The sequence below is a fragment of the Amycolatopsis sp. NPDC051128 genome (assembly GCF_040682715.1).
Lineage (GTDB): Bacteria > Actinomycetota > Actinomycetes > Mycobacteriales > Pseudonocardiaceae > Amycolatopsis.
On sequence record NZ_JBFBBN010000009.1, the window covers coordinates 165542 to 212138 of the forward strand.

The 46597-nt window shown below is 66.3% G+C and carries 44 protein-coding genes and 1 tRNA gene (1 of these 45 only partly in view); 26 read left to right on the plus strand and 19 right to left on the minus strand.

All coding sequences use genetic code 11. The features are described from left to right. On the plus strand, positions 1–188 hold the 3' portion of the coding sequence (locus AB0M82_RS13175) for a class I SAM-dependent methyltransferase (protein ID WP_364720885.1). The gene continues 691 nt to the left of window position 1, outside the view; the window shows 188 of its 879 coding nt (coding positions 692–879); its start codon lies off the left edge, out of view; it ends in the stop codon at positions 186–188. Positions 189–230: 42 nt separating this feature from the next. After that, positions 231–971, plus strand: a complete 741-nt coding sequence (uppS, locus tag AB0M82_RS13180; RefSeq protein ID WP_364720888.1) for a polyprenyl diphosphate synthase — start codon at positions 231–233, stop codon at positions 969–971. An 80-nt stretch (positions 972–1051) separates the two neighbouring features. Here the strand turns inward: uppS and AB0M82_RS13185 are convergent, their stop codons facing one another. The 4 genes from AB0M82_RS13185 to AB0M82_RS13200 form a co-directional block, all read right to left on the minus strand. Continuing rightward, positions 1052–2191, minus strand: a complete 1140-nt coding sequence (locus tag AB0M82_RS13185; protein WP_364720891.1) for a hypothetical protein — start codon at positions 2189–2191, stop codon at positions 1052–1054. Positions 2192–2194: 3 nt separating this feature from the next. Further along, positions 2195–3478 (minus strand): putative T7SS-secreted protein, encoded by a 1284-nt coding sequence (locus tag AB0M82_RS13190; protein WP_364720893.1) that lies wholly within the window; start codon positions 3476–3478, stop codon positions 2195–2197. After that, positions 3471–3809 (minus strand): hypothetical protein, encoded by a 339-nt coding sequence (locus AB0M82_RS13195; RefSeq protein ID WP_364720896.1) that lies wholly within the window; start codon positions 3807–3809, stop codon positions 3471–3473. The genes AB0M82_RS13190 and AB0M82_RS13195 overlap by 8 nt, the downstream gene beginning before the upstream one ends. A 622-nt stretch (positions 3810–4431) precedes the next feature. After that, a complete protein-coding gene (locus AB0M82_RS13200; protein ID WP_364720898.1) occupies positions 4432–5172 on the minus strand; it encodes a hypothetical protein in 741 nt (246 codons plus the stop codon). A 191-nt stretch (positions 5173–5363) separates the two neighbouring features. Between AB0M82_RS13200 and AB0M82_RS13205 the strand changes: the two genes are divergently transcribed. The 3 genes from AB0M82_RS13205 to AB0M82_RS13215 all read left to right on the plus strand — a co-directional run bounded on the left by AB0M82_RS13205 (position 5364) and on the right by AB0M82_RS13215 (position 7614). Beyond that, entirely contained in the window at positions 5364–6851 is a 1488-nt protein-coding gene (locus AB0M82_RS13205) for a recombinase family protein (protein WP_364720901.1), read from the plus strand. Positions 6852–6934: 83 nt separating this feature from the next. Then, positions 6935–7096, plus strand: a complete 162-nt coding sequence (locus AB0M82_RS13210) for a hypothetical protein (protein WP_364720903.1) — start codon at positions 6935–6937, stop codon at positions 7094–7096. Next, the gene (locus AB0M82_RS13215; RefSeq protein ID WP_364720905.1) at positions 7096–7614 is read left to right on the plus strand and encodes an HNH endonuclease signature motif containing protein; all 519 of its coding nucleotides are present in this window, start codon (positions 7096–7098) and stop codon (positions 7612–7614) included. The genes AB0M82_RS13210 and AB0M82_RS13215 overlap by 1 nt, the downstream gene beginning before the upstream one ends. A gap of 40 nt (positions 7615–7654) precedes the next feature. On the opposite strand, the gene AB0M82_RS13220 is transcribed toward AB0M82_RS13215, so the two are convergent. Next, complete coding sequence (locus tag AB0M82_RS13220) at positions 7655–8449, minus strand: NYN domain-containing protein (RefSeq protein WP_364720908.1); 795 nt, start codon at positions 8447–8449, stop codon at positions 7655–7657. After that, positions 8446–9159 (minus strand): DUF6308 family protein, encoded by a 714-nt coding sequence (locus AB0M82_RS13225; protein WP_364720911.1) that lies wholly within the window; start codon positions 9157–9159, stop codon positions 8446–8448. The genes AB0M82_RS13220 and AB0M82_RS13225 overlap by 4 nt, the downstream gene beginning before the upstream one ends. A 416-nt stretch (positions 9160–9575) precedes the next feature. On the opposite strand from AB0M82_RS13225, the gene AB0M82_RS13230 reads away from it, so the two are divergent. Then, positions 9576–10709 (plus strand): hypothetical protein, encoded by a 1134-nt coding sequence (locus AB0M82_RS13230; RefSeq protein WP_364720913.1) that lies wholly within the window; start codon positions 9576–9578, stop codon positions 10707–10709. A gap of 51 nt (positions 10710–10760) precedes the next feature. On the opposite strand, the gene AB0M82_RS13235 is transcribed toward AB0M82_RS13230, so the two are convergent. Continuing rightward, the gene (locus AB0M82_RS13235) at positions 10761–11228 is read right to left on the minus strand and encodes an Lsr2 family protein (RefSeq protein WP_364721010.1); all 468 of its coding nucleotides are present in this window, start codon (positions 11226–11228) and stop codon (positions 10761–10763) included. Positions 11229–11549: 321 nt separating this feature from the next. Between AB0M82_RS13235 and AB0M82_RS13240 the strand changes: the two genes are divergently transcribed. The 7 genes from AB0M82_RS13240 (at position 11550) to AB0M82_RS13270 (ending at position 21214) form a co-directional block, all read left to right on the plus strand. Beyond that, a complete protein-coding gene (locus AB0M82_RS13240) occupies positions 11550–12713 on the plus strand; it encodes a hypothetical protein (RefSeq protein ID WP_364720916.1) in 1164 nt (387 codons plus the stop codon). 73 nt (positions 12714–12786) lie between these two features. Then, positions 12787–14211 (plus strand): hypothetical protein, encoded by a 1425-nt coding sequence (locus tag AB0M82_RS13245; protein WP_364720919.1) that lies wholly within the window; start codon positions 12787–12789, stop codon positions 14209–14211. Positions 14212–14234: 23 nt separating this feature from the next. Beyond that, positions 14235–16100 (plus strand): DEAD/DEAH box helicase, encoded by a 1866-nt coding sequence (locus tag AB0M82_RS13250; RefSeq protein ID WP_364720921.1) that lies wholly within the window; start codon positions 14235–14237, stop codon positions 16098–16100. Further along, complete coding sequence (locus AB0M82_RS13255; protein WP_364720924.1) at positions 16100–17044, plus strand: DUF3883 domain-containing protein; 945 nt, start codon at positions 16100–16102, stop codon at positions 17042–17044. The genes AB0M82_RS13250 and AB0M82_RS13255 overlap by 1 nt, the downstream gene beginning before the upstream one ends. 165 nt (positions 17045–17209) lie before the next feature. Continuing rightward, on the plus strand, positions 17210–19210 hold the full coding sequence (locus AB0M82_RS13260) for a hypothetical protein (protein WP_364720927.1): 2001 nt from the start codon (positions 17210–17212) through the stop codon (positions 19208–19210). Between the two features lie 403 nt (positions 19211–19613). Further along, positions 19614–20702 (plus strand): ParA family protein, encoded by a 1089-nt coding sequence (locus tag AB0M82_RS13265; protein WP_364720929.1) that lies wholly within the window; start codon positions 19614–19616, stop codon positions 20700–20702. A 158-nt stretch (positions 20703–20860) separates the two neighbouring features. After that, positions 20861–21214, plus strand: coding sequence for a hypothetical protein (locus AB0M82_RS13270; protein ID WP_364720932.1), 354 nt, complete (start codon positions 20861–20863; stop codon positions 21212–21214). 184 nt (positions 21215–21398) lie between these two features. Here AB0M82_RS13270 and AB0M82_RS13275 read toward each other — a convergent pair whose 3' ends face one another. After that, a complete protein-coding gene (locus AB0M82_RS13275) occupies positions 21399–22928 on the minus strand; it encodes a pentapeptide repeat-containing protein (RefSeq protein WP_364720934.1) in 1530 nt (509 codons plus the stop codon). Positions 22929–23032: 104 nt separating this feature from the next. On the opposite strand from AB0M82_RS13275, the gene AB0M82_RS13280 reads away from it, so the two are divergent. Then, a complete protein-coding gene (locus AB0M82_RS13280; RefSeq protein WP_364720936.1) occupies positions 23033–23818 on the plus strand; it encodes an NAD(P)H-binding protein in 786 nt (261 codons plus the stop codon). Here the strand turns inward: AB0M82_RS13280 and AB0M82_RS13285 are convergent. Both AB0M82_RS13285 and AB0M82_RS13290 read right to left on the minus strand, forming a co-directional pair. Continuing rightward, positions 23811–24380 (minus strand): hypothetical protein, encoded by a 570-nt coding sequence (locus AB0M82_RS13285; RefSeq protein WP_364720939.1) that lies wholly within the window; start codon positions 24378–24380, stop codon positions 23811–23813. The genes AB0M82_RS13280 and AB0M82_RS13285 overlap by 8 nt on opposite strands. After that, entirely contained in the window at positions 24377–24811 is a 435-nt protein-coding gene (locus AB0M82_RS13290) for a hypothetical protein (protein ID WP_364720941.1), read from the minus strand. The genes AB0M82_RS13285 and AB0M82_RS13290 overlap by 4 nt, the downstream gene beginning before the upstream one ends. A 319-nt stretch (positions 24812–25130) precedes the next feature. On the opposite strand from AB0M82_RS13290, the gene AB0M82_RS13295 reads away from it, so the two are divergent. Together AB0M82_RS13295 and AB0M82_RS13300 are read left to right on the plus strand one after the other, a co-directional pair. Next, the gene (locus tag AB0M82_RS13295) at positions 25131–26051 is read left to right on the plus strand and encodes a TauD/TfdA family dioxygenase (protein ID WP_364720943.1); all 921 of its coding nucleotides are present in this window, start codon (positions 25131–25133) and stop codon (positions 26049–26051) included. 16 nt (positions 26052–26067) lie between these two features. Continuing rightward, entirely contained in the window at positions 26068–26514 is a 447-nt protein-coding gene (locus AB0M82_RS13300) for a limonene-1,2-epoxide hydrolase family protein (protein ID WP_364720946.1), read from the plus strand. A gap of 290 nt (positions 26515–26804) precedes the next feature. Here the strand turns inward: AB0M82_RS13300 and AB0M82_RS13305 are convergent, their stop codons facing one another. Beyond that, positions 26805–27743 (minus strand): CapA family protein, encoded by a 939-nt coding sequence (locus AB0M82_RS13305; RefSeq protein WP_364720948.1) that lies wholly within the window; start codon positions 27741–27743, stop codon positions 26805–26807. 126 nt (positions 27744–27869) lie between these two features. On the opposite strand from AB0M82_RS13305, the gene AB0M82_RS13310 reads away from it, so the two are divergent. The 6 genes from AB0M82_RS13310 (at position 27870) to AB0M82_RS13335 (ending at position 33347) form a co-directional block, all read left to right on the plus strand. Continuing rightward, on the plus strand, positions 27870–30341 hold the full coding sequence (locus AB0M82_RS13310; protein WP_364720951.1) for an endonuclease/exonuclease/phosphatase family protein: 2472 nt from the start codon (positions 27870–27872) through the stop codon (positions 30339–30341). A gap of 136 nt (positions 30342–30477) precedes the next feature. Continuing rightward, positions 30478–30969 (plus strand): hypothetical protein, encoded by a 492-nt coding sequence (locus AB0M82_RS13315; RefSeq protein WP_364720953.1) that lies wholly within the window; start codon positions 30478–30480, stop codon positions 30967–30969. Beyond that, positions 30966–32165, plus strand: a complete 1200-nt coding sequence (locus AB0M82_RS13320) for a putative T7SS-secreted protein (RefSeq protein WP_364720956.1) — start codon at positions 30966–30968, stop codon at positions 32163–32165. Before AB0M82_RS13315 ends, AB0M82_RS13320 begins: the two co-directional genes overlap by 4 nt. After that, positions 32165–32737 carry a hypothetical protein gene (locus AB0M82_RS13325; RefSeq protein WP_364720958.1) on the plus strand — a complete coding sequence of 191 codons (573 nt, stop codon included), beginning with the start codon at positions 32165–32167 and terminating at the stop codon, positions 32735–32737. The genes AB0M82_RS13320 and AB0M82_RS13325 overlap by 1 nt, the downstream gene beginning before the upstream one ends. After that, positions 32734–32943: a hypothetical protein gene (locus AB0M82_RS13330; protein ID WP_364720961.1), complete on the plus strand. Its 210-nt coding sequence runs from the start codon at positions 32734–32736 to the stop codon at positions 32941–32943. The genes AB0M82_RS13325 and AB0M82_RS13330 overlap by 4 nt, the downstream gene beginning before the upstream one ends. After that, complete coding sequence (locus tag AB0M82_RS13335) at positions 32940–33347, plus strand: YbaB/EbfC family nucleoid-associated protein (protein WP_364720964.1); 408 nt, start codon at positions 32940–32942, stop codon at positions 33345–33347. Before AB0M82_RS13330 ends, AB0M82_RS13335 begins: the two co-directional genes overlap by 4 nt. 138 nt (positions 33348–33485) lie before the next feature. Here the strand turns inward: AB0M82_RS13335 and AB0M82_RS13340 are convergent, their stop codons facing one another. From AB0M82_RS13340 to AB0M82_RS13370, 7 genes are all read right to left on the minus strand, one after another. Continuing rightward, positions 33486–34214 carry a dienelactone hydrolase family protein gene (locus AB0M82_RS13340; RefSeq protein WP_364720966.1) on the minus strand — a complete coding sequence of 243 codons (729 nt, stop codon included), beginning with the start codon at positions 34212–34214 and terminating at the stop codon, positions 33486–33488. A gap of 188 nt (positions 34215–34402) precedes the next feature. After that, entirely contained in the window at positions 34403–34810 is a 408-nt protein-coding gene (locus tag AB0M82_RS13345; RefSeq protein ID WP_364720967.1) for a hypothetical protein, read from the minus strand. After that, entirely contained in the window at positions 34807–37536 is a 2730-nt protein-coding gene (locus tag AB0M82_RS13350; protein ID WP_364720970.1) for an FtsK/SpoIIIE domain-containing protein, read from the minus strand. The genes AB0M82_RS13345 and AB0M82_RS13350 overlap by 4 nt, the downstream gene beginning before the upstream one ends. A 31-nt stretch (positions 37537–37567) precedes the next feature. Then, positions 37568–37813 (minus strand): hypothetical protein, encoded by a 246-nt coding sequence (locus AB0M82_RS13355; protein ID WP_364720973.1) that lies wholly within the window; start codon positions 37811–37813, stop codon positions 37568–37570. A 4-nt stretch (positions 37814–37817) separates the two neighbouring features. Then, positions 37818–38078, minus strand: a complete 261-nt coding sequence (locus AB0M82_RS13360; protein WP_364720974.1) for a hypothetical protein — start codon at positions 38076–38078, stop codon at positions 37818–37820. Positions 38079–38708: 630 nt separating this feature from the next. Next, positions 38709–38793 (minus strand) — tRNA-Ser (locus tag AB0M82_RS13365). 66 nt (positions 38794–38859) lie between these two features. Next, complete coding sequence (locus tag AB0M82_RS13370; protein ID WP_364720976.1) at positions 38860–39603, minus strand: protein phosphatase 2C domain-containing protein; 744 nt, start codon at positions 39601–39603, stop codon at positions 38860–38862. Positions 39604–39679: 76 nt separating this feature from the next. Between AB0M82_RS13370 and AB0M82_RS13375 the strand changes: the two genes are divergently transcribed. From AB0M82_RS13375 to AB0M82_RS13390, 4 genes are all read left to right on the plus strand, one after another. After that, a complete protein-coding gene (locus AB0M82_RS13375) occupies positions 39680–41368 on the plus strand; it encodes an N-6 DNA methylase (RefSeq protein ID WP_364720979.1) in 1689 nt (562 codons plus the stop codon). A gap of 8 nt (positions 41369–41376) precedes the next feature. Next, complete coding sequence (locus AB0M82_RS13380) at positions 41377–42267, plus strand: serine/threonine-protein kinase (RefSeq protein ID WP_364720982.1); 891 nt, start codon at positions 41377–41379, stop codon at positions 42265–42267. 200 nt (positions 42268–42467) lie between these two features. Next, on the plus strand, positions 42468–43115 hold the full coding sequence (locus AB0M82_RS13385; protein ID WP_364720985.1) for a L,D-transpeptidase: 648 nt from the start codon (positions 42468–42470) through the stop codon (positions 43113–43115). A gap of 110 nt (positions 43116–43225) precedes the next feature. Next, the gene (locus AB0M82_RS13390; RefSeq protein WP_364720988.1) at positions 43226–46057 is read left to right on the plus strand and encodes a PQQ-dependent sugar dehydrogenase; all 2832 of its coding nucleotides are present in this window, start codon (positions 43226–43228) and stop codon (positions 46055–46057) included. A gap of 82 nt (positions 46058–46139) precedes the next feature. Here AB0M82_RS13390 and AB0M82_RS13395 read toward each other — a convergent pair. Continuing rightward, positions 46140–46597 (minus strand): 3-hydroxyacyl-CoA dehydrogenase family protein (locus AB0M82_RS13395; RefSeq protein ID WP_364720990.1); only part of this gene is annotated, 458 nt, incomplete at its 5' end.

A 46597-nucleotide genomic window follows, 5' to 3' on the forward strand; every position in this document is an offset into this window, starting at 1 on the left:
GATATTTACGTGATCGCACTGACAGGCAGATACCTTACTGGGGCTTGAGTGTTGCGTACAGTGAAATTACAACTTCAGATCGCAGTACTGCGAGGAGGCTAGAAACGAAAAGTTTTCATGAAGCCATGAAGGCTGCGCACCATGGTGGCGATATGCAATATTACCAAGTCGTGGCATCCAAAGTCTGAGCATATTGGGCGTACTGCTATAATCAAGTTAGGAGGTATATTATGATTGAGGATGAGTCACTTTTGAAGAGGATGGTGGTGCACGGCGACCTGAAGCACGTTGCAATTACCGCCGATGGTAACGGTCGATGGGCAACAAACCGCGGATTACCTAGGACTGCAGGGCATGAGGAAAGTCAAAAAGCCTTTCTGTCTACCTTAAAGGCATGTGTAGAACTCGATGTTCCTTACTTGTCTCTGCATGTCTTCTCGTCGGAGAATTGGGCAAGGCCGGCGGAAGAGGTCAATGCGATAAGTGCGTTGTTCGCGCACGTGCTGAGAGGCTCAGTGAGCCTGTTTGATGATCTAGGTGTTCGATTTCGATGGGCGGGGTCAGTCGATCGTATGCCTGGAGACCTGCTTAGCCTCTTGCGGGAAACTGAAGAGCGCACATTGGGTAATGATGGCCTCATGCTGCAATTCTGCCTAAATTATGGTGGGCGACTAGAGATTGCGGAAGCGGTTGCTCACTTGTGTGACGCGATCGAAGCGGGGCAGGAGTCGCGCCAAGATCTCGATGTAAATGCGATCCGACGCTACCTCTACACTCCCGACATACCTGATGTTGATCTTTACATCAGGACGGCTGGGGAGAAGCGATTCTCTAACTTTCTAATATGGCAGGCAGCGTACGCTGAGCTTGTATTTACGGACACCCTGTGGCCTGACTTCCGCCGCGGGGATCTTGTGGCAGCAGTGAAAGAATTCGCCTCGCGAAGGCGTACATTTGGTACGGGGCGGTAGTCTTCGTCGTAGGCGACAACGATGGCTGCCTACCGTCTGAGTGTCTCGACGAGGTTAGCTGCTGCAATCGACCGCGGCTTCTAACCACCACTCAAAACCCCCGGGTACCGTACGAGTACTCGCGGCTCTCGAACTGTGCCGGGCCACAACACCACGTGATAGAGATCGTCTCCGTGGATACCGTCGCTTGAGATCGTGCTGAACCCTTTTGCGTATACGCGCGCCGTGTAGTCGCCCGTCGGCACTTCACTCCGTGGGACGGCGTCGCTGTAGTCCAGCATCGAAACGATGACCTGGCCCGACTCGACGTGCAGGCCGGCTTCGGTGACGTGGTCCCAGCCCTCGAAGTTGTCGTCGGGCGCCTGTGACCGGACGTCCAGGATGACCGGAACAGTCGTCCTCCGGGCGGTGCCGACCCCGATCACGCCCTCGCGTGCCGCGATCATGTCCGTGATCAGCGCCTTGGTCCACGCGCGGTCCGGCTCGAATCGGGCGGTTTCGTCCTGGACCATGAAGCTGTTGTAGTCGGCGAAGACGTCGAGTTCGGCGTAGGCCAGCTGCTTGCTGCCGGGCGTGGCGGCCGGTGCGTTGTCAGCCATGAGGTGTACCTGAGCTCCATCGGGTAGGTCGTGGATCGTCTGGGCGAGCGGGCCGCGGATGCGCATGCAGGTGACGGCGCGTTTGGCGACGAGGTTATCGAAGTCGTACGTCCCGCCCATGGTGAACATCTGCAGCGGGATCAACCGCTGGTCGTGCCCAAGTGCCCCGCGCTCGTCCTGCCAGGCGGTGGCGAACTGGTGGGCGCCGCGGACAGCCGGATCCTCGAGCAACCACGCTACCCAGTCGCCGAGGCCGGTGCCGATGGGCGTGCGGTCGGCGGTCTCCGGATCGAAGATGACGACCTCGCGGTTGTCCGTGACCGCGAACTGGCAGCCGAAGAGGTCCTGGCCGAAGCAGAACAGCCCGTCGGCCAACCCGCCGTATGTGTTCTTCCAGGTCGACGGCTCGTTCCAGTGTCCGAGCTCCGGGCCGAGGCCGGCTGTCCCGGCGCGGAAGACTTGCACTCCGGCGTTGAAGGCAGTGAAGCCGTTCACGCGGGTGAGCAGCTCGGCGAGCTCGGCCAACGGTCCGGTGTCGTGCCCCAGATCGAGCTGGATATGGGGTCCGAGTGGCGCGCGGGCCGCAGCGAGCAGTTGGTCGAGCGGGCGTAGATCGGTCATCTGTCAGTCCACCAGGATGGTGACGCGTTCGCCGTTGTCGAGGTCGCGGATCTGGTTCTTGACCGAGGAGCCCGCGCCGCGGTTGTCGAACGGGTCGATGTACTTCACGGACGAGCCTTCGCCGCCTTCCAGGAACACTGCCGGTGGGTACTCGTCGCGATCGTAGCCAGGCCGCGTCTGCGGGACCTGCTTCATCGACTCCGTGCGCCGGTCCTCGGCACCCTCCCGGTCGATCGTCACGTCCGCCGGCTGGGTCCGGGGGAACGACTCGTCACCGCGCCAAGACGTGCCCATCTGCGCTTCGCGGGCGTGGTCGGCAGCTTCGGGATAGTCGCCCTGGTCGATGATGACGTAGTGCGGCCCCTTGGGCTCCGGCTCGTCGCCGCCGAGGAACGCCTTGGCGTCGTTACCGCGTTCCTGCAGCCAGTGGTCGGCCGTGTCTCCGGCGCGGTCGACGGCGTCCGCAGCATCATGCATGGATGAGGTGACAGTGTTGCCGGCGTTCTTCAGGTCGTCCGAGCCGGTCAACTCGCCGACGTCGCTGAGCACCCCGCCGACGCCGTCGCCGAGGTCGTGGACGATGTCCCCGGCGACGTGGACGACGTCGCTCGTGAAGTCGCCGGTCGCGTTCATGACGTTGCTCGTGACATCGCCGAGCGCGGTCCCGAGGTTGTGGCCGACGAACTCGGCGGCTGAAGTCAATCCGTCGCCGATGTCATCCAGGAACGTTGGCTCCTCCGGGGCGCCAGCCTGGGCCTTGTCGACCTGGCCGACCGCCTGGTTGCCCGCCGAGTCCAGCTGACTGCGGGCCTCGTTCAGGAGCGAGCGGGCCTCAGCACGCTTCGGCTCGCCGGGATCCTGGAACGGTGCCGCGGTCGGTGGCGGTTGACCATGGGAGGCAGCCTCTTGTCCGGCTGCCGCCACGTCGCGGTCGTACGCAGTGCGTCCCTGGCGGGTGGCTTCCTCGCCCTGTTTCCAAAGGTCAATGGCCTGTTGAGCTTGGCCTTGGGCCCAATCCAGCGTGGAGGCATAGCCGTTGATCGCCGCTGCGGCCGCGTGGAAGGCGTCCCCGGCAGTCAGCCAGCGGGCCGGTTCGGCGTGGGTCCGCTTGTGGTAGGCGTCGGCCGCAGGCCCCGACCAGCCGCCGGTGTCCAGCTTCTTGAAGCCCTCGCCGATGCGGATCATGGTGTCGCCGTACACCGTCAGGTGCACGGTCGACGCCCGGATCTCCTTCGCCTCGCCGGGCACGAGGGCCTTCGGGTCGTCGGTTTCGCCGAGTTCAGCCATCGCTCATCGCCGTTGCGCCAGGGTCGGCTCCGGTGTCGTCGAAGATGCCCTTGAGCTTGTGCTCGTGCGCCTGGTCGGCCTTGATGTAGGCGCCGGCCGCGTCGACCATGCGGCGGGAAAGCTGTTGGCCGTCCTTGGTCAGGTTCTCGACGCCGAGCGCCCAGCGGGTCGTGAACGACTCGTAGGAGTCGGCCAGCTTGGTATGCCCGATGAACTTCCGGTCGCAGTCGATGTTCTCGACCTGCAGCTCGTCGAGATCGCCGAGCAGATCGGACAGTCCGAGCCCGGCATTCTTCAGCGCCTCGACGTCGACAGCAAAGCCGTCTGGCATCGCACCCTCCCCGTGGATGACCAAGATCGGCGTCCACTCTACGAGCACAGCTGAGCGCGGTGAGCAACTAGGCGGCGCATCACCCATTCGGCTCAGCTATCGTCTAGCCAAGCTGCGATCTCGGTCACCGTATGGCGCCTTGCGCGTCTGCTATCGACTTCGACGCTCGACCTGTTCCTGCTGGTCAGATTTTTATGACATTCAAGTGCAATTTTCTTTGTTGAAATGGTTTGACCTGGCCAGCTTCGGAGGTGGGTGCGCCCCCTTTTTGTCGAGGCGCTAGTCGATTAGGATGGCTGCACCGACGCAAGAAGGTTCTGCAGGTCGGAGGAACTATTTGGGAAAGGAAATGCCATGAAATTCAGTGAAAAGATTGTGTTCAATCGGGTCCAGTCTAGCGGCAGGGGGAAAGAAAAAAATGGGCTTGGCGGTCATGCAAGGCTGTGTACTGTGTGATTCAAGTTATCAAGCTAGTCATCTGGTTCATGGACCACCTGTCCTAGTCTGGGGATCGGCGGAGGTCCATGATGGACCTCCGCCGATGCAGGCCATGTCCCGGCTGTCGACCCTCGATGAACTTCAGCGGTGAGTTGTCGGGGGAGTCGGCTGGCTTCGGCGCCGGTCAGGGGCGCCGATCAGGAGAATCCAGCGTCGAAAGCGCGGGATCCGGTGATGCCCCGGGCCACACCTGCGGTGCCGGGCCGAACGCGCGCCTGGCCGCCCGGACGGCCAGGGCAGCCATGGTGGCATTGGCGCCACCACCGATCGCCGCGCCGATGCCGAACGGGACCACCCGGCCGAGCACGATGATTCCCTGCTTGGTGCCGTACTTGGTGACGAAGTTCTTGCCCAGGACCTTGTTGATTTTGAGCAGTGTTGCTGCGGGCACTTTGTCGACGAGGTGACGGGCCCAATGCTTACCGGTGCGTTCGGCGACCTTGCCGATGGTCGTGGAGCCGGACTCGCCAAGCAAGATCCCCATGACAAGCGTGCGGCGGCGCTCGATCTCGTCCAGCTGGACCCCGTGGACCTCGGCGAGCGAGAGCACGAACAGGGTGCTCAGTTCGAGCGAGGAGAAGAACTCGCCCGCCGACAGCGCCAGCGCGATCCCGGTGCCGACGGCGGGCGCGGCCGCGGTGGCCCCGACTGCAGCCCCTGTTGACGCCAGGGCGCTGACGTACATCCGCTCCAGGGTGTGGACGACCTCCGCCGGTGTCGCATTCGGGTTGCGGTGGCGTGCCCGGGCGATGTTCTTGCCGACTAGCGGTGCCTGCGCGCCGATGGCCTTGTCCAGCAGGCCGAGGATCGGCTGGCCTCGTCCGCTCGAGTCCGGGACCGGTCCTTCGAGGGCGTCAGAGACCACGCCGAACTCCTTGAGTCGTCACGTTCCGCCCAGTTTCGCACCTGGGCGGCCTCGACCGTTCACAGAGGTGTCCCCGCGTGATGACCACTCGTCGGAGTGAAAGTTGCGGCTGCTCGATTCCCACGGGTTGACACTGATCATCGGGGTTGGCGGCGGGCGCGAGTCGGACTGCCGTGCGGTTGGAGGCGGCCATGACCAGCAGCGTTCAGCACGATCCGTGGGCCGCCCTGGACGCGTTGTGGGGTAAGGGAGCAGCGAAGCCAGTTGATGCGACCGCGGATGCCACTGCGTTCTATGGCCGATGCTCCACCGAGGACAACCAGGATCCGCAGACCTCGCGAGGCTGGCAGCTGGGCAACGCCCGGCGGTTCATCGAGCCGCGAGGTGGGCGGGTTGTCGCTGAGTACTTCGACGTCGGGGAGTCCCGCTCGGTGCCGTGGCATCGGCGGCCGGCTGCCGCGCAGCTCCTGCTCGACCTGAAGGACCGCGGTCGTGGGTGGGCCGCCGTCGTGGTCGGCGAGGGAACCCGATGTTGGTTCGGCAATCAGTTCTCCTTGACCGCGCCAAGACTAGCGGCGTACGGCGTTGACTTGTGGGTGCCCGAGCTGGGCGGGCGTTACGAGGCGCGGAACCCGTCGCACGCGATGCTGATGAGTCTGCTCGGAGGGATGAGTGAGTCTGAGCGTCGGCATGTCCAGTTGCGGGTCCGCGCGGCGATGGACGTGCAGGTTCGCAACGAAGGTCGGCACCAGGGCGGCCGCGCCCCGTACGGCTACGTCGTGGTCGACGGCGGCCCGCACCCGCATCCGCGCAAAGCCGCCGAAGGGCTTCGGCTACGTGTGCTGCAGCTCGACCCAGACGCGGCGGTGGTCGTGGCGCGAATTTTCGCCGAGTACCTGGAGAGCCACACCGACCGCGAGATCGCCTCGGCCTTGAACCGTGACGGAATCCCGTGCCCATCTGCTCGGCGTCCGGCTCAGAACCGACACCGACGAGGCGACGGCTGGCAGGCCAGCACGGTTCGCGCGATCCTCGAGAACCCCCGCTACACCGGCTATGCCGTGTTCGGCCGCTGGACGAAGCACGATGTCCTGCTCGACCCCGATGACGTGGCCGCCGGCCATGCCGTTCGGTTCCGGCGGGCTGATCCAGGCGATATCGTGCGCTCGGAACGGCCTGCGCATCCGGGCATCGTATCGGTGGCGGACTTCACCCAAGTTCAACTACTGCGCCGCGCCAAGGCTCGTGGCGGCAGCATGATCGAGCGCGCGGCGCGCCGGACGATGCACCGGTACCGTTTCCAGGGGATGATCCGCTGCGCACTCTGTGGCCGCAAAATGGAGGGTTCCGTCAACGGAGATCGGAACTACTATCGCTGCCTCGCTCGGAGGCTGCCGAACCGAGCCAGCCTGGCAGATCATCCAGCTTCGGTCTACCTCCGTGAGGATGCTGTTCTGCAGCGGGTCGATCCCTGGGTCGCAACGAACCAGCTGGCTGGGCTACCAGGTGCGTGCCAACGCGACGACACCGCGGGGACGGCAGACGTGTATCGCGATCTCGGGATCGCCCTTCAGTTCGACCCCAGCTTGGCGACGCTGACGGCGATCGTCACCTCGCAGCCTGCAGGCCGGAAGGCGTTGGTGGCCGAAACTCGGCACACGTGGACGAACGTCCGCTGAAGCCGCCCAGCTCTGATGGTTGAAGCTCTGGCCGCTGGCCCCGCTTGCGCCCTCGCCGCAGAGCCAGGTGGCATCCTTGCTGCATGAACCTTGGCGACCAGGTCGTAGTTCTCGACGACGTCCCCGAAGGCACGTTGGCCACGGTGACCGCCCTCCACGAACCCGACTACATCGAATTCCAGCTCGCGGATGGACGTTTCTTCACGGCTATCGAGTCGTCGCTGAGCCCCGCGCGGAGTGTCTGATGACCGATCGCTCTGCCATCCCCGCTGAGCTGAAGCGTGCTGTACTCGTCGAAGCTGGTCACCGATGTGCTATCCCGACCTGTCATCACACGACGGTGGAGATAGCACATATCGAGCCATGGTCGAAAGTGAAGGAGCATACGTTCGACAACTTGATCGCACTGTGCCCGAACTGTCACCATCTCTACGATCAAGAGAATAAGATAGATCGCAAAGCAATGCGTCAGTACAAAGCAAGCTTGGCGCTGCTGCATAGTCGTTACGGTGATTTCGAGCGCCGCGTCCTTGTGTACTTTGCTCAAGATCCCGAGCAAGTTTCGATTGCGCTGCCAGGAGGGATGGACGTCGCTCTCATGTACCTCCTGCGCGACGGGTACATTGTCTACGGCGAAACGCTGCGGACGCGGGCGAACGCTGATCATATCTTCTCGTATGACGTGGTTGCCCTGCAGCACTATGTCATCACCGATATTGGGCGCCAATTCGTGACCGACTGGGCGAACGCGAACCCGCTCTGAAAGCCGCCATTCAGCGATAGGGTCGGTTACTGATGCGCGCCTACGCCTCGACACGTGGCGCGGGTACCGATTCAATCAGTCGAACGCGCAAGTCGCCGGGGCCATCGCTAGCCTGCACCGCCACGGTGTTGGGTAGCCGGCCGAGGAACTCCTTGAAGTTCCGACAGCCATAGTTCCTCTCGTCGAAAGCCGAGTCGAGAGTCAGCATCCGGGCTTTGAGCCAGGCAGCGACCGGCGTCGGCGTGTTGCTCTGTTTAATCGCTCGGATCAGCAGCTCTTCGCCGTGCTTGATGTCGAATGTCTTCTCGACCGTCGGCTTCGCGCTGGGTTCGACGGCAGCGACCAGCGTGCCCCAGTACTTGTACTCGGAGCAGACCGAGACCAGCCGCGGGCTGGCCGATGCTTCGGTCCCGACGCCGACGACGTGCTTGCCGAACTCCCGGAGCCGCTGCACGAGCGGGGAGTAGTCGCCGTCGCCGGCTACCAGCAGGTACGTCCCGATGTCCGGGTGCGTGATCAAGGTTTCCATGGCATCGACGGCCATCCGGATATCGGCGGCGTTCTTCTGCTGTATCCCGAACCGCTGGATTTGGATCAGGTCGACGCCGTTCATGGCGAGGTCGTGCTGGTACTTGCCAAACTGCTGTTTCGCCCAGTCGGCGTAGGCACGGCGGATCGAGGCGTTGCCGTAGTCCCGGCAGACCAGCTCGAGCGCGGCGTATGGCACCGGATTGGTCTGGTCGGGCAGGCTGTTGGCGGCGCCGATCGCCAAGTTCTCGAAGTCGATGAAGACGGCGACCTGCTCGGCGTTGCCGGGCCCGGTGGCGGTGGTCATGTCGGCGCTCCGTTCGTCGAAGGCGGCTGGGCTGTCCGTCCGGTCGCCTGCATCCAGAGGATGACGTCGAGGCAGCGCAGTAGGCTGATGTCCTGGATCCCGCCGGCCTCGTCGCGCAGTTCGGCCACGGCCTCGGCTCGCCGCGAGTCGCCCTGGAACCAGGTCCACAGGCAGGCCCAGACACTGTTGGGCGCGTCGAGTATGGCCTTGACCTGGCTGTCGTAGACCGGCAGCAGATGCGGACGTTTCCGGGCCAGCAGCTTGTTGGCCGTGACCCACCGGTCCTTGCCGCCGCAGCGCTTGAACAACCACCACAACCTGCTGGCAGGCGAACCGGGCGCATACGTCGTCCACGGCGCCTCGTGCATCGCCAGGCTGGTCGGGATCTGCTCGAGCAGTTCCGCGATCCCGGCCGCGTAGGTGATCGTCGTGTCGACGGCGACGTTCGCCAGGTCCGAGATGCTCAGGAAGGTGAGAGCCAGGACGTCGGCTTCGGTGACGGTGTCGGCGATGTCTGGTCGGTCGCCGCCGCGGGCGAAGCGCTCGAACCAACGGCCGGTGTAGCGGGACCGTGCTGTGTCCTCGTTGAAGTAGTGCTTGAGCGCGTCGACCGCAGCTGTCCGGCCGTTGCTAAGGACATGGAGGTCCAGCAGCTCGTGCTGGGACGCGTAGTCACTGGCAAGGGGTAGTCCGCTGGCATCGACCCGCACGGCACCCCTCCCTCAGCCTCAGTGCCTGGACCTAAGGTCGCTCCGGGAGTTGACCGTGTTACGCGTTCCGCGGGCCGCAGCGATCGCCGGAGAAGCAGGTTGAGGGAGCCCTGCGTTGGCTGGAAGGTGGCGAGATCGCCACGCCGCGAAGCCGAAGCCAACCGCCGCGACCGCGAAGACGACACCCAGCGCCCACGCCCAGGCGGCGTTCATCGAGATGGCCAGGTAGACCTGCATTCCGGCGACGACGGCGTACGTGACGGCGAGCGCCCGCCATGTGGCCTGACGTTGCATCAGGCACCTCCCAGTTGCGGCAACGAAGGTAAGTCGCTAGGAACGGCAGGGCGGTTACGTGGGCCATGCGACTCATCGGTGCCGCAGCGGTTCGGCCCAGCGAGCGCCGGCGGAGAAGCAAGATGACCAATGAGGCTGACGGAGAACGGTTAGTGCAGGTCACCGCGCCTAACGGTGTGGCCTGGACTCGCCAACCTGGCGGCACGTCAAGCGGAACCCAGCTGCTTGAAGCACTGTCGGTCTTCACGCGCATGAACACCGACGTCGAACTGCTCTGGAACTGGTGGGAGGAGGACCGGCACAGTCGAGAGCACGACCGAGTGTGGGCTGTCCTCAAGGAGTGGGACAACGGCGCTGATCAACGTGAGCCGACTGCTGAGGAACTCGAGGCCTTCAAGCAGCGCTTCAGAGAGAGTGTCGACAAGGACCTCGAAGAAGCGAGGCAGCGGCGCGCAGACCTTGTTACACAGTCGTACGACCAGGAGGGAGCAAGCGCCCGGCTGCAGCTTCTTCGGAAGGAAGCTGATGCCGCCTTCTTCCAGCACGTGGTCGATAAGCCAGCCAGCGCGGCGCAACGCGAGGACGCCGAGCGACGGATTGCCAAGTGCCAGGCGGAGGCTGACGAACTGCGGTCGCAGGTTGGCGATCCGGAAGAGGTCGTCGACCAGGACGGGTACTTTCCTGCCGAACGGCGGGAACAACATCTGGACCAGCACATGCGCTACTGGCGCTATCCCCTGTTGCGTGAGCTGCAGAAACGGGATCGTCGTCGGTTCAATACGTTGCTTGCGATGCCGGTACCAGACGTCAGGCGGATGTGCTCGGAGTGCCAGGCCCCAGCCGAGTGGCACGAGTACGACATATCGTTGTGCCTGTTCCGCTCACAGCCCGCGCAGGGATCCCAAGCGGAGGCGCTTGCTCGTCTCATGCCTGGTTGGTGGGAGCGGTGCTGGGCGTCCACGGCCTACCAGATCGGCCACGGCTGGGGTGTTCCGCACGCGTTGCCGGACTTCACCGGCGAGCAGTGGCGCGCCATGCTGCCACCGCTGCTTCGGACGATCTTCGTCCCAGGTCCGATCAAGAAGAACCCGATGGCGCCGAAGCCGCAGCCGCTCGCGACCGTCCCATCGGGCCCCATCGCGGATGTGATGGCTAAGCTGCAGGAACTTCAGGCCAAGTACCCGACCGCCGAGGTGCGTCAGGGCAGCCGCGGCCGCTGGGAGCTCTGGCCACCGAAGGACAGCACCGACAAGTAGCGCCGGATCCTCGCAGCCAGACGCAGTCACCCTCCTTAACTCGTCCGGCTATCAGCTGTCGTCGGTCTTCTTCCGGCGCGGCGCACGCCTGCGAACCGGCTTGGCGGGCGCTTCCACGACGGGCTCTGGCTCTGGCTCGGCTGTCGACGCGGCACGCTCGCCAGCTTCGAAGGCCGCGTAGACCTCGTTCGAGATCCGTCCCCGTTCCGAGACCTCGTAACCGTTGGCTAGCGCCCAAGCACGCACCTGCTGGTTACGTTCGCGGCTGGCGGCGGTTGTCGAACTGCCGCGACTGGTGCCGGTGCCTGCAGTCGATTGGCCTGCGGCGACCCTGATCCGGCGACCGCCAATGCGCTGACCAGCTTCGATGTACCGCGCGAGTACATCACGCAGCGCTTGGGCGTTCTCGTCTGACAGGTCGATCTCGTACGAGACCCCGTCGAGCGCGAAGGGCACTGTCTGCGTGGCGGCACCGCCGTCGAGGTCGTCGACGATTTCGACAAAGACTTTTTGGGCCATGAAGGCGCCTTTCAGCAGGTCAGATGGTGCATCATCTCGCTTTCGAGCGACCACAGCATAGTGAACGCTTGCCGGATCCACGGGTGTGACACTCGGTCAGAAAGCCGTCAGCTCCAGCGAGATCCCGAGCTGGGATGGTCGGTTGACGGTGTAGATCGAGTGTGACTCTACGTTCGAGGTCAGCGGCGAACCTCGGAACGGCTAGTGGACTGCCGAAGGCCGCCCGCGCCGTCCACCTAGACTTGAAGGCCACGATCTGTACGAAGGGGCTCCGGCGCACACGTACATAGCACGCCGGGGAAGGTAGCGGAGGGACTTGAGATGGACATCGAGGACGCCCGGCAGTACCTGATCGCAGCTACGGAGCGTAAGACCCTGCGCGACGCCTTGGAGTGGTTAAAAGGGGATCGCGCACTGAGGCAGTCACCGAACAGTCGCCGGCTCTTCTCGGCGCTCTCGGCCGTGAAGGAGGAGCATCCTGACGGCGATACAAAGCGGCTCGGCGAGGAGGCCTTTCGCGCCTTCTGTCGCGGTCAATTGGACTCCGGGATGGGTATCGCGGCCGGCCTGATCGACGTCGACACAGTCGTTCGGCCGCAGCGCTACCGCGATGACCTGGCGCTGATCACGCAGTACACAAAGAGTCGCACGTTAGCCGATATCACGGCAGCTGCTGTCCAGGCCGCGCTACGCGAGAGCCCTACTGTTATAGATACCCTTTGCGCTGTCGCAGGAATCACCTTCAAGGAATTGAAGGGTCGTGCTCGCGCAGTCAACCTGCCGAGCGTGCCAGATGGACGGTGGAATAGTGAGCAAGTTACCGAATCGTTCAAGGTGATCAATGCCATTGTTCAGGGCGACATCGAGATGGATTTTCCGCGTATGACGGCTATGCGCCCAGTTGAACTGCTAGTCGGTGCAGACCATGTGGGTTCCGGTTGGGTGCAGGTGCATGCAATGTTCGATGCCGGTGTTAGCTATGAAAATCTGCTAGCTCAGCGGGTGGTCGGCACCGCCTGGGGTGCTCACAAAAATCGAACGTCATCGAAGATGCAGGAGCCGGTAGTCTCGCAACTACGGAACATTCTCGACAAGCACCAGATTAGCTACATCGAAGTGGGCAGGACGGCGACGTTGAAGAAGCCGCTCCAGGACCTTGTGAAGAAGGGCGCGAGTAAGGGGGAGGGTGGCTCGGCGGTAAGCGACGCTCTCGGGAAGGTAAAGCTGGTCGCGACGGTAGGTGAAACCAAGTTCGCCATCGCGGTGTCGGTCGCCAACGACCCGGGGACCGCCAACAAGAGCGGTGCGAGCCTGGCCAAGCTGCCACGGAGCCTCATCGTGCCGGCGGTAGCGGTCCTGGCTGGCTCAGGTTGGGCGGACCGAACGGAGTCGATCGACGTCGTGGAGGCGTTCGGCGGCCGCGTCTACACGGACCTGACCCTCGAAGCTCTCGCCCGGGAGCTCGTTTCTCCAGGTCAACCATAGGGTCGCGCGATCTTGTCGGTGGTGGCGTCCATAATGACGTCGCCCGTCGCACTGCACAGCAAGAGAGGCCCAGATGACGCCCATCACCAGGCAAGCCCGCCGCGATCTGATCGCTACCCGCCTGGCCGCGGCTGAGGCGAACCAGACGAGCGACCGTCGGTCTCTGAAGTGGCGTGGTCAGGACGTTTCGTGGCCTGAAGTGCAGATTCCTGTCGATCATGCGTTGCTGAACCCGCACAGCCACCGCATCAAGCCGCAGGTTCAGTCGGTCGCCTCGCGGCGTCAGGTGCTCAGCGATGACCCCTTCAGCGAAGAAGCGCAGGAGATCATTGCGGAGATCATCCGAAACACGCCTGGCTACGCCCGGATCAAGGCCGAGCTGGCGCGCGATGGCCAGGCCGAGCCGGGCATGATGACCCACGAGGGCGTGCTGATCAACGCCAACACCCGCCTGGTGGCGCTGCGCGAGCTCAAGTTCGGCCACATCAAGGTCCAGGTCATGCCTCCAGATGCTAGTCCGGCCGAACTTACTGAGCTTGAGCTCAGTTTCCAGATGCGCCGTGACGTAAAGCAGGACTACTCATTCACGGCACAGCTGCTTTTTGTGCGCGACCTCATCGATGCCAGCTGGTCTCCAGAGAGCATCGGCCTGGCCATGGACCGTTCGCTCGACGAGTCACGGGAAGCTCACCGTAAGCAGGCACGGCAGAAGGTAGAAGCCGATGATCGCGTTCTGAACCTGATCGAAGAGATCATCGAACGGTCTTCGGGAAACCTCACCTACGAATTCTTCGACGACAAGCAGCAGGCTCTCAGTGAAATCGATGCTGCGTATCAGGGGCAGAAGGAAAAAGACGAGTCGCTGGCGCTGCGGGAGCGTGAGGCCAAGGTGGCAGGCATGCTGGCTGGTCTCGACTATCGACGGGTGCGCCAGATTGACGACACGTACCTAAAGGACTATTTGCTGCCCGCGCTTGATGAAGAGGAGATTCTTGCGGGGCACGTCGCGACCTTGACTAGTCGAACGCAGGATTCTGCGGATGTCGATGGACTATCTGGCCTAGACGTGCTCGATGACATAGACGTCGGATCGCCGACCGATGTTTCGGAAATATCGCTAGAGCCAATTATCAATGCACTGACGGCGACAGCCGATGATGAAGATGTTGTCTTCAAGGGGGGCGCCGGAGATGAAGAGCTGCGTATCCCGAAGAAGTCGTTCGCGGCATCGATCAATCGAGCCTTCCAGACAGCGGCCGACATCAAAGATCGCGATAGCCGCGGGCAAAACCTGCTGTCGTCGCCGATGAGGCACCTTGACAACGCCGCCAGGGAATGCGACCGCGTTATCGGTGCGCTTAAGGAGATATCAGGTGGCGGTCGTCTTGACGTCCACAAGCTGCGTCGAACCTATGAAGACTACTTGCGCTCGCACGACGAGTTGGCGATCACCCTTGAGCGTATTGGTGTAATTGAGCCAGGGGCGGATAAGTCGTGACTAGTGTGCCACAGCTTCACCTGGTGTTGGCAGTCGAGAACCCGCCGATAGTCATTGCTGAGCGAGACAGTCGTGTGCCGGATAACTTTTGGGCGCAGTTGCGTGAGATCTGGGGGTACGACGGCGACCCGGCGAGGCGTGTCCGCGTGCCGCTATCCCGATTTCGGGCTAACCTGAAGTGGCTTAGGCCGGCGTGTCAGCGCTACGGGGTTGGTATTGACTGGGATCCTCAGGTCGTCGCGCTCGTGCGGAAGGCGACCGAGGAACGTCAACAATTGGACAAGGTCGTCGGCAGTGTCGCAGGGCTCACTGTCGATGAGGTTGAAGCGCGTCTCGCGGGATCGCGCTTTCGGCGGTTGTTGAAGCAATTCCAGTTGCGGGATCTTGGGCGGCTGCTTGCGTTGCCCAACGGCGCAAACTTCTCGGTTCCGGGGGCCGGTAAGACGACAGTCGCCTACGCCACATATGAAGCCGAGCGGGTAGCTAGCCGCGTTTCCCAAATGCTCGTGGTTGCGCCAATATCTGCTTTCGACTCATGGCAGACAGAGGTCGACGAGTGTTTTAAGTCAGACGACGTGCCGACTGTCGACATCTATTCTGGTGATTACCTTACTGATGCCGAGATCTTGGTCGTCAACTATCACCGGTTGGCGAGTAGGTACGACGACATCGCAAAATGGGTGAGTCGAGAGCCGACGTTGGTACTGCTTGACGAAGCTCACCGAATGAAGGCAGGGCGAAGCGGAACCCACGGCAGCGCCTGCCTGGATATCGCTTTTTCGGCAACGCGAAGGGATATCCTTACAGGAACGCCGGCTCCTCAGGCGCCCTCAGACTTCGTGGCACTTCTCGATTTCCTCTGGCCCGATCAGGCCAGGCGCCTGTTGCCAGCAGACGCGCTGCGCAGCAGGCCACCGGACGACGTGATGCACCGAGTTGGCGACGCAATCAAGCCATTGTTCGTGCGGACGAGGAAGCGGGAGCTTGGGCTGACACAGCCTGTCATGCAGCTTCGTCATGTGCCCCTTGAAGGACTCCACCGAGATATCTATATGGCGCTGCGTGATCGCTACGCGGGAATGTTCAGTATGACGATGAGCGATCGTGCAGAACTCGGTCGCATGGGCACCGTCACGATGTACCTCCTTGAAGCAGCCAGTAACCCTCATCTGCTTGCGGCAGGCTCGAGTGACGATGATCCGCCGGTCTTTCGTCACCCACCACTACCGGTCGAGCCCGGAAGCCGGCTGTGGGACCTCATCCAGCGATACAACCAGTACGAGACGCCGCCGAAGATCATCGAAGTTATGCGGATGGTCCGGGAAAACGCGGAGGCCGACCCCCCGCGGAAGACGCTGGTGTGGTCGAACTTCGTGCGCAACCTGCGGACCATGGAGAGGATGCTAGAGCCGTACAAGCCGGCCCTCATCTACGGAGGAGTTCCGTCCGAGCTCAATCGACCGCTCGTCGAGCGCACGCGTGAAGGGGAGTTGAAGCGCTTCCGTGAGGATCCCGAGTGCATGGTCCTGCTGGCTAACCCAGCTGCCATGAGCGAGGGTGTCAGCCTGCACCTGGACTGTCACGACGCGATCTACCTTGATCGAACGTTCAACGCTGGCCAGTACCTGCAGAGCATCGACAGGATCCATCGCCTGGGGCTTCCCGATGACGTCGAAACAAGACTGACGTTCCTGGTGACGGCGAGCACCATCGACGAGGTCGTCGACGAGCGGATCGTCATCAAAGCCCGGGCCTTGAGTGACATGCTCGATGATCCGGATCTTGTGACCATGGCGCTACCCGGCGAGGACGAGGACGAGTACGGCGTGGTCCTTGACGAGGTCGGAGACGTTACGGCTGTGCTCGCGCACCTCCGCGGGGAGGCTTGATGTCCCAGCGTGAGAATCCGTCTTATGGACAAGCTTCACTACCGACGGTTTTTCAGTGCAACGCCGCCTTCTGGGCGGCTAAGGCTCTCGACGTGACTGGAAGTACCCAGGAGGCGCTGAACAAGAGCTACAACACCCTGCCGACCGGCGGTTTGTACGACCAACGGTCCCTGCTCGCAGGTCAGCAACTCTTGCTCGGCTATGAGCTGATAGAGCAGCGAGGGGCCTTGCTCTTTCCGGGTGAGCTGTTAGTCGAGTGGCAGGGCATGCCTATCGATCCATTCACCGAGCTGCTCGTTGAACACATACTTGTCAAGCGCAAGGACCTGTGGCTGCCGAGTCTCGCTGGCGAGGATCAAGTCTTCTGGGAACGAGTGCCGAACGAGGCAACGAGGCTTCTGCAGTCGACTTTTCTCGAACAAGAGCAACGGGATGCGTTTGTGCTGTCCGTTGCGCGAAAAGTTGATATCGAGCTCCTGAATGCGATTGGCGCAGAAGGCGAGGAGACTGTCGTTTCAGACTGTCGTAAATACCTCGCTGATCGCGGGCGTGAGGACTTAGCCGTTCGCGTTGTTCGGGTGAGTTTGCGGGACGACACTCTCGGCTACGATGTGTCAAGTCCTGATTGTACCGGCCGACTCCATCACCTCGAAGTAAAAGCTACGCGGTCACTTGGCGAGAGCGTCGATTTCTACATCAGTCGCGGCGAGGCAGAAAAAGGACAAGCCGACCCGATGTGGGCTCTTGTCGTAGTTCGGCAGGACATCATCTCATCCCCGGACAACATGTCGATGCGTGTCGCTGGCTGGCTCCCTTATGGAGAGATTGCACCCTCTCTACCTGCTGACGCTCCACCCCGCCCGAATCGCAAAGGCAAGTGGCAATCCGCACGAATATCAGTTCCGGAGGGGTCTCTCTTCGATGGGCTTCCGTTCGATCGATGATTGTCACGTCTTCTACTGATTGAAGGACGCGTCTCGTGTAGGGTTGCGAGATGGTATGCAGGCGAGGATCAGTCGATCCGTGACCCCGAACACAATCGGGTGGGTTGATAAACACGCCGTGTTGTCTTCGCTGGTAGACGACGTGGCACGGGGCATGATTGAGGTATGACGATGACAGTCACGACAAGTCACGGCGCGACCACTGATAGTGGGGCGTCCGACCTTGCGTGGAGGTCGTCCGAACCGCTCCGCAGCCCGTTGCGGCACCTAAACCCCGAGCAGATCAGCTCGGCGGCCCGCGTGGAGAGCAGGAACCGCGAAGTCCACCTTCCGCCGATCAGTACCTATCGATGGTGGGCACGCAGGACCGCGGCCGTCAATGGAGCCATCATCGATGCCGTCAGCATGGACTCGCCTGACCGCCGTCTGTTGATTGCTGACATGTTCGCAGGGGGTGGGGTCATCCCGCTGGCTGCCGTGGTGCGAGGTCATCAGGTCTACGCCCAGGATTTGAATCCGTGGGCTGCAGACGGACTGTCCGCGATGTTGGGCTTGCCGGCGCTGGACGTGCTTCAGGAAGCCAAAGCGACGCTGGAGAAGTGGTCCGACACGCTTGTCCAGGCCGCCTACGGTACGACCCTGTCAGATGGGGAACCCGGTCAGATCTCGCACACGTTCCGGGTTGCAACATCGCAGTGCTGCAGCTGCGGTGAACGTGCCCGGATGTTTCCACATGCGCTCGTCTCGCTCCTAGCTCGGCGCGAAAAGGATCAACCTGAAGCCTACCTCGCGTGTCCACGAGGCCACTTGTTCCGCGGTGACTCATCGCGCGAACCGCAGAAGTGCCCGCACTGTGGGGAGCGTTTCGACACATCTGAAGCCTATACCGCTGGGCGTAAGATTGAGTGCTGGGCATGCGGCAGTGTGGACCGAATGGTCGACAGGGCTTCTACCTGGGAATGGGAGGTAGTTCTTGTCGAACGTAGCCGACATCGTTTCCGAGAGCTGGCAATTCCCACTGACGCCGAGAAGTCGATGGCCGATTCGGACACTTGGCAACCAAGTCGTACCCTCGGCGATATCCCCGACGGGCAAGAGACAAGGGTTTTGCTCAGGCATGGCTTCGTAACCTGGGATCAGTTATACCCACGCCGTCAGCGCGCCATCATGGAAAGTTTGTTGGATCTGGCTCAGCGGTGCTCGTCGGACCCGGCGGTCAATCGAGCTATTACGATGGCGATCATAGGATCGGCCGAGATGGCGGGTCACTTATCTCGTTGGGACCGGTACTATCTCAAGAGCTACGAGTCTATGGCTGGCCATCGGTTCAACTTGACGACGTTCTCGGTCGAGCCAAACGTGTGGGGTGCGCTGTCCAGTGGTCGAGGAACAGTGACGCGCAGGCTGGCACTGCTCACCAAAGCAGCATCCTGGCTGCACGACAAAACAGGTCGAGAGTTGACGATCGACGGCCCCATAGCAAGCAACAAACGTTTGAAACACTTGGAACTGGACACTGATGTCCGTGTTGTTGAAGGCTCTTCCGAGCGAATCCTCTTGCGCGATAACTGCGTTGACCTCGCTTTAACGGATCCTCCGTACCATGATGATGTCCAGTACTCTGAGCTGTCGATGCCGCTAAGGGCGTGGGCGAAGTTGACCGGTGGCCAGCTCATTGGCGAAGCTGTTGTAAATGCTGCGACTGGTCAGCTTACAGATGACGGCGCGTATGAAGATCTCTTGGTTCGCATTTTCAAGGAGACTGCTCGAACTCTTCGCGCGGACGGCCATCTAATCTTCAGCTACGCGAATCGCAGTCCGCGGGCATGGACTGCGCTGTTTGCCGCACTTCAGCGCGCCGGGCTTCAGGCTCTCGGCTGCACAGTTGTGCATAGCGAGAACGAGACTGACCACGCTAAACGAGGTGTGCGCGCGTGTACGCTAGACCTCATCATGGATCTTGTGCCCGTCGGCGGGAATCGCAACGTCGAGAACTACTTACCTCGACTTCGAGGTAATGACGATAACCTCGACGAGGTCGAATTCCTTCAGGTCGTTGTCGACTACTTCATGAGGGTTGGCTCGTTGGGCGGAAGCTGGAAAGAGCAAATGCGAGATGCATTGCGAGGTACGATGTTCCTGAAGCTTTCTGGTGCAATTGAGTGACCTCTCGATGTCGTCGGGTTTGAAGGCTCTCTGCTGGTATTCTGTCGCTTCTGAATGCAACTCTGGGTGCAGCTAGTTGTACGGCGCCTGCTAGAACTAATTCACGCTTCGGTCGAGAGGAATTAAGGCCAGGGCGGTGATTGATGCCATCACCGAATCACGTGAGCTTGCAACGGCTGTCCGCTGACGCCTCGCGGCCGTGCTTGAGCCGCGGGTTCGGCTCGATGCGCCCAGCGGTCTGACTCGCCTTGGGCGCCTTCCGACGTCGCCTTGGCTGCGCTGGATCATGTCGGCGTGGTGCTTCGAGGGGCTCCGTCAGCTCGCCCCCGTCGGTACTTTCCGCACGTCAGGCCCAGGTCTTGACATCTAGCGTGAACAGCCTTCACACTGACTATACCACGGCGTGAACGGCCTTCACAGGAAGCGGCAGATGGCAGGGATATCTAGGGATGACGACGAGCTTGTTGGGCTCTACGAGGTTGCGGAGATGGCCGGCGTAAGCCGGACTGTTGTCTCGAACTGGCGTAACCGAGATCAGCGTTTCCCTGCTCCGATTGCGGACCTTAAATCGGGTCCTGTCTTTCGGGTTGCTCAAATTAGGCGATACTTGAAAAGGAGAAAAACTCATATGGCGCATGTTGTTTCGACTATTAATCTTAAGGGTGGGGTCGGCAAAACGACAACCACGTTCGCGCTAGCGGAAATCCTGTCCGGTGAATATGGGAAGCGCGTTCTGTGTGTCGATCTCGATCCGCAGACTAACCTGACGACCGTTCTCATCGGCGAAGAGGCGTGGTCAAAACTCAACAAGGAAGGTCATACTCTTGCGACTTTATTTCGCGATGCTTTGAGACCGGAGGGTGAGCCGCCGAAATTTGATTTGGAGAAGACGCTTCAGCGTGGGATCTCCTCAGTGCGAGAAGTGCATCGAGTTGACCTCTTGCCCTCGTCGTTGGATCTGATTGACGTGCAGGACCGGCTTGGGACGATGTCGTCCGGGAAATTCTTTGCGAATAACCCGACCGACCTGCTGCGTAAAGCAATCAAGCCGGTTCTTGACAACTATGACTATGTCTTAGTGGACTGTCCGCCCAATCTTGGTATCGTGACGCTTAATGGGTTGCGAATCTCTGACGGATACATCATTCCTACGATTCCGGATGTGCTTTCCACTTATGGAATTCCGCAGATTCAGAGGCGTGTTCGTGAGTTCGCGTCTAATATCGGCGAAGATATTGCCGAAATTGGTATTGTGATCACAAAGTATCGAGCAGCTTCGACGGTTCACAACACCACGATCAGTCGTCTTGAGGAGGATCCGAACCTGCCGGTCGTGATGGAGTCATTTATCCCTGAGGCGGACCGTATCGCAGCATCGGCGGAGTTCGCGGAACGGGGTACTCTCCGGCAGAAGTACGGATACCAAGGGCAATTCAACGCCTTCAATGCGTTGACGAAGGAGTTCATGAAGCTGGTTGAGGAGAGTGTCTGATGAGCCACGGACCTGATGGACGTGGGGACCCGGCCGCTTCGGCATCGCCGGCTTCGAGTCGGCTCCCTCTGGAAGTCCAAGGGGCTGCCGAAGCGCTCTTAGGTCTAGCTGAATCCGATCCTGCGCTCGCGGGGCAGCTCGCCCGGTTGGTTCGAGCGGTGGCGGTTGAAGCGGGGCGAACTCAGCGATTTGGTCGCGCTCTGTCGAAGGCGCTCGACGTTCCACTCTCGGAGGTTGGTGGACCCGACGAGGATCGAAGCGCCTCTCGTCCGCGCAACCGGCGAGCTCCTGGAGTGATTGACCCATTTGCCGTGTTTGCCGAGAAGGGCGAACCGGGCCTCCGGGCCAGCTTGGCCGCTCTCGAACTGGAGCAGCTACGAGACGTCGTCGCCGAGCATGGCATGGATCATGATCGGCTGGCGATGAAGTGGAAGGATCCGCAGCGGGTGATCGAAAGGATCGTCGACAGGGTTGCCGCCAGGGTGGCTAAGGGGTCGGCATTCAGGGGATAACCTGCTCGGTCGGCGAGAACTTCAGTGGCGAGCTCTGAAGTTGATCAGTTGCGGTAAGTAGTTCTCAACACACGCTGAACTTCCGCCCGCGGGTTTGAAAGACATCCCCGCAGGTCCGCTCACCCGGACCCCCGGTCAGCTCAGCTGACCGGGGGTTCTGGCTTCTCCGGTCAGTCCGCTGCGCCTAGGCCGGCGGCGGAGAGGCGAGGTAGTCCGTGAGTTCGGCGGGCCGCCGGCTGGCGAAAGTGACGTCCTCGAATTCAGGGCGGACAGTGAACCTTGTCTTCGAAAATTCGGTGAACGACAAGAATTTAGCACCCGCGAACCATGTGTAGCCGTTGAATGACGTATTGGTGAAAGTGGCGGTGCTCATAAAAGCGGACTTCCTGAATTCGGCTCCGCTGAATTCGGTATCGGTGAAGGATGCTGATCCGGCAAACGTGCATTCAGCGAAATTGGCGTCGTCGCCGAACTTGACTTCCTTGAGAGCGAGTTGCTCCTTGAAGTGAACTTTCCAGAAGTTGCCGCCCTTCTCGAACGTTGATTGGTCGAACCATGCGAATTTGGTGAATGTCGCTCCGATGAACCAGGTTCGCCCCGAGAATGTTGCCTTGGTGAAGGTTGTGTACCCGTGGACGACAGATCGGTCGAACCGCGATTCGTCCATGAAATGAGCATCATTGAAGGACGCTCTTCCGGTGAATCTGGCTCCCGTGAACGAAACTTTCCCGGCGAACACGGCTCGACGGAAGTCGGTGTCTCCAACCAGGTTGGTATCGGTGAATTTTGCCGTCTGGAGGCGGCAGTCCGCGAGATCGAGCCCGATGAGGGTCGCGCCCGTGAAATCCAGGTCGATGTCGGGCCAGAATCTGTCGGAATCGACGTGAAGATGATCTTGAAGGATGCTCTGCGCGGTCAAGCGGACCTCTCGCTCTTGGTGGCGCTCCTGGGGGACGGCGCGTGAAACGGCGCCAGGACGCTTGATCCCGAGCCTGCGACGGTCGGGACCATCCATCGGCGAGGCGTCGGGGCTGCGGAGGTAGGCGCAGATGACGTTGACGACGGTCTGCCGCTGGTGTGGATTGTCCTGGGCCACCCGTTCGAGGGCGTAGAGACCGCCGTGGCGAACGGCGGCGTGGGGCGAGCCGAGCTGTTCGACGGCCTTCAGGTACAGCTCGGTCAGGCGTCGTTCGGCGGCGTCGTGCTCGGCGGCCTGGGAGACCCGCTGCTGGTGGAGAAGCGTGAGCTCGGCGGACCGTTGCCGTCGCGCGGCGAGCAGCAACGCGGCCGCGCCGCCAGTTCCGGCCACCAACGTCGCGGCAGTCTTGATTGCGTCGAGCCGTTCGGCGGCCCCTGGTCCTGATGACGTCTTGAGCAGCAAAGTGGCTGCTACGAGCCCCAAGGTGAGCAGGGCGACGGCACTGAGCGCGATCGACCGTGAGGTGAGCGACCGCAGGGTCTCCGGTTCAGTTGACGGTGTGAGGTCCGCCCGCTCGCGGCGATCACGGAGGGAAAAGAGCGCCGTCGCGGCCGCCAGCGCCGCCACGGCCGGCACCGCGGCCCACCAATCACCGAGGCTGTGCCAGAGCGAGCCCCAGAGCGGACGCGTCGCCCAGACGGCGAACACGGCTCCCGCGCCCAGGGCCACCCACGCCAGGAGGGTCAAGTTCACGCGGTTCGCGAGGGTGGACCGCCGCGACAGTTTGCCAGTCACATCCGAAGAGTCGCGTGATCGGCTCCAGTGCTACAGCGGACTTGACTTGAAGGGAACTTGAAGTGTGACGGTGGTCGGCACAAGCTGATCAAGAGGAGCGCACCATGACCGTTCTCGTCACCGGCGCCACCGGCCACACGGGACGCCACGTCGTCAACGGCCTGCTGGCCACCGGGGTCGGCGTCAGGGTCCTTGTCCGGGATCCGGCGAAGGCGCCTGAGGGCGTCGACGTCGTCCAGGGGGACATCACCGATCTCGGGCCGGCCGCCGAAGGGGTCGACGCCGTCTACCTGCTCTGGCCCCACTTCCACGCCGACGGCGTCGAGAAAGCCGTCGCGCCGCTGGGAGGAAAGCGGATCGTCTACCTTTCCGCGATGTCCGCGGAAGCCGGGGGTGTCTGGGGAGACGTCGAGGCCGCCGTCACGAACGTCACGGACGACTGGACCTTCCTCCGCGTCACCGGCCTCGCCACCAACGCGCTCGCCTGGGCGCAGCAAGCCGAAACCGGTGTCGTCCGGGCGCCGTACGGGCAGGCGCGGAGGTCGCTCGTCCACGAACGCGACGTCGCCGACATGGCCGTCAAGGCGCTCGCCGACGGCGGGCACGCGAAGCAGATCTACCTCGTCACCGGACCGGAAGCCATCAGCCAGGCCGAGCAGGCCCGGCTCATCGGGGAAGCGCTGGGAAAGCCCGTCAGGTGGGAGGAACAGCCGCTCGGCGAAGCGAAAAAGCAGTTGAGTCAGTACATGGGAGAGCAATTCGCGGCGAGCGCGCTGGAACACTGGGCGTCTCTCGTCGCGGAACCCGAGCCCGTCTCGCTGGACGTCGCCACCGTGACCGGGCACCCCGCGCGGCCCTTCGAAGAGTGGGCGCGGGAGCACTTCAGCTGAGCTGGGCGACCGGGGTCGTCATCGGCTCCAGTTCGGCCGAAAGCGCGGTCAGCGAAGCGACTTTCTCCTGCACCGTCCGGATCACGGCGGTGCACGCGGCGCTGACCTCGCTCACCACCTCCGCCGACCGGTCGCCCGTCAGGACCGCTGCCACCGCGGCGTCCGCATCGGAAACGATGACGGAAACCTCCGAGGAGACCGCCAGCGCCAGTTCGTCCAGCCGGTCGGCGATCCGGACGCCCAGTGCCGCGGTGGCGGCGGCCGCCCGCGCCGCCGCGCTGTACTGACCGTCCACTGTGTCCGCCCAGGTGCCGAAGGCCTCCGTGCTGCCACCCGTTTCGGCGCGGTCGACGCCGGCGCGGAACTCCGTCTGCGCCGACGTCACCGCCAGCGCGCCCGCGTCGATCGCCGAGGCGGACGTGCGGATCGACGACGGCGAACAGTCGAGGTGCCGCAGCGCCGCGACCGGGTCCGGGGCGCCGATGCGCCCCGCCGCCGCCCGCAACGTCGCCAGCCGTGTCGCGGCCGACGTCAGCGACGGGTGCTCGAAGACCTCCGTCACGGCGCCATCGCGATCCGCCCCCGGAAGCCGGTGCTCCGGGTGCTGTCGGCCGCGATCCGCAGGCGTCCCGCCAGGTCCGACGTCGCGTCGCCGAGCACCCGGGCGTCGGCCTCACGGGCCGCCAGCGCGGCTGCCCAGCGGGCCGCCAGCTCGCGGGCCTGCGACGAAATGCCGAACGGCGTCGAGTCGACGCGGGCTTCGGCGAACCGGCCCGCCGCTTTGTCGTCGGCGGCCGCGGCCTGGTCGAGCAGGTCGGCCGCGGCACGCAGCCGGTCAGGCGCCTTCGGGGGGTTGCGGGTGGCGGCGCCCCCGGCCTCGGGGCGAAGCCTCGAGATGTCACTCGCCTTCGGGGGGTTCCGGGTGGCGCCCCCGACCTCAGGGCGAAGCCTCGAGATGTCACTGCCGATCCGCGAGCCTCTGCCTTCCGGCATGGGGACCTCCGTTGTCAAGGGCGCTCACCCGATCGTGGAAGATCTTGCCTCATGCCCCCGCGCGGCCCGCATCGCGGTGACCTGCGTCGTTCGGCGCGTTCCACCAAGTGGACGTCTTGACCGCGAGCCGGGAAGACGGTGACCATGAACCCATGCCCGCCACCTCGGAAAGCACGCCAATCCGGTGGCACGGCCGCGCCTCCAAGCGGTCGATCGGGGAAGGCGTCGCGGAGCTCCTGTTGCGCCGCGGCCGCCTGGGCTCGCCTCCTGCCTGACGCGAACCCGGCGTCCGAATCCCCGAAACCCTTGGAGTACAACCATGTCCGTAGAACTTCCGGCCCGGATTCCGCTGCGCGACGCCGTCGCGCCGGCCGATGGCATCGTCGAAGGCCCCCGCATCCTGCGGGAACCGCGGAGCGGCCCGTACGAGCTGTTCACCCTCCGTCCGCTGGGCCGGGTGATCGGCGCCGAGATCGACGGCGTCGACCTCGCCGAGCCGCTGACGCCCGAGCTGCGCGCGGAGCTCAACCGCGCCCTGCTCGAGTGGAAGGTGATCTTCTTCCGCGACCAGCGGATCACGGCGGCCCAGCAGCGCGCGTTCGCCGCGAACTGGGGCGAGCTGGAGACCAACCCGTTCATCGCGCGGGGCGACGATGAGGAGGTCACGCGCTTCGAGCGCACGGCGGCGATGCCCGGCTACGAGAACATCTGGCACACCGACGTCACCTGGCGGCCGAACCCCGCGCTCGGCTCGGTGCTGCGGCTGATCGAGGTGCCACCGGTCGGCGGCGACACGATGTGGGCCGACATGGCCGCCGCCTACGACAACCTGCCCGAAGACGTCCGCGCCCGCATCGACGGGCTCACCGCGGTGCACGACTACCTCCCCGGTTTCGACCGGTTCTCCGACCCGGGCCTGCTGGCCCGGTGGCAGGACCGCTTCCCACCGGTGGCGCACCCGGTGGTCCGGACGCACCCGGAGACCGGGCGGCGCACCCTCTTCGTCAACCAGGCGTTCACCACGCACATCGTGGGACTGGACCGGGCGGAGAGCGACCGGCTGCTGCGGTACCTGTTCCTGCAGGCACACACGCCGGAATTCCAGGTCCGGTTCAGCTGGCGGCCGAATTCGGTGGCGTTCTGGGACAACCGCGCGACGCAGCACTACGCGGTCAACGACTACCACCCGCACGTCCGCATCGCGGAGCGCGTCGCCATCTCGGGCGACCGGCCGGTCTGAGCCTTACTCTGGGTTCATGACCGATGAACCCCAAGCAGTGGTGACCGGTTTTCTGAAGGCCCTCGAAGACCTCGACATCGACCGCGCGCTGACGTTCGCGGCGAGCGACATCGTGTACCAGAACGTGCCGTTACCGCCCGCCCGTGGCGTCGCGGCGGTGGAGAAACAGCTGCGGCTCATGGCCCGGTTCGGCTCCGGGTTCGAGGCGCGGACGCACCACATCGCCGCGGACGGCAACGTCGTGCTCACCGAACGCACCGACGTGCTGCGCCGCGGCGCGTGGGAAGCGGAGTTCTGGGTGTGCGGCACGTTCGAGGTCGAGGCGGGCCGGATCGTGCTCTGGCGCGACTATTTCGACTGGACGACCGTCCTGGCCGCGAGCGCGAAGGGCGCCGGGCGGGTCGCGCTGGCCGGCGCGCGCACGCTTCTCAGCCGTTACAAGGGGAGGCAGGCGGTTCGCTAGACCCGGTGCTCGCCGCGGTCGTGGTCCCGAAGGTCCACGACCGCGGCTATCCCCAGCACCAGCACGAACACGCAACTGAGAACAATCAGCCCCCACACGATCGTTCTCCCTCCCCCGTGTCGTGCCGACCGCGAGCTGTCGGGGAGTGGTCTGTGCCACTTTTCCGGCGGCTCACGCAGACCGTACCGCCGCTTCAGCACGGTTGTTCCCGTCCTTGAGCTGCATTTAAGGCAGATGCGCCGGATGGGTGACAAGACGGGGGGCAGTTGTCACACACTGCGCGCAATCCGTTACGCACCAACAGCAACCGACGCGATTCCGCCCTGGACGGTCACCTTCGCCGATCGCAGTGCGGAAACTTCCGCGACGTATCGCAGTACCTTGTCCGCTTCGTCCCCGGCGAGCGGTTCGCACTCATTGTTGGCATTCCGCCGCACGGGGATCAGTTCGAGCCGGGGTTCGTCGCCGAACACGCACCCGGCCAGCAGCCCGTCCGGCCAGGTGGAGACGAGGTTGCCGAGGCTGTAGAGGATGGGACGGCGGCGGTACACCTCGACGGCCTGGATGGTGTGCGGCCCGTGCCCGGCGACCAGGTCGGCGCCGGCGTCGAGCGCGGCGCGCCCGTACGCGACCTGGTACTCGGCCAGGTCGGGGCCCGGCAGGCCCCAGTGCATCGAGACGACGACGTGGTCGTTGGCCGCCTTGGCGCGCTTCACGTCGGCGATGAGCCGGTCGAGGTGCTCGGGGACCGGTGCCGTCCGGACGAGCGGCGGCCGGCCCGGGATCTCCCCGACGCGGGGATCGGGCTGGTACGCCGTCGTCGCAAACGCTTGCGCGACGCCCGGAGCTTCCGGCTGCGCGGCTTGGCCGTAGGCGCGAAGTGAGGTGTACGCGAGGAATGCGATCTTTTCGTCGGATCGTTCGAGCACCGCGGGTGCGTGCGCGGCGGCGAGGTTCGCGCCGGCGCCGCAGTGCGCTATCCCGGCGTGGTCGAGGGCCGCGAGGCTCGCCATCGCGGCCGCCGGGGGGTGGGGCGCGTCGTTGGCGACCGAGACGACGTCGATGCCGGCCGACTTCAGCGCTTCGGCCGCCGCCGCGTCGACAGTGCCTTCGAGGTTCACGAACCGGAGGTCGGCGCCCTTGAACAGCGGATCCAGTCGGCCGAACGCGGTCGAGGGCGTCGCGCGGCCCTGAATGTCGACGTCTCCGCCGAGGACAAGCGTGATCACGGAACCTGCTCTGCCGATCGGGTGACGACGAAAGTAGTTGTTGCCAATCGTTGCATCTTTGTCTTCCTCCTTCTCACTTGTTCGGGGGACTATGCCACGACTGTTCAAGCACAAAGGGGACTCAGGGTGACCAAGACCCACAGATTCAAGGCCGCCTTCACGGTGGCCGTCGTACCGGGCCTGGTGCTCGGCGTGGCGGCACCGGCGGCGCTCGCCACGCCGAGCGCCGACGCGGTCATCGCCGAGGTCTACGGCGGTGGGGGCAACTCGGGAGCGACGCTCACCAGCGACTTCGTCGAACTCGCCAACCGCGGCCCGGCGGCCGCGAGCCTGGCCGGCTTCAGCGTCCAGTACCTGCCCGGCTCGCCGAGCGCGTCCAGCACCTGGCAGGTGACGCAGCTGACCGGCAGCGTCGCGCCGGGTGGCCGCTACCTCGTGGCCGAGGGCAAGGGCGCCGGGGGCACGGTCGCGCTGCCCACGCCGGACGCGACCGGCGCGATCGCGATGTCGGCCGCCGCGGGCACGATCGCCCTCGTCTCCGGCACCACCGCCCTGACCTGCAAGACCGCCGCGGACTGCGCCGCCGACCCCCGGATCAAGGACCTCGTCGGGTTCGGCACGGCCACCGTGCGCGAGGGCGCGCCGACCGCCGCGCCGTCGAACACGAACTCCGTCGCGCGCGGCGCGGCGCTCGCCGACACGGACGACAACGCCGCCGACTTCACCGTCGGCGAGCCGACCCCGACCAACGCCGCGGGCGAGTCGGCCGGTGGCGACCCCGGCCCGGCGCCGACGCCGGCGAAGATCCACGGAATCCAGGGCACCACCCGCATTTCGCCCTTCAAGGACAAGAAGGTCAGCGACGTCACCGGCGTCGTCACCGCGACCAGGACGTTCGGCTCGCTCCGCGGGTTCTGGCTCACCGACCCGAACCCGGACACCGACCCGCGCACCAGCGAGGGCCTGTTCGTGTTCACCGGCGCCACCAGCCCGGCCGTCGCGGTCGGCGACGCGGTGACCGCGACCGGCACCGTCCGCGAGTTCTACCCGGACACGCCGTCGACGTCGCCCTACCAGTCGCTCACCGAGCTGGCGAGTGCACAGTGGACGGTCGACTCCCACGGGAACGCCCTGCCCGCGCCGACCGTGCTGAACCCCGACACCGTGCCGACGACGTACGCGTCGTCGCCCGGCGGGAACACCGAGCCGCTCACCCTGGAGCCGTCGAAGTACGCGCTCGACTTCTGGGAGGCGCACGAGAGCGAGGTCGTGAGCGTCACCGACGCCCGCGTCGTCGGGCCCACGAACTCGTTCAACGAGCTGTACGTGACGACGAAGCCGGACCAGCACCGCTCCGTTCGCGGTGGCACCGTCTACCTCGGCTACGACCAGCTGAACAGCGGTGTGCTGAAGGTCCAGTCGCTGATCCCGTTCGCCGAGCGGACGTTCCCGAAGCTCAACGTCGGCGATGTGCTCACCGGCACCACGTCGGGCCCGGTCGAGTACGACGACTTCGGCGGCTACACGCTGCTGGCCAACGTGCTCGGTACCGAAAAGGACAACGGGCTCCAGGGCGAGACCACGCGCAAACAGCGTTCCGGCGAGCTCGCGGTCACGACGTACAACGTCGAGAACCTGTCCCCTGTGGACACCCAGGCGAAGTTCGACCGGCTCGCCGACGCGATCGTGACGCACCTGGCGACGCCGGACATCGTGACGCTGGAAGAGATCCAGGACAACAACGGTCCGGTGAACGACAGCGTGGTCACCGCCGACCAGACTCTTCAGCGGTTCACCGACGCGATCGTCGCGAAGGGCGGCCCGCGCTACCAGTGGCGCGAGATCGACCCGGTCGACGACGCCGACGGCGGCCAGCCGGGCGGCAACATCCGCGTCGCGTTCCTGTTCAACCCGGCCCGGGTGTCCTTCGTGGACCGTCCGGGCGGGACGTCGACGACGGCCGTCGGCGTGGTCCGCGAACACGGCAAGGCGCACCTGACGGCGTCGCCCGGCCGCGTCGACCCGGCGAACGAGGCCTGGACGGCCAGCCGCAAGCCGCTCGCCGGCGAGTTCGTCTTCAAGGGCCGCACGGTGTTCGTCATCGCCAACCACTTCAACTCCAAGGGCGGTGACCAGCCGACGCACGGCCGGTTCCAGCCGCCGTCGCGCAGTTCCGAGGTGCAGCGGGCGAAGCAGGCCACGGTGCTGCGCGGGTTCGTCGACCAGCTGCTGGCGGCGGATCGCGGCGCCAACATCGTCGTGGCGGGCGACCTGAACGACTACCCGTTCTCGCCGGCGGTCCAGACGCTCACCGCCGGTGGCGCGCTGAAGGACCTGATCGCGTCGGTGCCGGAAGCCGAGCGGTACAGCTACGTGTTCGAGGGCCAGTCGCAGGTGCTGGACCACATCCTGGCGTCGCAGGCGCCGCGCGGGGTGGACTACGACGTCGTCCACATCAACGCGGAGTTCGCCGACCAGGCCAGTGACCACGACCCGCAGGTGATCCGGTTCCGGCCGAGCGCGGGCAACGCGGTCCTGGACGGGATCAACGACCTGCTCGACTGCCTGGAGCAGGTGTTCGGCAAGCACCTCCCGTAGTTCCTGGCTGAAAAGGCCACCATCGGGCGCTGATGCCCGATGGTGGCCTTTCTTTTGCTCACTCCATCGGGTGACCGTGGAACCACGGAGCGTTTCTCGTCGTCTTACGGTTGACGGGACCACAGGGGAGGGTGGCGTGGACGGATACGCGGTGAAGGTCGACGAGCTGGGCAAGCTCATCGGCGACCTCGGCACGGCGGCGGACCGGATGGCCGATGCCAACAAGAAGCTGGGCGGCGGTGGGGCGTTCGGTTCGCTGGGGACCGCTGAGCTGGGCACAGCGGGCGTCGAGTTCGAGGAGGCCTGGGGTTACGGGATCGGGCGCCTCGGCGACGCGGCTTCGGGTATTACGGAGCGCCTCAAGGAGGCGAAGCAGAAGTACGAGCAAATCGAGGCGCAGTTCAATGGTGAGCTGTCGAAGTTCGGATCGGCGGTGGGCGACGGTCCCGCGGGCGGCCCGGATCCGGGCGGGGCGCGGGGGAACCACCCCCGGCTCGACGGGCCGGCGGGTGGTGGCCACACCGGTGGCGTGCCCGGCATCAACGACCCGGCCGAGCGGGACGACGGTCCGGTGGGCGGCGGCGCGACCGGCGGCATCACCGGCATCCTGAGCGGCCTCGACCGATGAGCGCCCGGGATTTCCCGGCCCTGGGCTTCGACCCCGCGCCTGGCGACCTCGATGGCATCACCGATCTGGCGGGCAAGTACCGGGTGGTGAGCACCGACCTGACCGAAGCCGACGACGCGCTGCGGCAGATCGTCCGGAAGCAGGGCATCTGGCAGGGCGAAGCGAGCGAGGCGTTCACGCGGCGCATCGGCCCGCTGCCGCAGTACCTCGAGGGTGCGGCGAGGTCCATGGGCCAGGCCGCGGACGCACTGGAAGGCTGGTCTCGCGACCTCGGCGACCTGCGGAAACGCGCGGCCGACCTGGAGGCCCGCGCGGAAGCGGCAGCTCGGGCCGCGGAGGAAGCGCGCGCGAACCCGGACTTGGCGCTGGCCAACCGGACGTTCCAGGACCAGCTGACTCTGCAGATCGCCCAACGCCTGCTGGACAACGCGGGCCAGCAGCTCCAAACCGCGATCGACGGCTGCCAGAACATCCAGGACGCGGCGAGGCAGCTTCAGCAGGAGCACACGGAGGCGGCCGGCCGGGTCGCCGAGCTGCTGCGGAAGGCGAAGGAGCCGGCTCCGGACGAGCCGGACGTCCTCGACAAGCTGAGCGACGCGGTCGGTGGCGCCCTGGGCGACTTGACGAACACCCTCGCGGACGGCGTGGACGAGGCGTGGGACCACGTCGAGGACCACGCGGAGCTCCTGTCGAAGCTCTCGGACGTGACCGGCGACCTCGGCAACATGCTGGGCATCGCCAGCGACTTCGTTCCCGATCCCGCCGGCATGGTCGTGAGTGCTGTGGCCACCGGTTTGGGGGTCGCGGCGCTGGATGGACACCTGCTGGCGAAAGCTGCCGGTGCCGACGTCGCGCCCGAAACGCTTACGTTCGACGCTCTCGGCGCGGCCACGTCCCTGGCCGGTTTGATCCCGGGACTGCCGGACTCGGCGGCAAAGATAGTCACCGCCGCCGGATGGGGCCTGTTCGCGGAACAGGTGAGTGGAGAGGCCGCCGCCGCCGCCATGGGCAAGGACTTCGAGGGCCCGATCGGGGACATCAAGAACTACTGGGTGCCCAAGGATGTCACCCAGGACGTCGTGTTCCCGGTTTCACCAGCCGGTGTCGCGTACTGGAACGCCACCGAAGCCGGAGTCGATGCCGACAACGCGCCGGAACGTCGGCGTGAGCGGGCGGAAGACGAGGTGTGGAACTGATGCCTCTGCAGATCGACCTGCCGCCCGGGTTCGCCGGGATGCCGGTGGGCAGCGACGACAAGATGAACCGCGGCCACGCCTGGACCGTGGCCGAGAGCCTGGCGGCCGGCGCCGGGAAGACCATCGAGGAGTTCGGCAGCTACCTGATGGCGCTGGTGCCGACCATGCAGGCCAACGGCATCCGGGTCTTCGGCAAGTTCGCGGTCGGGCCGCGCCGCGGGGACGTCGCCACCTTGACGCTGGGTGTGGTGCGGTGGCCGGAGGCCGCCGGAAACCGTGACGCCGTCGTGGCGGCGATGGCCGAGCAGTACCGGAGCCGCCATCGGCGAGCCGTCGTCCAGCCGGTGCGCCTCCCGATCGGCCCGGCCGTAGTCGCGATCAGTGGCGGCGAGTTCCACCTGCCCGAGCGGGACGTGCGCACCCAGATCAAGGCGGAGTACCAGATCCCCTTGCCGGACGGCCGGTCCGTGGTGATCCTCTCGGTGGTCGCGGAATCCGAAGATGCCTGGCCCGCCGTCGCCGAGGCGACGGCGAGGGTGGCTTGGAGCCTTCGCAGCGGGGAAGCGTCGTGATCACCACGGTGGCGACCGGTTCGGCCGACCTGGCCGCGGAGCTCGACGGCCGGAGCCAGGTGTACTTCCGGATGATGGAGATCGGCTTGGCCCAGGCGGATCTCGTCCGCGTCGCGTACAGCCGGGGCTATTCGCTGATCGATCATCGGGTCGGGAAGTCATACGAGTTCGTCTCCACTCCGCACCAGCCGGGGAGAACGGCATGAGCGGCAACGACCAGCTGATCGAGGAAATGCGCTGGCAGCTCAAGCAGATCGAGGACCGCAAGGCCGAGAACCAGCGCCTCCTCGCGGGGATCGCCGGGAGCGGCCACACGACCGTCGTCTCGCCGGATCGGTCCGTCACCGTGCTTGCCGGGCCCGGCGGAGTCGTCAGCGAGGTGCGGCTCGCGCCCGAAGCCCTGCGGTTCGACGCCGTCACGCTGAGCCGGACCATCACCGCCGCCATCCGGGAGGCCGTCGCCGCCGGGGGACGGCTTGCCGCGCAGCAACCTCAGGCGCCACAGGCACCGCCGCGCCCACATCCGCCAACGCCACAGCGCACTCCCCAGCAGCGCAGGCAAGCTCCGGCCTACGAAGACGAACCTTATGACACCGTCTTCGACGTCTGACCCCTTGTTGCTGGCGTGATCCGTGCCGTCGAGTGCGAAATAGCGCAGTGCGGTGAACTGGGCCTCGATGCGGTTGAGCCAGGAGCTGTTGGCCGGGAACGGCGTTCCGGCCAACGCGCCGGGCACAGTGACGCGAGGTCAGCTCAGATGCCGGGTGAAGAACCTCAGAGAGCTGTCCACTTCGAACGACGGCACGTCCCCATGCTTGCCGGTGTTGGCGTGCAGCGTCTTCTCAGATGAGGCCAGCGCGTCGAACAACGCCAGGCTCTGGTCCCGCGGAACCATCTCGTCGTCCCACTGGACCAGGAACTGCACCGGAGCAGTGATCCGCGCGGCGTCTTCGGCCAGCCCGTGCACGCCGAGCAGGCCCAGCACTGCGGCTCGGATCCGGGGTTCCGCGGCGATGAGCGGAATGCCGAGCCCGCAGCCCATCGACATACCGCAGTAGCCCACCGGTCCGACGCCGACCTGGGCGAGGCTCTGGACGGCGGTCAGGACCGCCTGCCAATCCGCGACGGCCTGACCGGCCAGATAGCTGTGCATATCGGCGACCAGCGCGCCCGGGTTCGCACCGGTGGCCATGCCGGCCCGCATGTCGGCCACGATCCGGCCGAACTCCTCGTCCTGGGGCCGGTCGCCGTGGTTGGGCGCGTCGATCGCGACGACCGCGAAGCCTTCGGCGGCGTAGCGGCGGGCGCGGGACACGGTGCTGGGGGCCGTCTTGTGCTGCCTGCCGCCGTGGCCCAGCAGAATCAGGGGACGAGTACCAGAGGCGTCTTCCGGCGTCCACAGCACGCCGGGGATCTCGTCGACGGTGAAGAACTGTTCGGTGACGCCATCCGACGACGTCTGGGAGGTGAAGCGCATCAGCGTTTCATGCCTTTCGGGATGCCTTGTGCGGGCGCTCCCTAGGCCCTGCGAAGAAGGGAGCCCCGACCTGTCACAGCGTTGATCGGTCTCACCTCCTTGAACTCGCAGTTGTGCACGACGGCGCCGAACGTATCACAGAGATCAACACCCGCTCCCCGCCAGGGCAAACGTTGCCTGTTGCGGCACTAGACCTGCGGTGGCTGCTTTCCCCGCTTGGCTGCCGCCCGCTTGGCTCGCCACCCCAGGGCCAGCACCGCCTGCACCAGCTCCTGGTAGCTCGGCTTGACCTCCTCGAGGTACCGCTCGAGATAGGCCGCCCGCGCCGTGACGACCGGGCGAGGGTTGTCGCCCGGGGCGAGCCAGGTCAGGCTCTGGATGTTGTGCAGCGCCATCTTCCACCAACGCGTCGCGCGCTCGGCCGCGCGTTCTTCGCGCTCGGTCGCCGCCGCGATCGCGTTCCGGGCTTCCTCGATCTCCGTCTCCAGCGCCTCCGCGCGCGCCAGCTCCCACGCACGCAGGTTCTCCGCCGAACCCCGCGAAAGGGCGATGATCTCCTTGTACCGCATGGCCGCGGTGGCGCCGTCATCGGTCATTGCGCGTTCTCCGGACGCTGGAACGGGATGATCACTTCGGGGGCGCCGTGGGTCGTGCGGTCGAAGAACAACGCGCGGCCCGGCCGCGGTGACCAGTGCACGACCTGGCCCGCCGCGAACGGCGAGAGCTCGTTGCCCTGGACGTCGAGCGCCGCCCACGTGCCGATGTCGTCGGTGCCGGCGAAACCCAGGGTGTCCTTCAGCCGTGCGATGCTGCGCCACCAGCCGATCGTGTGGATGCCGTGGGCCGGCCCCTGTTTCAGCAGCATCCGCAGGTGGTCCAGCCCGCTCTTCGGCTGCCCGACCGCCTTCACCTCGAGCGACGGCAGTGCCGCGTCGACGCCGTACAGCAGCAGGATCTTCGCGCCGCCGGCCAGCGCGCCCGTCATCGACTCGAGCGTGCCGGGCAGGTCGTCCACAAGGGACGCCGTGTGGCCCTCCCCGCGCAGCCGTTCGGCCAGCTCCAACACCGACGGCGCGCACGCCTCGATCGCGCAGCCGAGCACGAACTCGACCGCGTCCGGCTCGTACTGCCGGGCCAGCGATCGGGCCGACGAGTCCAAGATGGACAGTGCCTCGGCGGTCGCGGACCCGAGCACCGCGATGTTGCGGCCCGGGGCCCAGGCCAGGTCGACGCCGCACGCCGTCTCGGTGACGTCGATCGACTGGCCGAGCAGTGCCCGCGGCTTCGAGTTCGGCTTCAGGTCGAGGTACACCGGGAACTGTTCCAGCACCGGCTGGTGCGCGCCGTCGAACAGGCGCGGCCGCGCGAAGTGGCCCGAGTACACCTCCCACAACCGGTGCTGCAGCCGGACGAACACGTTCTTGCTGCTCGCGTCGGGGATGTGCGCCAGCTGGTTGCCGTGCGCGACTCCGGAGTCGTGGTTGACCACCGCGTGCCACTTCGGCGCCGACACCGCGGCGTTGTTCGTCTCGGCCAGCACGCGCCGCGCCTTCGGCATCGCGATCCGCAGCGTGCACTGCTCGAACACCGCCGGCTTGCCCCAGAACGCTTCGATGCCGGCGACGTCCTGGCTGGCCAGCACCAGGTGGATGCCCTGCGACCGGCCGCGCCGCGCGATGTCCTCCAGCAGCTGCGTCGCCGTCGCGGTCACCTGGTCACGGCCCGCGAACAGGTACTGGAACTCGTCGATCACCGCGACGATCCGCGGCCAGTGCCCGCCGGGGTCGGCTTCGCGGAGGTCGGCGAGGTTCGTGACCTCGTGCTCCTTCGCGGCCGCGGACCGGCGGCGGAGCTCGTCGGCCAGGAACCGCAGCAGCGCCAGGCCGAACTCGCGGTCGGTGTTGACGTTGACGCCGACGAGCCGCGCGTGCGGCAGCCAGCTCGCGTCCTTCCGCCCCGGCGCCAGCCCGGCGAACGAGACGCCTTCCTTGAAGTCCAGCAGGTACAGCGCCAGCTCGTTCGGGTCGTACCGCGCCGCGAGGCCGCCGAGCAGCGCGTACAGGAAGTTCGTCTTGCCCGAGCCGGACGGACCGCCGATCAGGGCGTGCGGGCTCGCGTCGCCGATCACGACTTCGACCGGCTCGCCCTCGAAGAACCCGACCGGCGCCCGGAGTTCCCGCGCGGAGCTTTCGCGCCCCAGTTCCGTGGGCAGCAGGTCGTCGAACGACCGCGGCCCGCCCTGCTTGGCGATCAGCGCCTTGGCGATCTTGTCGACGGCGCGGATCACCTGCCCGGACGGCATCGGCGGATCGAGGTCGACGACCAGGTCGGTGCCCGTCATGCTGCTGATCGCGTGCCGGTCGTCGACGAGGCCGAGCGTCTCGACGGGCGCGCTCACCGCCGTCGGCACGTCGACCATGATCAGGCAGATCCCGGCGGCCAGCGCACCGCTCGCGACGCGCTTGAGGTCGCGCGCGCGTTCGGGCTCGAGGGTTTCCCCGTTCCCGTAGAGCACGACGATGCGGAACGGCTCGCCCCGCTGTCCGGTCTCCTTCCGCATTTCCCGCAGCGACGTGAAGCCGGCGGACATGCAGCTGGCGTGGATGCGGCGGATGTGCCCGGCCAGCTCGTCGAGGAGGTCCTCGAGCCGGCCGGGGTCGTACAGCGAGAGCGCGCTGGTCTGGCTCAGCGGGTAGAAGTCGGGCAGGATCGCGGTCAGCTGCCCGATGTCCCACAGGTGCACACGCACGGCGCCGGGCTCGAACGTCGAGAGCACGCGGATCAGCAGGTTCTGCACGATGCCGTCGATCGCGCGCCGCGTCTTGGGCACCGACGTGATCGAGAGGTGCGACTCGTCGAGCAGCGGGACCGCGACATCGAAGCTCCGCGTGGGATCGCCGCCGGCGGCCGTGGCGGAGCCGACGCGCCACAGGCCCGGCGACGTCAGGCCGGGGTTGTGCCCGACCGCGCCGAGCCAGTCGCCCGGCGGCAGCCCGGCCGCGCCGGGCGCGTTCTGCGAGACCAGTTCGCGCAGGCTCGCGGGGCCTTGGCCCCAGTCGGTGTAGAAGGCGCTGCGGACGCTGCCGAGCGCGCCGAACACCTCGTGTGCGGCGGGATGGCGGGACCATTCGTTCTGCTGCTCGGCGCTGGCGTGGTTCATGCCGGTGCGGACGATGTCCCGCTCCAGCTCGAGTTTGGCGAGATCGGCCTCGGCGGCTTGACGCGCGCCGGCCGCCGCACCCAGCACCAGCCCGATTTGGTGGCGGACCCGGTCCAGTGCGGTCTCGACGCGGTTGCGTTGCTCGGCTGACTTGTTGGCCATCGGCGTCCCCAAGAAGGTGTCCCAAGAAGCATTACAGGCGTGAGCGGTATCCGCTCACCAGATCCTCGGCGGCGCCCAGGCGGACGAGGAGCTGGTCCAGCCCCTCGCCGGCCTGCGCGTACTGCGAAGGAAGCCAGGGATCGGCCTTGGCCTGAGCGTCCACGAGAGCTTGCCGGGCTTCCCCGAGCAGGCTTGTGGCCCGCTCGGCGTGGGCACGCGCATCGGCGAGCCCGGCCACGACGGCGGTGAGCAACTGATGGAGTTCGGCGAGCGTCATCCGGCTAGAGCCGCGCCGAATAGGCGTCGGCGGAGGAAATGCTGGCCTGGATGGTGCTCTGCATGCCGCTGATGTCATGCAGTGCCTGCGCTAGCAGACCGTGGGCCTGGCTCACTTCGTGCTGGCTGCTGCCTTGCGTCGCCTGGGCGAGCGACTGCTGGGCTTCTTCGAGAGACTGCGCTGCCTGTTGAAGGGCGGCGATGCTCGCGGACGCCTTTTCATTGGCGAGCGCGATGCCAGCGCGGATCTCTTCGACTCCGGCCATCGGGCCTCTACTCCTCGATATCTCGTCGATCGTACGGGGGCGTGTTCCATTGAAACAGATTCAACGACTCAGCGTGATCATCTGACGTTGCCGAGTGATCGCGGCCCAGAATCAGCAAGGCCCCGGACGTGGGAACGTCCGGGGCCGGGCCGATCACGGTCTGTGCGGGGGTCCTCCCGGCACCAGTACCGCATGCTGAGTCGCTGGCCACCGCTACCCCAGGTCAGAGCAGTTTCGTGCCACTGCTGGCCTTTCTCGACAGGGGGCGGGCGAGGTGGGGTGAGACTAGCGCGACTAGGCCAATGGCCTCCGCTCAGCCCTGGTCGTGACCCACCGTGCCGAAGGAGCCTGAGCGCGGTCGAGATTTTTCACGTTTCAACCAGCCGAAAGTCTGTCCGGCTCCCGTCGGGGCCACGGAAGTTCCGGCCCGGAACGACGAAACGCGGCCTACTTGCTGGTCAAGACAGGTCGATCGGCACCGCGCCGTCCTGGAGGAGGTCGCCGAGGGCTGGGGCGACCAGCCTCCCCACCGCCCCTGGGGCGAGGACCCCGTCGAGCTGATCTTCGGCAAGCCACACGGAAACGCCGGGTGTCCCGAAGCGGGGCACCCGGCGTTTGCCTGATCAAGCGCGGAGGATACAGGATTCGAACCTGCGAGGGCGTGAACCCAACACGCTTTCCAAGCGTGCGCCTTAGGCCGCTCGGCCAATCCTCCGCGAGAGACGATACCGGATGCCCTTCCCCGCCTGCGAAGGCGGGTCTGAGCTGCGCCGCGAAGCGGTCAGCGGGTGACGTCCGCGACGACGCACGTGATGTTGTCCGGGCCGCCGCCTTCGTTGGCCAGGCGGATCAGTTCGGGGATCGTGTCCGCCGGGTCGGCGATGTCCGCCAGCACGTCGCGCAGGGTGGCTTCGGTGACCGGGCCGCTCAGGCCGTCCGAGCAGAGCAGGTAGCGGTCGCCCTCGGCCGGGGTGAACGTCCAGATGTCGGGGGCGGCGGAACCCGCCGTCTGCAGTGCCTTCATCAGCAGCGAACGCCGCGGGTGCGTCTCGGCGTCCTCGGCGGCGACGCGGCCGTCCTCGATCAGGGCCTGCACCAAGGTGTGGTCGCGGGTCAGCCGGCGCAGGCCGCCGTCGCGCAGGAGGTAGCCGCGGGAGTCGCCGATGTGGGCCGCCGCGAACTCGACGCCGTCGAAGAGCAGGGCCGTCAGCGTCGTGCCCATGCCGTCGGTCGTCGGCTCCTGCGAAGCGACTTCGACCAGCCGCTCGCCGATCGACTTGACCACGCCGGCCAGGGTGGCGGCCAGGTCGACGCCCGTGAGGTCGACCCGCCGCAGGTCGACTTCGAGCTCGCGCAGCACGTCGACCGCGGTCGCGCTGGCGACCTCGCCGTGCGGCTGGCCGCCGATGCCGTCGGCGACGGCCAGCAAGCGGGAACTCGCGTACAGCGAATCCTCGTTGATCCGGCGACGCTTGCCGACGTCCGACCCCGCGGCGTACCGCAGGACGTACCGATCGTGTGTCATGCCTCCATGAAAGCATTGGTTGACTGAGTTCACAACCACAGCGGCTGAATGGAGCATCATCCGATAGAGTTCCGGCATGGACGACGCCACGGTCAGCGCGGCCGACATCGCGCGGCTCGCCGGGGTCGGCCGGGCCGCGGTGAGCAACTGGCGCCGCCGCTACCCGGACTTCCCGCAGCCGGTCGGCGGCACGGCGTCGAGCCCGTTGTTCGGCCTGTCCGACGTCGCCGGCTGGTTCCGCGCCCGGGGCAAGAAGTTCGAACTGACCGCCGGCGAACGCGCGTGGCAGCGTCTGCGCGCCCTCGGCGACGACCTCGACCTGGCCGAGCGGGTGAGCCGCGCGGGGGTCTTCTTCGCCTTTCAGGCCGGGATCTTCGACACCTTCGACAGCAAGATCGACGACCCGGAACTGCTCGCCCTGCTCAGCGAGATGACCCGCCGGTCCGGGCCGGTCGAATCGTTCGAGCTGTTGTGCCGCAGGTACTTCGAGGCGCACTCGCGGCGGTTGTCGGCCACGCCGGAGCCGGTCGCCGAGCTGATGGCCCGGGTCACCGGGCCGGTGTCGACGATCCTCGACCCCGCGTGCGGCTTCGGCGCGCTCGCGCTGGCGAGCGGCGCGAAAACCGTCCTGGGGCAGGACAGCGACCCGATGACGGCGTCGATCGCGGCGCTGCGGCTGCGGCTGCGCGGTATCGAGGCCGAGGTCTACGCGGTCGACGCGCTGCGCGAAGACGCCTTCGCCGGCCGGACCGCCGAAGCCGTGTTGTGCGATCCGCCGTTCAACGAACGGGCCTGGGGACACGACGAGCTCGTCGGCGACGAGCGCTGGGAATACGGCCTGCCGCCGCGCGGCGAGCCGGAGCTCGCCTGGGTGCAGCACTGCCTCGCCCACGTCGAACCCGGCGGCACGGTCGCGATCCTGATGCCGGGCGCGGCGGCCGGGCGGCGCAGCGGGAAGCGCATCCGCGGCAACCTCCTGCGCGCGGGCGCGGTCCGGGCGGTCGTCACGCTGACGTCGGTGGGGCCCGACCTCTGGCTGCTGCGGCGCCCGGTGGCGGGGCAGCGCCCGCCGTCCACCGTGCTGCTCGGCGAGGCGGGCGACGATCTGTCCACAGTGGAGACGAGCTGGCGGGAGTTCCTGGCCCGGCCCGAATCCGGCGTCCGGATCATCGACCTGCTCGACGACGACGTCGACCTCACGCCGGCGCGGCGCCGGGCCAGGGACGAGGACCTCGGCCAGGCCTTCCAGGCGGTGCGGGGCCGGTTCGCCGAGCTCGCGCCGCGGTTGCCGCCGCTCGAGGCGGCGGACGCCGAACCGGCCTTCACGACCATCGGCGAGCTGGTCAAGGCGGGAGTCGTCGAGGTCAGGCACGCGGCCCGCGCCGATGCCGAGCACCCGACCGCCGAAGCGGGTGACGTCGTCGCGTCCGTGACCGGGATCGCGTACGTCCACAGTGGACCACCGGAGCCGGTCGGCGCCGGCCTCAGCGTGTACCGCGTCGACCCGGCGCGGCTGGACGCGGACTTCCTGGCCGGCTGCCTGCGCGCGGCCGACCTGCCCGCCGCGTCCGCGTCGACCCGGATCGACGGCAGACGCGTGCGGATCCCGCGGGTCACCATCGCCGTCCAGCGCGAGTACGGCCAGGTCTTCGGGAAACTCGCCGAGTTCGACGCCGCCCTGCGCGAGACGGCCGAAACGGGCCGTGAGCTGGTCCGGCTAGGCTTCGCTGGACTTGTCGAAGGACGGCTCCGCCCGGGCCGATAGGGGAACGGATGCTGATCGCCGACCGCTACGAGCTCGACGAGCTGCCGCTCGGCCGCGGCGGGATGGGCGCGGTGCACGGCGGGCTCGACCGCCGGCTGGGCCGGCGCATCGCGATCAAGCTGCTCAGGCTGCCGGGCCGCGACGAAGAGCTGGAGGCCCGCTTCGCCCGCGAGGCCCGGATCCTGGCGACGCTCGACCACCCCGGCGTGCCGACGCTCTACGACTACGGCACCCACGACGACCGGTTGTTCCAGGTCATGCAGTTCGTCGACGGCGTGACCGTGGCCGATCTGCTCGCCGAGCACGGGCCGCTGCCGGTGCCGTGGGCCGCGGCGATCGTGGCGCAGGCGTGCGCGGTGCTGACCGCCGCCCACGCGCTGGCGGTCTGCCACCGCGACCTCAAGCCGTCCAACCTGATGCTCGGTCCCGACGGCGGCGTGAAAGTGATGGACTTCGGGCTCGCCGTGCTCCGCGAAGCCGACGCCGCGCAGTTCACGCGGGCCGGGCAGCTGCTGGGGACGCCGTCGTACATGGCTCCCGAGCAGATCCAGCGGGGTGGCGCCGAGCCGCGCAGCGATCTCTACGCGCTGGGTTGCGTGCTGCACGAAATGCTCACCGGCCGGCGGCTCTTCGACGGGCCCACGGCGTACGCGGTGTTCGAGCGGCAGGTCAAGGAGCTGCCGCCGCCGGTGCCGGGGGTGCCGAAACAGCTCAACGCGCTGCTCGCCGAGATGCTGGCGAAGGACCCCGAAGCCCGGCCGCCCGGCGCGGCCGTGCTGTACGAGCGCCTCGGCGCGTTCGTCGGCGGGCTGCCGCCGCTGCCGGGGTTCCTGGTGCCGCCGTCGGTGCCCAGCCCGGGCCGGATGTACGCGCGGATGCTCGGCCGCGTCAGCGGCTGATCGCGGCGTGCCGCGAACCTGCTGGTAGACGGCCTGGCAGAGGACGAGAACGAGGATGGCGACGTAGAGCAGGACGCTCGCTGAGCGCCGGGTCGACATCATCTACCCAATCGTGACCTTCGCGGACGAACCTCGACCGGGTGACCGCCGTCTTTACGGGTGTCCAAAAGCGATGATCGTCTAATTGGGGGTACCGGATCGTGAAGAGGCTTCTGGCGGGAGCGGCCGCGCTGGCCACCGCGTTCGTGCTGGCCGCGTGCTCCGGCGGGGCCGCGTCGGGTGGGCCGAACGCGGGCGGCGGGGCCGTCGCCGCGGCGGGGACCGGCGGCGGGGCGCCGGCCACGACTTCGAGCACCACCCCGACGCCGACGACGACCAGCGAGACGCCGACGCCGACGCCGACCTCGTCGAAGCCGAAGCCGAAGCCCACGCCGACCAGCACCACGCCCAAGCCGAAGCCGAAGCCTCCGGCGAACAACCCGGACGTCCCGTGCGCGGCGGCGGCCGCGGCGGCGGGCACTGCCGCCTGCGTGGACATCTCGGCGCACCAGGCGTGGATCCTGCAGGGCGGCAAGGTGGTCTACGGGCCGGTCAAGATGCTGCCGGGGCGCCCGAGCAACCCGACGCCGACCGGCACGTTCCGCGTGCTGTCGAAGGAAAAGATGCACCTGTCGAATGAGTTCGACAACGCGGAGATGCCGAACTCGGTGTTCTTCTACCCGGGCGACGCGTTCCACACCGGCAGCCTCTCGGTGTACTCGCACGGCTGCATCCACCTGTCGGCCAGCGCGTCCCTCAAGTTCTTCAACACCCTGCACGTCGGTGACGTCGTGCAGGTTGTCCCCTAACGAAAACGGGACAAACACGGACAGTAGGTAACAGTCAGATAAAAACACTCGTACGAGTGAAACCGGCCCCCCTGTTCAGGCGATAAGTGATCGCCTGAAAGGGGGGCCAAATGGCCTTGCGCAAACTTCGCGCAATCCGCCACGCATTCGTGGCGGCAGTACTGACCGGGGCGTTGCTGCCTGTCGTGTCCACGGGGGTGGCGGCGGCGGCAACAACACTCCCGCAGGGGTTCGTGCTGCAGGACACCAGCGCCGGTCTGGGGACCGAACCGCTGACGGACTTCGCCTACCTGCCGGACAACTCGATCCTCGTCACCGGTAAGAGCGGCACCGTCCGCTGGCTGCCGGCCGGCGGGACGGGAAAGACGATCGCGACGCTTCCGGTCCGCATCAACCAGGACCTCGGTCTCATCGGGCTGGCCGTCGCGCCGGACTACGCGACATCGCACTCCATCTACCTGACGCGCTCGATCGACGTGGCCGGCGGGTTCGTCATGCGGCTGGCGCGGTTCACGGTCAGCGTGGACGCGGCGGGCGCGCCGGCCGCGCTCACCGGCGAGAAGACGCTGTTCGAGGTACCCGGCGGCTTCAACGTCCACGGCATCGACGCCGTCAACGCGGCCGCGGACGGGACGCTGTGGCTGTCCGTCGGCGACAACGGCGACTTCACCAAGGTGGACGCGACCTCGCTGCGCGCCCAGGACATCAACCAGCCGTACGGCAAGATCTTCCACCTGACCGCCGACGGGAACGGCGTGCCGGGCAACCCGTACTACGACGCGGCCAACCCGGCGTCGACCGCCAGCAAGGTCTTCGCGCGGGGTTTCCGCAACCCGTTCCGGTTCAGCGTCGACCCGAACCTCGGCCTGCCGGTCGTGGGTGACGTCGGCTGGGACACCTGGGAAGAGGTGGACGTCGTCCAGCGCGGCGGCAACCAGGGGTGGCCGTGCTGGGAGGGCACGCACGCGACGCCGGGCTACAGCACCCTTCCGCAGTGTGCCGGCGTGGCGAACCAGCCGCCGATCTTCGAATACCAGCACGGCAGTGGCCCCATGCTGGGCAACAGCGTCACCGGCGGCATCCTCTACAACGGATCCAGCTACCCGGCGGCCTACCGCGGCTCGTACTTCTTCGGCGACTACGTGGCGAAGCGGATCTGGACACTGCGGTACGACGGCCAGGGCAAGCTCACGCAGGCCCCGGAGAACCCGCCGGTCTTCACCGGCATCGGCGGCCCGGTGAAGTTCGCGGCGGCGCCGAACGGTGACATCGTCTACGCCGACATCCTGTCCGGCACCGTGCGCCGCCTGAGCTACTCGGCCAACAACACGGCGCCGGTGGCGAAGGCGACGACGGTCACTGATCCGGACACCCGGACGGTGTCGTTCGACGGCTCCTCGTCGGTCGACTACGACAACGACGCGCTGACGTACGACTGGGACTTCGGGGACGGGACCAAGGTGGCCAATGCCGGCCCGAAGGTGAACCATCCCTACGCGGCGGGCACCGAGGCGTTCACCGCGACGCTCACGGTCCGCGACCCGCTGGGCGCCACCGGCACGACCACCGTCACGGTCGCGCCCGGCAACCACTCCCCGGAGCTCACCCTGACCACGCCCGGGGACAACGCGACGTTCGCGGTGAGCCAGCAGATCGAACTGAGCGCCACCGCGACCGACGTCGAGGACGGCGCGTTGCCGGTCTCGTGGACCACGGCGGTGCGGCACTGCCCGAGCGAGGCGACCTGCCACTCGCACCCGGGCTTCGGCGGGACCGGGGCGAGCTTCTCGCTGCCGTTCACCGAGCACCCGGACTCCCGGATGGAGTTCACCGCGACCGTGACCGACAGCGCCGGCCTCACCACGTCCAAGACGTACACGGCGATGCCGCGCCTGCACCGGGTCACCCTGGTCAGCACGCAGCCCGCGGAGCTGAGCATCTCGGTCGCCGGCGGTGTCAGCGCGGCGCCGGTCACCGAGGGCGCGTCGTTCGACGTCGAGGCCGCGAACCTCGCCATCGACGGCGTCTCGACGTTCACCGGCTGGCAGGGCGGCCCGACGGACACCAGGTGGATCATCACCGTCGGCGCCGGCGACATGACGCTGACGGCGAACTACGCCACCCCGATCGACCAGCGCTACGCGGACCCGGCGGTGCAGGCGAAGCTCGGGGCCCCGACGGGTGCCGAGATCACCGACGGCGCGGTCCACTACCGGACCTACGCGGGAGGCCGGCTGTACTGGAGCGCCGGGACCGGGGCGAAGTACCTCACCAACGGTCCGGTGCTGGACAAGTACGTCGCCTTCGGCGGGCACAATGTGCTCGGCCCGCCGATGACGGACAACGCGGCCACGCCGGACGGGGTGGGCCAGTACGTCAACTTCGTCAACAAGGGCAACGTCGGGTCGATCTACTACACGGCCGCGACGGGTGCGCACGTGATCTACGGTGAGATCCGGAAGAAGTGGGCGGCGCTCGGTTACGAGAACGGCATCGGCTACCCGACCAACGACGAGGACGGGACGCCGGACGGCGTCGGCCGGTTCAACCACTTCGTCAAGGGCGGCAACGTCGGGTCGATCTACTACACGGCCGCGAACGGCGCGCACGCGATCTACGGCGAGATCCGGAAGAAGTGGGCGGCGTACGGCTACGAGCGTGGTCTCGGCTATCCGATCAACGACGAGGACGGGACGCCGGACGGCGTCGGCCGCTTCAACCACTTCAGCCTCAACCACTCGATCTACTACACGGCGGCGACCAATGCGCACGTCGTGAAGGGCGAGATCCGGAAGAAGTGGGCGGCCCTCGGGTGGGAACGCTCCTACCTGCGTTACCCGACGACGGACGAGTACGTGACGAACGGGGTGTACCGCAGCGACTTCCAGGGCGGCTACATCACCTTCACCGTCGCCGGCGGGGCGGTCGACCACCGCTGGTGACACCGAACCGAACCGACGCGGGCCGTCTCCGGGATTCCGGAGGCGGCCCGCGCCGTTCGGCCAGGAAGTTCCCGGCGCGCGCTCAGGGTGAACGCAGGTCCGCCGGCGTGATCCCCGCCGACGCCAGCGGCAGGCCGAGGGCGACACGCTCGGTGAGCCAGGGGCTCGGCCGGTAACGGGGATCGCCGGTGGCCGCGGCCAGGCCGCGCAGGATGCGCAGCACCACGTCGCCGCCGACGAGGTCGCCCCAGGCCAGCGGGCCGCGCGGGTAGCCGAGGCCGAGCCGCACCGCCGTGTCGATGTCCGGTGGCGTGGCCAGGTGCTGGCCCGCGATGAAGCACGCGGTGTTGACGATCGACGCGAGCAGCCGCTGCGCGATCGGGGCGGGCCCGTCGCGGACGACCGTCACCGGGCGGCCGGTCGCGGCCAGCGCGCCCCAGGCGGCGCGGCCCGCCGCGGCGTCGAGGCCCGGGTGCACCGACATCGTCAGGCGCCGTTCGTAGCCGCCGAGCGGGTCTACGCCGGCGACGCGGGCGAGCG

What these genes read in the sequence shown, in the direction of transcription:
- uppS (WP_364720888.1), top strand. Translation starts at nt 231, where the DNA reads ATGATTGAGGATGAGTCACTTTTGAAGAGGATGGTGGTGCACGGCGAC.
- AB0M82_RS13185 (WP_364720891.1), bottom strand. Translation starts at nt 2,191, where the DNA reads ATGACCGATCTACGCCCGCTCGACCAACTGCTCGCTGCGGCCCGCGCG.
- AB0M82_RS13190 (WP_364720893.1), bottom strand. Translation starts at nt 3,478, where the DNA reads ATGGCTGAACTCGGCGAAACCGACGACCCGAAGGCCCTCGTGCCCGGC.
- AB0M82_RS13195 (WP_364720896.1), bottom strand. Translation starts at nt 3,809, where the DNA reads ATGCCAGACGGCTTTGCTGTCGACGTCGAGGCGCTGAAGAATGCCGGG.
- AB0M82_RS13205 (WP_364720901.1), top strand. Translation starts at nt 5,364, where the DNA reads ATGACCAGCAGCGTTCAGCACGATCCGTGGGCCGCCCTGGACGCGTTG.
- AB0M82_RS13210 (WP_364720903.1), top strand. Translation starts at nt 6,935, where the DNA reads ATGAACCTTGGCGACCAGGTCGTAGTTCTCGACGACGTCCCCGAAGGC.
- AB0M82_RS13215 (WP_364720905.1), top strand. Translation starts at nt 7,096, where the DNA reads ATGACCGATCGCTCTGCCATCCCCGCTGAGCTGAAGCGTGCTGTACTC.
- AB0M82_RS13220 (WP_364720908.1), bottom strand. Translation starts at nt 8,449, where the DNA reads ATGACCACCGCCACCGGGCCCGGCAACGCCGAGCAGGTCGCCGTCTTC.
- AB0M82_RS13230 (WP_364720913.1), top strand. Translation starts at nt 9,576, where the DNA reads ATGACCAATGAGGCTGACGGAGAACGGTTAGTGCAGGTCACCGCGCCT.
- AB0M82_RS13235 (WP_364721010.1), bottom strand. Translation starts at nt 11,228, where the DNA reads ATGGCCCAAAAAGTCTTTGTCGAAATCGTCGACGACCTCGACGGCGGT.
- AB0M82_RS13240 (WP_364720916.1), top strand. Translation starts at nt 11,550, where the DNA reads ATGGACATCGAGGACGCCCGGCAGTACCTGATCGCAGCTACGGAGCGT.
- AB0M82_RS13245 (WP_364720919.1), top strand. Translation starts at nt 12,787, where the DNA reads ATGACGCCCATCACCAGGCAAGCCCGCCGCGATCTGATCGCTACCCGC.
- AB0M82_RS13255 (WP_364720924.1), top strand. Translation starts at nt 16,100, where the DNA reads ATGTCCCAGCGTGAGAATCCGTCTTATGGACAAGCTTCACTACCGACG.
- AB0M82_RS13260 (WP_364720927.1), top strand. Translation starts at nt 17,210, where the DNA reads ATGACGATGACAGTCACGACAAGTCACGGCGCGACCACTGATAGTGGG.
- AB0M82_RS13280 (WP_364720936.1), top strand. Translation starts at nt 23,033, where the DNA reads ATGACCGTTCTCGTCACCGGCGCCACCGGCCACACGGGACGCCACGTC.
- AB0M82_RS13290 (WP_364720941.1), bottom strand. Translation starts at nt 24,811, where the DNA reads ATGCCGGAAGGCAGAGGCTCGCGGATCGGCAGTGACATCTCGAGGCTT.
- AB0M82_RS13295 (WP_364720943.1), top strand. Translation starts at nt 25,131, where the DNA reads ATGTCCGTAGAACTTCCGGCCCGGATTCCGCTGCGCGACGCCGTCGCG.
- AB0M82_RS13300 (WP_364720946.1), top strand. Translation starts at nt 26,068, where the DNA reads ATGACCGATGAACCCCAAGCAGTGGTGACCGGTTTTCTGAAGGCCCTC.
- AB0M82_RS13320 (WP_364720956.1), top strand. Translation starts at nt 30,966, where the DNA reads ATGAGCGCCCGGGATTTCCCGGCCCTGGGCTTCGACCCCGCGCCTGGC.
- AB0M82_RS13325 (WP_364720958.1), top strand. Translation starts at nt 32,165, where the DNA reads ATGCCTCTGCAGATCGACCTGCCGCCCGGGTTCGCCGGGATGCCGGTG.
- AB0M82_RS13335 (WP_364720964.1), top strand. Translation starts at nt 32,940, where the DNA reads ATGAGCGGCAACGACCAGCTGATCGAGGAAATGCGCTGGCAGCTCAAG.
- AB0M82_RS13340 (WP_364720966.1), bottom strand. Translation starts at nt 34,214, where the DNA reads ATGCGCTTCACCTCCCAGACGTCGTCGGATGGCGTCACCGAACAGTTC.
- AB0M82_RS13345 (WP_364720967.1), bottom strand. Translation starts at nt 34,810, where the DNA reads ATGACCGATGACGGCGCCACCGCGGCCATGCGGTACAAGGAGATCATC.
- AB0M82_RS13350 (WP_364720970.1), bottom strand. Translation starts at nt 37,536, where the DNA reads ATGGCCAACAAGTCAGCCGAGCAACGCAACCGCGTCGAGACCGCACTG.
- AB0M82_RS13355 (WP_364720973.1), bottom strand. Translation starts at nt 37,813, where the DNA reads ATGACGCTCGCCGAACTCCATCAGTTGCTCACCGCCGTCGTGGCCGGG.
- AB0M82_RS13360 (WP_364720974.1), bottom strand. Translation starts at nt 38,078, where the DNA reads ATGGCCGGAGTCGAAGAGATCCGCGCTGGCATCGCGCTCGCCAATGAA.
- AB0M82_RS13370 (WP_364720976.1), bottom strand. Translation starts at nt 39,603, where the DNA reads ATGACACACGATCGGTACGTCCTGCGGTACGCCGCGGGGTCGGACGTC.
- AB0M82_RS13375 (WP_364720979.1), top strand. Translation starts at nt 39,680, where the DNA reads ATGGACGACGCCACGGTCAGCGCGGCCGACATCGCGCGGCTCGCCGGG.
- AB0M82_RS13380 (WP_364720982.1), top strand. Translation starts at nt 41,377, where the DNA reads ATGCTGATCGCCGACCGCTACGAGCTCGACGAGCTGCCGCTCGGCCGC.
- AB0M82_RS13390 (WP_364720988.1), top strand. Translation starts at nt 43,226, where the DNA reads ATGGCCTTGCGCAAACTTCGCGCAATCCGCCACGCATTCGTGGCGGCA.